This window comes from Stenotrophomonas sp. Steno-Z1, from assembly GCF_056393175.1.
Map to the genome: position 1 here is coordinate 112,110 of NZ_JBWJPB010000008.1, position 55,585 is coordinate 167,694.

Annotated in this window: 56 protein-coding genes and 1 pseudogene (2 of these 57 only partly in view); 24 read left to right on the plus strand and 33 right to left on the minus strand. The window is 63.1% G+C overall.

What is annotated here, in order from left to right:
- Position 1, plus strand: a 1-nt sliver of a protein-coding gene (locus tag AC06FD_RS17455; RefSeq protein ID WP_478078461.1) for a MerC domain-containing protein. Its footprint begins 371 nt before the window's first position; just 1 of its 372 coding nucleotides falls inside the window; the start codon falls outside the window, past its left edge; the stop codon is cut by the window's left edge — 1 of its three bases falls inside, at position 1.
- 9 nt (positions 2–10) lie between these two features.
- On the opposite strand, the gene AC06FD_RS17460 is transcribed toward AC06FD_RS17455, so the two are convergent.
- Positions 11–286, minus strand: coding sequence for a metal/formaldehyde-sensitive transcriptional repressor (locus AC06FD_RS17460; RefSeq protein ID WP_394164292.1), 276 nt, complete (start codon positions 284–286; stop codon positions 11–13).
- Between the two features lie 50 nt (positions 287–336).
- Here AC06FD_RS17460 and dmeF point away from each other — a divergent pair, with 50 nt between their 5' ends.
- Positions 337–1,359: a CDF family Co(II)/Ni(II) efflux transporter DmeF gene (dmeF, locus tag AC06FD_RS17465; RefSeq protein WP_478078462.1), complete on the plus strand. Its 1,023-nt coding sequence runs from the start codon at positions 337–339 to the stop codon at positions 1,357–1,359.
- Here the strand turns inward: dmeF and AC06FD_RS17470 are convergent.
- Complete coding sequence (locus tag AC06FD_RS17470; protein WP_478078463.1) at positions 1,331–1,663, minus strand: hypothetical protein; 333 nt, start codon at positions 1,661–1,663, stop codon at positions 1,331–1,333. The genes dmeF and AC06FD_RS17470 overlap by 29 nt on opposite strands.
- 158 nt (positions 1,664–1,821) lie before the next feature.
- On the opposite strand from AC06FD_RS17470, the gene AC06FD_RS17475 reads away from it, so the two are divergent.
- Positions 1,822–2,244: a hypothetical protein gene (locus AC06FD_RS17475; protein ID WP_478047869.1), complete on the plus strand. Its 423-nt coding sequence runs from the start codon at positions 1,822–1,824 to the stop codon at positions 2,242–2,244.
- Between the two features lie 348 nt (positions 2,245–2,592).
- Here AC06FD_RS17475 and AC06FD_RS17480 read toward each other — a convergent pair whose 3' ends face one another.
- The 3 genes from AC06FD_RS17480 to AC06FD_RS17490 form a co-directional block, all read right to left on the minus strand.
- The gene (locus tag AC06FD_RS17480; RefSeq protein ID WP_259207277.1) at positions 2,593–3,075 is read right to left on the minus strand and encodes an REP-associated tyrosine transposase; all 483 of its coding nucleotides are present in this window, start codon (positions 3,073–3,075) and stop codon (positions 2,593–2,595) included.
- A gap of 126 nt (positions 3,076–3,201) precedes the next feature.
- Positions 3,202–3,981, minus strand: coding sequence for a hypothetical protein (locus AC06FD_RS17485; protein ID WP_478078464.1), 780 nt, complete (start codon positions 3,979–3,981; stop codon positions 3,202–3,204).
- Positions 3,978–4,511 (minus strand): RNA 2'-phosphotransferase, encoded by a 534-nt coding sequence (locus tag AC06FD_RS17490; protein WP_478078465.1) that lies wholly within the window; start codon positions 4,509–4,511, stop codon positions 3,978–3,980. Before AC06FD_RS17490 ends, AC06FD_RS17485 begins: the two co-directional genes overlap by 4 nt.
- Before the next feature lie 111 nt (positions 4,512–4,622).
- Between AC06FD_RS17490 and AC06FD_RS17495 the strand changes: the two genes are divergently transcribed.
- Positions 4,623–5,525 (plus strand): class I SAM-dependent methyltransferase, encoded by a 903-nt coding sequence (locus tag AC06FD_RS17495; protein WP_478078466.1) that lies wholly within the window; start codon positions 4,623–4,625, stop codon positions 5,523–5,525.
- Positions 5,526–5,571: 46 nt separating this feature from the next.
- Here AC06FD_RS17495 and AC06FD_RS17500 read toward each other — a convergent pair whose 3' ends face one another.
- From AC06FD_RS17500 to AC06FD_RS17515, 4 genes are all read right to left on the minus strand, one after another.
- Entirely contained in the window at positions 5,572–5,745 is a 174-nt protein-coding gene (locus AC06FD_RS17500) for a hypothetical protein (protein WP_449335254.1), read from the minus strand.
- Between the two features lie 8 nt (positions 5,746–5,753).
- Positions 5,754–6,563, minus strand: a complete 810-nt coding sequence (locus tag AC06FD_RS17505; RefSeq protein ID WP_478078467.1) for an alpha/beta fold hydrolase — start codon at positions 6,561–6,563, stop codon at positions 5,754–5,756.
- A 112-nt stretch (positions 6,564–6,675) separates the two neighbouring features.
- Positions 6,676–7,629 carry a hypothetical protein gene (locus AC06FD_RS17510; RefSeq protein ID WP_478078468.1) on the minus strand — a complete coding sequence of 318 codons (954 nt, stop codon included), beginning with the start codon at positions 7,627–7,629 and terminating at the stop codon, positions 6,676–6,678.
- Positions 7,630–8,428: 799 nt separating this feature from the next.
- Positions 8,429–9,478 carry a hypothetical protein gene (locus tag AC06FD_RS17515; protein ID WP_478078469.1) on the minus strand — a complete coding sequence of 350 codons (1,050 nt, stop codon included), beginning with the start codon at positions 9,476–9,478 and terminating at the stop codon, positions 8,429–8,431.
- Positions 9,479–9,594: 116 nt separating this feature from the next.
- On the opposite strand from AC06FD_RS17515, the gene AC06FD_RS17520 reads away from it, so the two are divergent.
- Complete coding sequence (locus AC06FD_RS17520; protein WP_478078470.1) at positions 9,595–10,281, plus strand: hypothetical protein; 687 nt, start codon at positions 9,595–9,597, stop codon at positions 10,279–10,281.
- Positions 10,282–10,344: 63 nt separating this feature from the next.
- Here the strand turns inward: AC06FD_RS17520 and AC06FD_RS17525 are convergent, their stop codons facing one another.
- The 5 genes and pseudogenes from AC06FD_RS17525 to AC06FD_RS17545 form a co-directional block, all read right to left on the minus strand.
- On the minus strand, positions 10,345–11,490 hold the full coding sequence (locus AC06FD_RS17525) for a YncE family protein (RefSeq protein ID WP_478078471.1): 1,146 nt from the start codon (positions 11,488–11,490) through the stop codon (positions 10,345–10,347).
- 127 nt (positions 11,491–11,617) lie between these two features.
- A complete protein-coding gene (locus AC06FD_RS17530; RefSeq protein WP_478078472.1) occupies positions 11,618–12,073 on the minus strand; it encodes an imm11 family protein in 456 nt (151 codons plus the stop codon).
- Between the two features lie 736 nt (positions 12,074–12,809).
- On the minus strand, positions 12,810–13,454 hold the full coding sequence (locus AC06FD_RS17535) for a DUF1629 domain-containing protein (RefSeq protein WP_478078521.1): 645 nt from the start codon (positions 13,452–13,454) through the stop codon (positions 12,810–12,812).
- 88 nt (positions 13,455–13,542) lie between these two features.
- Positions 13,543–14,185: pseudogene (locus tag AC06FD_RS17540) on the minus strand (DUF1629 domain-containing protein).
- Positions 14,186–14,361: 176 nt separating this feature from the next.
- Complete coding sequence (locus AC06FD_RS17545) at positions 14,362–14,574, minus strand: DUF1963 domain-containing protein (RefSeq protein ID WP_478078473.1); 213 nt, start codon at positions 14,572–14,574, stop codon at positions 14,362–14,364.
- Positions 14,575–15,122: 548 nt separating this feature from the next.
- Here AC06FD_RS17545 and AC06FD_RS17550 point away from each other — a divergent pair.
- Together AC06FD_RS17550 and AC06FD_RS17555 are read left to right on the plus strand one after the other, a co-directional pair.
- On the plus strand, positions 15,123–15,725 hold the full coding sequence (locus tag AC06FD_RS17550) for a hypothetical protein (RefSeq protein ID WP_478078474.1): 603 nt from the start codon (positions 15,123–15,125) through the stop codon (positions 15,723–15,725).
- The gene (locus AC06FD_RS17555) at positions 15,722–17,149 is read left to right on the plus strand and encodes an XVIPCD domain-containing protein (protein WP_478078475.1); all 1,428 of its coding nucleotides are present in this window, start codon (positions 15,722–15,724) and stop codon (positions 17,147–17,149) included. Before AC06FD_RS17550 ends, AC06FD_RS17555 begins: the two co-directional genes overlap by 4 nt.
- A gap of 211 nt (positions 17,150–17,360) precedes the next feature.
- Here the strand turns inward: AC06FD_RS17555 and AC06FD_RS17560 are convergent, their stop codons facing one another.
- Together AC06FD_RS17560 and AC06FD_RS17565 are read right to left on the minus strand one after the other, a co-directional pair.
- Positions 17,361–17,861, minus strand: a complete 501-nt coding sequence (locus tag AC06FD_RS17560) for a hypothetical protein (protein WP_478078476.1) — start codon at positions 17,859–17,861, stop codon at positions 17,361–17,363.
- Positions 17,862–18,872: 1,011 nt separating this feature from the next.
- Positions 18,873–19,373 (minus strand): hypothetical protein, encoded by a 501-nt coding sequence (locus AC06FD_RS17565; protein WP_478078477.1) that lies wholly within the window; start codon positions 19,371–19,373, stop codon positions 18,873–18,875.
- A gap of 330 nt (positions 19,374–19,703) precedes the next feature.
- Between AC06FD_RS17565 and AC06FD_RS17570 the strand changes: the two genes are divergently transcribed.
- Positions 19,704–20,570 (plus strand): hypothetical protein, encoded by an 867-nt coding sequence (locus tag AC06FD_RS17570; RefSeq protein WP_478078478.1) that lies wholly within the window; start codon positions 19,704–19,706, stop codon positions 20,568–20,570.
- Positions 20,571–20,870: 300 nt separating this feature from the next.
- Here the strand turns inward: AC06FD_RS17570 and AC06FD_RS17575 are convergent, their stop codons facing one another.
- The 8 genes from AC06FD_RS17575 to AC06FD_RS17610 form a co-directional block, all read right to left on the minus strand.
- Entirely contained in the window at positions 20,871–21,119 is a 249-nt protein-coding gene (locus AC06FD_RS17575; RefSeq protein ID WP_478078479.1) for a hypothetical protein, read from the minus strand.
- Positions 21,120–21,616: 497 nt separating this feature from the next.
- Positions 21,617–22,258 (minus strand): DUF1629 domain-containing protein, encoded by a 642-nt coding sequence (locus tag AC06FD_RS17580; RefSeq protein WP_478078480.1) that lies wholly within the window; start codon positions 22,256–22,258, stop codon positions 21,617–21,619.
- Positions 22,259–22,484: 226 nt separating this feature from the next.
- The gene (locus AC06FD_RS17585) at positions 22,485–23,036 is read right to left on the minus strand and encodes a zeta toxin family protein (protein ID WP_478078481.1); all 552 of its coding nucleotides are present in this window, start codon (positions 23,034–23,036) and stop codon (positions 22,485–22,487) included.
- Positions 23,037–23,054: 18 nt separating this feature from the next.
- Positions 23,055–23,381, minus strand: a complete 327-nt coding sequence (locus AC06FD_RS17590; protein WP_478078482.1) for a hypothetical protein — start codon at positions 23,379–23,381, stop codon at positions 23,055–23,057.
- A 537-nt stretch (positions 23,382–23,918) separates the two neighbouring features.
- Entirely contained in the window at positions 23,919–24,419 is a 501-nt protein-coding gene (locus AC06FD_RS17595) for a hypothetical protein (protein ID WP_478078483.1), read from the minus strand.
- A gap of 1,011 nt (positions 24,420–25,430) precedes the next feature.
- Positions 25,431–25,931, minus strand: coding sequence for a hypothetical protein (locus AC06FD_RS17600; RefSeq protein ID WP_478078484.1), 501 nt, complete (start codon positions 25,929–25,931; stop codon positions 25,431–25,433).
- Positions 25,932–26,316: 385 nt separating this feature from the next.
- Complete coding sequence (locus AC06FD_RS17605) at positions 26,317–26,649, minus strand: hypothetical protein (protein WP_478078485.1); 333 nt, start codon at positions 26,647–26,649, stop codon at positions 26,317–26,319.
- A 199-nt stretch (positions 26,650–26,848) separates the two neighbouring features.
- Positions 26,849–27,148 carry a SymE family type I addiction module toxin gene (locus tag AC06FD_RS17610; RefSeq protein WP_478078486.1) on the minus strand — a complete coding sequence of 100 codons (300 nt, stop codon included), beginning with the start codon at positions 27,146–27,148 and terminating at the stop codon, positions 26,849–26,851.
- Positions 27,149–27,927: 779 nt separating this feature from the next.
- Here AC06FD_RS17610 and AC06FD_RS17615 point away from each other — a divergent pair.
- The 6 genes from AC06FD_RS17615 to AC06FD_RS17640 are packed head-to-tail and all read left to right on the plus strand — an operon-like array spanning position 27,928 to position 36,627.
- Entirely contained in the window at positions 27,928–30,516 is a 2,589-nt protein-coding gene (locus AC06FD_RS17615) for a Z1 domain-containing protein (RefSeq protein WP_478078487.1), read from the plus strand.
- Positions 30,509–31,513, plus strand: a complete 1,005-nt coding sequence (locus tag AC06FD_RS17620; RefSeq protein WP_478078488.1) for a PD-(D/E)XK motif protein — start codon at positions 30,509–30,511, stop codon at positions 31,511–31,513. The genes AC06FD_RS17615 and AC06FD_RS17620 overlap by 8 nt, the downstream gene beginning before the upstream one ends.
- Positions 31,510–33,357 (plus strand): hypothetical protein, encoded by a 1,848-nt coding sequence (locus AC06FD_RS17625; protein WP_478078489.1) that lies wholly within the window; start codon positions 31,510–31,512, stop codon positions 33,355–33,357. The genes AC06FD_RS17620 and AC06FD_RS17625 overlap by 4 nt, the downstream gene beginning before the upstream one ends.
- Positions 33,354–34,265 carry a hypothetical protein gene (locus AC06FD_RS17630; RefSeq protein WP_478078490.1) on the plus strand — a complete coding sequence of 304 codons (912 nt, stop codon included), beginning with the start codon at positions 33,354–33,356 and terminating at the stop codon, positions 34,263–34,265. The genes AC06FD_RS17625 and AC06FD_RS17630 overlap by 4 nt, the downstream gene beginning before the upstream one ends.
- Before the next feature lie 38 nt (positions 34,266–34,303).
- A complete protein-coding gene (locus AC06FD_RS17635; RefSeq protein ID WP_478078491.1) occupies positions 34,304–35,029 on the plus strand; it encodes a DUF6339 family protein in 726 nt (241 codons plus the stop codon).
- Positions 35,030–35,082: 53 nt separating this feature from the next.
- The gene (locus tag AC06FD_RS17640; protein WP_478078492.1) at positions 35,083–36,627 is read left to right on the plus strand and encodes a DNA cytosine methyltransferase; all 1,545 of its coding nucleotides are present in this window, start codon (positions 35,083–35,085) and stop codon (positions 36,625–36,627) included.
- Here AC06FD_RS17640 and AC06FD_RS17645 read toward each other — a convergent pair.
- From AC06FD_RS17645 to aceE, 5 genes are all read right to left on the minus strand, one after another.
- Positions 36,606–37,073: a very short patch repair endonuclease gene (locus AC06FD_RS17645; RefSeq protein WP_478078493.1), complete on the minus strand. Its 468-nt coding sequence runs from the start codon at positions 37,071–37,073 to the stop codon at positions 36,606–36,608. The genes AC06FD_RS17640 and AC06FD_RS17645 overlap by 22 nt on opposite strands.
- Before the next feature lie 134 nt (positions 37,074–37,207).
- Positions 37,208–38,146, minus strand: coding sequence for a hypothetical protein (locus AC06FD_RS17650; protein WP_478078494.1), 939 nt, complete (start codon positions 38,144–38,146; stop codon positions 37,208–37,210).
- A gap of 15 nt (positions 38,147–38,161) precedes the next feature.
- Positions 38,162–39,268, minus strand: coding sequence for an AAA family ATPase (locus tag AC06FD_RS17655; protein ID WP_443096749.1), 1,107 nt, complete (start codon positions 39,266–39,268; stop codon positions 38,162–38,164).
- Positions 39,265–40,593 carry a GmrSD restriction endonuclease domain-containing protein gene (locus AC06FD_RS17660; protein ID WP_478078495.1) on the minus strand — a complete coding sequence of 443 codons (1,329 nt, stop codon included), beginning with the start codon at positions 40,591–40,593 and terminating at the stop codon, positions 39,265–39,267. The genes AC06FD_RS17655 and AC06FD_RS17660 overlap by 4 nt, the downstream gene beginning before the upstream one ends.
- Positions 40,594–40,735: 142 nt before the next feature.
- The gene (gene aceE / locus AC06FD_RS17665; RefSeq protein WP_478078496.1) at positions 40,736–43,423 is read right to left on the minus strand and encodes a pyruvate dehydrogenase (acetyl-transferring), homodimeric type; all 2,688 of its coding nucleotides are present in this window, start codon (positions 43,421–43,423) and stop codon (positions 40,736–40,738) included.
- A gap of 742 nt (positions 43,424–44,165) precedes the next feature.
- On the opposite strand from aceE, the gene AC06FD_RS17670 reads away from it, so the two are divergent.
- The 3 genes from AC06FD_RS17670 to AC06FD_RS17680 all read left to right on the plus strand — a co-directional run bounded on the left by AC06FD_RS17670 (position 44,166) and on the right by AC06FD_RS17680 (position 46,065).
- Positions 44,166–44,669, plus strand: a complete 504-nt coding sequence (locus AC06FD_RS17670; protein WP_259207334.1) for a PadR family transcriptional regulator — start codon at positions 44,166–44,168, stop codon at positions 44,667–44,669.
- Between the two features lie 103 nt (positions 44,670–44,772).
- On the plus strand, positions 44,773–45,570 hold the full coding sequence (locus AC06FD_RS17675) for a siderophore-interacting protein (protein ID WP_259207336.1): 798 nt from the start codon (positions 44,773–44,775) through the stop codon (positions 45,568–45,570).
- A gap of 57 nt (positions 45,571–45,627) precedes the next feature.
- Complete coding sequence (locus AC06FD_RS17680; RefSeq protein WP_478078497.1) at positions 45,628–46,065, plus strand: hypothetical protein; 438 nt, start codon at positions 45,628–45,630, stop codon at positions 46,063–46,065.
- A 535-nt stretch (positions 46,066–46,600) separates the two neighbouring features.
- Here AC06FD_RS17680 and AC06FD_RS17685 read toward each other — a convergent pair.
- From AC06FD_RS17685 to AC06FD_RS17695, 3 genes are all read right to left on the minus strand, one after another.
- Positions 46,601–47,452, minus strand: coding sequence for a hypothetical protein (locus AC06FD_RS17685; protein ID WP_478078498.1), 852 nt, complete (start codon positions 47,450–47,452; stop codon positions 46,601–46,603).
- 549 nt (positions 47,453–48,001) lie between these two features.
- Positions 48,002–48,703, minus strand: coding sequence for a YceI family protein (locus tag AC06FD_RS17690; protein WP_478047838.1), 702 nt, complete (start codon positions 48,701–48,703; stop codon positions 48,002–48,004).
- A gap of 87 nt (positions 48,704–48,790) precedes the next feature.
- Positions 48,791–49,381, minus strand: coding sequence for a malonic semialdehyde reductase (locus AC06FD_RS17695; RefSeq protein ID WP_478078499.1), 591 nt, complete (start codon positions 49,379–49,381; stop codon positions 48,791–48,793).
- Between the two features lie 129 nt (positions 49,382–49,510).
- On the opposite strand from AC06FD_RS17695, the gene AC06FD_RS17700 reads away from it, so the two are divergent.
- The 7 genes from AC06FD_RS17700 (at position 49,511) to AC06FD_RS17730 (ending at position 54,168) form a co-directional block, all read left to right on the plus strand.
- On the plus strand, positions 49,511–50,482 hold the full coding sequence (locus tag AC06FD_RS17700; protein ID WP_478078500.1) for a mitochondrial fission ELM1 family protein: 972 nt from the start codon (positions 49,511–49,513) through the stop codon (positions 50,480–50,482).
- Positions 50,483–50,555: 73 nt separating this feature from the next.
- Positions 50,556–50,783, plus strand: coding sequence for a hypothetical protein (locus tag AC06FD_RS17705; protein ID WP_478078501.1), 228 nt, complete (start codon positions 50,556–50,558; stop codon positions 50,781–50,783).
- Positions 50,784–50,834: 51 nt separating this feature from the next.
- Complete coding sequence (locus AC06FD_RS17710) at positions 50,835–51,698, plus strand: DUF2145 domain-containing protein (RefSeq protein ID WP_478078502.1); 864 nt, start codon at positions 50,835–50,837, stop codon at positions 51,696–51,698.
- A gap of 63 nt (positions 51,699–51,761) precedes the next feature.
- The gene (locus AC06FD_RS17715) at positions 51,762–52,283 is read left to right on the plus strand and encodes a hypothetical protein (RefSeq protein ID WP_394164330.1); all 522 of its coding nucleotides are present in this window, start codon (positions 51,762–51,764) and stop codon (positions 52,281–52,283) included.
- A gap of 29 nt (positions 52,284–52,312) precedes the next feature.
- Complete coding sequence (locus AC06FD_RS17720; protein ID WP_478078503.1) at positions 52,313–52,840, plus strand: hypothetical protein; 528 nt, start codon at positions 52,313–52,315, stop codon at positions 52,838–52,840.
- A gap of 75 nt (positions 52,841–52,915) precedes the next feature.
- Positions 52,916–53,470, plus strand: coding sequence for a queuosine precursor transporter (locus AC06FD_RS17725; RefSeq protein ID WP_259207355.1), 555 nt, complete (start codon positions 52,916–52,918; stop codon positions 53,468–53,470).
- Complete coding sequence (locus AC06FD_RS17730) at positions 53,467–54,168, plus strand: hypothetical protein (RefSeq protein WP_478078504.1); 702 nt, start codon at positions 53,467–53,469, stop codon at positions 54,166–54,168. Before AC06FD_RS17725 ends, AC06FD_RS17730 begins: the two co-directional genes overlap by 4 nt.
- A gap of 59 nt (positions 54,169–54,227) precedes the next feature.
- Here AC06FD_RS17730 and glnE read toward each other — a convergent pair whose 3' ends face one another.
- A protein-coding gene (gene glnE, locus AC06FD_RS17735) for a bifunctional [glutamate--ammonia ligase]-adenylyl-L-tyrosine phosphorylase/[glutamate--ammonia-ligase] adenylyltransferase (protein ID WP_478078505.1) crosses the window boundary here: on the minus strand, positions 54,228–55,585 show its 3' end. 1,462 nt of this gene lie beyond the right edge of the window; only the last 1,358 of its 2,820 coding nucleotides appear in the window; its start codon lies off the right edge, out of view; it ends in the stop codon at positions 54,228–54,230.

A 55,585-nucleotide genomic window follows, 5' to 3' on the forward strand; every position in this document is an offset into this window, starting at 1 on the left:
AGCGGACGCGCTATTTGCCGTAGGCGCGCAGCAGCCTGACCAGCACCTGCGCCTCGGCGGCGCGTTCGGCCGGGTCGGTCGGGCTGACCACGTGTTCCTGCAGGTGCTCGTCCAGCAGCGCCATCAGCAGGCCATGCGCCGCGCCGCGTACCGCCGCGGCCTGCATCAGCACGTCCGTGCAATCGGCATCGGTCGACTGCAGCGAGGTTTCCAGCGCGGCCACCTGGCCGGCCATGCGCCGGACCCGGGCCAGCAGCGGGTTTCGTTGGTGTTGGACGTGCGACATGGGGCAGAAGAATATACCCTACGGGGGTATCCCTCAACCGAGCCGTCGTCATGTCCCTCGCCGCTGCCGCCGATGCCCGCAGCCACAGCCACCGCTTCGACGACGGCAATCCGCTGGCCGAGCGCAACACGCGCCGCGCCCTGTGGCTGACCGCCGCCATGATGGGGGTGGAGATCGTGGGCGGCTGGTGGTTCAACTCTATGGCCGTGCTGGCCGACGGCTGGCACATGAGTTCGCATGCACTCGCCCTCGGCCTGGCCGTGTTCGCCTATGCGTGTGCCCGCCGCTACGCGCAGGACCCGCGCTTCGCCTTCGGCACCTGGAAGATCGAGATCCTCGGCGGCTACACCAGCGCGATCGCCCTGCTGGGTGTCGCCCTGCTCATGGCGGTGCAATCGGCGCAGCGGCTGTTCTCCCCCAGTGCCATCCACTACGACCAGGCCATCGCCATCGCGGTGGTCGGCCTGGCGGTGAACCTGCTGTGCGCGTGGTGGCTGCGCGACAGCCACGGCCACGGCCACGGCCACGATTACGGCCATGCGCACACCGGCCATGCCCATCACGGGCATCACGCGCATGACCATGCCCATGACCACGGCCACGCCGCGCATGCGCAGGACCTCAACCTGCGCTCGGCCTACCTGCACGTCCTCGCCGACGCTGCCACCTCGGTGCTCGCCATCGCCGCACTGGTCGGCGGCAAGTTCTGGGGCGCGGCCTGGCTGGACCCGGTGATGGGACTGGTCGGTGCCGTGCTGGTCACGGTGTGGGCCATCGGCCTGCTGCGCGATACCGGCCGCGTGCTGCTGGATGCGCAGATGGATGCACCGGTGGTGGCCGAAGTGCGCGAGGTGATCGAGCAGGGGCCGTGGCCGGCGCAGTTGGCCGACCTGCACGTGTGGCAGGTGGGCCGCGGCAAGTACGCGGTGGTGGCCAGCGTGGTCACCACGGCAGAGGTGAGCGCCGATCAGCTGCGCGCCGCGCTCTCCATCCATGAGGAACTGGTCCACGTCACCGTGGAAGTGAACCGCCTCCCCGCCCCGCTCAGCGGTGCAGCAGCATCGAACCGATGAACAGCGCCAGAGGTGCGGCACCCACCACCGCGCCCACCATTCCCAGCCACGCCCAGCGCTCCTGACGCACCCGCGATCCCAGCGCCGCCAGCAGCGCGACCGCCGCAGAGGCGAGCACGCCGATCGATACGCCGGTGGTGCTCGCGCCGGCAGTCACCCCGTGGTTGGCCCACTGCGCGCCGTACGCCACCGCGGCCCCCAGCGGGAGTGCCGCAAAGCTGAGCAGCCCCAACAACGGCGCGCGTGCCGCCGTGGCCTTCACCGGAGGCCGGCCGACCGTGCCCATGTCGCTGTCGTTGTGCATGCATGCTCCTGACGGGTACATCCCGTGGACCAGCCTCGTTCACTTGTCCGCCGAGTTCAAGCGCGCGCCTGCACACCCCGCGCGGGCCCGCGACCTCTACACGCCCGCCCGCGCGAGGCGCCCTTACACTCCGGCGACACCCGCCCAGGATGCCCGCCATGCGCCCCGGCCTTTGCCTGTTGCTGCTCGCCCCGCTCCTGCTCAGCGCCTGCCGGAACGGCGACAGTGGCGTGGGCACGTTCTCCGCCGACCCGCTGCTGGGCTGCTTTGCCACCCGTCCACGCACGCCGGCCGAGTTCCGCATCGAACACCAGCAGGGCCAGTACTACGTCGCCTTCCGCCGTGACGCGCACTGGCAGCGCGACGACACCGCCCTGCAGGTATCGACCCGCGCCGACATCGGCCGGTTCTTCAAGGACGATGCCGACCAGATCGACAAGGCGCTGGTGCGGCCCACCGGTGGCTTCGGCCTCTTCCACCTCACTCCCGGCGCCACGCTCAAGGGCAAGGCCAAGGACAGCGACTACATGGCCCTGGTGCTCATCGGTGCCGGCCCGGTATTCCAGGTGCGCTGCGACTGACCCCGCGTCGCGGCAGCGGCGAACCCCGGATATGCAGCTGCCGGCAGCGCCGCCTCGCCACGGCGGTGCCCGCAGGCCCGATACCCCACGACGGCCCCCTCCCCAAGGACCGTCGCCTCCCCCGCCAGCAAGCCGGCGTCCGGCCGCTGTCGGCGGCTTCCCATGCCCCAGCCGCCCTCGCCGCCAGCGCCAGACCACCGCGTGCCGGCGCGTCCGTGCACCGTGCCACGCGTGCGCCCGCTCCCCGCGCCACCGGCCGCGCCTTCTCCCCCGGCAGCGACCTCAACAACCGCCGCGTGCAGCGCCCGGCCTGCACGCGCGTACAGGGCGGCAGTGTCCGGCCGTACTTCAACATGGCCCCTTGCCCCGGCCACGGCGATGGATCGAGCTGTAGGGCCAGTCCGCCGCGTCACGCACGTGGCCATGTTTGACCGGGTTCTCGTGCACGTACGCCACATGCCGCAGGAAATCCTCCCCGTCCACGATGCGGTGCTCGCGGAAACTGCTGTGCCAGAGCGGTCGCGCACTGCGGTCGCGGCGCAACACCGCGCGCGGCGGCATGCCCGGCAGCTGGCGGTCGAAGATGGCCTGGATCTGGTTCCAGCGCCGGTGCCCGTCATCATCGGCCGCGGGCAGCGTCCACACGCCATGCAGGTGGTCGGGCAATACCACGATCGCATCCAGACGGAACGGCCGCGCCTGCTGTGCCACCCGGAACGCCAGCCGCAGGCCTTGCGCGTGATCGACCAACAGGCGGCTGCGCTGATCGCGCAGGTGCGCACTGAAGAAGTACGCGTTGCCGGGTTGCCAGGGGCGGTGATCGCAGGACATGGCCGCAGTGTGCGATCCATGGCGCGCTGCGAGGATCGGCCTGCGCCTTATCCTGGTTTCGGGCTTGGTCGCACCGGCCTATAGGCATCGCCGCATGCGCCACATCAGACCATGCGGCCACCGCCGTCAGCGCTGCGCCGCCTCGCATGCCATGCGCGCATCGCGGGCGAGGTCGTCCAACAGGTAGTCGTCCTCACGCGCGGTCAGCCGCGCCACGGCCCTGGACGTATCCGGCAGCAGCCGGCGCACCGCCTGGCTGATCGGCAGCGAATAGCTGCGAGGTGCATCGGCGCCACCGGCCGGCGCCTCGCCCACCGTCCACGGCAGCATCATCAGCTTCTGCGAACGCGACGCCAGTACCTGCGCGGGGGCCGTTTCGTACTCGATACGCACGCTGATCACCGGGTCATCGTCGGTCCACACGCCCCCCGCGTAGTAGGCGTCCAACCGCCTGCGCAATGCCGTCACCCCCAGCATCGGCTGCAGGTAGCCCTGGATCCGCGCGATGGTGCAGGTGGGCACCGTATCGGAGGCCGCGATCGGGGCATGCTTCAACACCTGCGCAGGGCGCACGCGGCGCGCCATCTCGGTGGCGGCGCGCTGCTGGTTCCAGGCGGGCGCGTCCACTGCCCACAGCAGCTCGGCCACGCGCTGCGCCGGCACGCTGTCGGTACTCGCCTGACCATCGGTAGCGGTCGGCGGCGGCGAGCGTCGCACGAAGCCACGCCGGCCGGGGCCGGGTTGCAGGCGATGCACCTCATCCACGCGATCCCAGCCTGAGTAGCTGTAGCGGATCTCGATCGCACGGATGTCCTGGATCGCCGTCCCGGGCGGTGGCGCATGGCCTCCGCTGCATCCGCCCAGTGCTGCCATGGCGACCAGCAGCAGCGCGCGCCGCAGGGTCATTGCAGGAACTCGACCGGCACGGCAGCGGTGAGCCACACCCCGTTCTGCGTGCAATGGAAGACATGCCCCGCTGCATGCATGCGGCCGGCCTCCACCACCAGGATGTGCACCTTGCCGTGGCGCTGGCCCACGGCCTGGGCGGTGTCGCGGTCAGTCGACAAATGCACGTGGTGGCGCGCGCCAGGCTGCAGCCCCTGCTGACCGATGGATGCCAGGAAACGCGTGGCCGTGCCGTGGTAGAGCTGCGCCGGCGGCACCACCGCTGGCAGGCCCAGGTCCACCGCTACCGAGTGGCCCTGGTTGGCGCGGATGCGCAGGCCATCGTCGCTGAGCGCAAAGCGCTGCTTGTCGCTGCTGCGCACCAGCTCGTCCAGCAGCGCGCGGTCCAGGCGCACGTGCGGCTGTGCCTGGCGCAGCAGGTCCTCGACCCCCGCCCAGCCCTGCGCGTCCAGCTGCAGACCAATGCTGTCGGGCGCGTGGCGCAGTACGCGGCTGAGGAAGCGGCTGGTCGTCTCGGCGTCGGTGCTCATCGTTGGTCCATGGAAAACAGGTCGAGCGGGCAGCGCCGCACACCGGCGCACTATAGCGGCGCGCGACACCGGCCCGTGCCCTCAGGCCCTGTTGCCGCCTTCTCGGGTACGATGCCCACCCCTTGGCCATGCCGCCCACCGGCTGTTCCGCAGCCCCGGCGCCCCCCTCCCGTGCCCCATTACACCGGTCCCCTGCTCACCCGCCCGCTTGCCGAAGCCCTCCTGCGCGCCCGCGACAGTGGCGCCGGCAGCTTGACCGGCTCGCTCGACCTTGCCCGCTCCACCGGCACCGCGACCCTGGCCGCCGACCATTGGACCTGGAAAGAGCAGCGCTACCCCTACCCCGGCAAGACCAAGGACCGCACCCTGTATTACTGGGACGGCGAGGAGTTCCTGGCGGTGTCGCGGTTCGGCACGGCGCTGATCAAGCTGGTGCCCACCGACTGGGATGCGCCCACCTTCGAGATCGACGGCATCAAGATGCTGCCCAGCGCGCAGGTGTCGCCGTTCGAGGACGCACGGCGCAAGGTGGCGCTGATCGCCCCTGCGGGCAAGACCGTGCTGGATACCTGTGGCGGGCTCGGCTACTTCGCCGCGTGCTGCCTGGAAGGCGGCGTCGCCCGCATCCAGTCGTTCGAGAAAAGCCCGGACGTGCTCTGGCTGCGCACGCTCAACCCGTGGTCACCCGACCCGGACGCGCCGGCCAGTGGCGGCCGGCTGTCGCTCACCCACGCCGACGTCTCCGTGGCCATCGAGGGCCTGGAAAGCAGTTCGGTGGATGCCATCCTGCACGATCCGCCCCGCTTTGGCATCGCCGGCGAACTGTACTCGCAGGTGTTCTACGACCAGTTGGCACGGGTGATCCGCAAGGGCGGGCGGATGTTCCATTACACCGGCGCGCCCAACAAGCTCACCAGTGGCCGCGACGTGCCGCGCGAGGTGGCCAAGCGCCTGGAGAAGGCGGGCTTCAAGGCCGACCTGGCGCTCGATGGCGTGCTCGCCGTGAAACGCTAAGCGCGGCATCGCACGCCGGAACCCGAGCGGTCGATGACCGCCCGGGTCAGTCCTCGCGGGGCAGCTTCTTCGCCCACATGTTGTCCACCAGGTTGGGATAGGCGCGGCCGTTTTCTTCGGCCCGCTGCCGCGCGGCCTCTTTCTGGGCCGGCGACAACGGCCGCGACTTGCCCTTGTTGGGCGTCGGCTTCTTCCAAGGGGGCGTGCGAGGCGCGGGCATGCTGGCCGTTACTTCTTCAGGAACGCCACCAGCGCCGCGTTGAACTGCTCCGGATGGCTGGCATTGCAGCCGTGCGGCGCGTCCTTGAGCACCACGGCCTCGCTACCGGCAATGGCCGCATGCGTGCGCCTGCCCGAGCCCTCGTAGGGCACCGTGCCGTCGCTGTCACCATGCAGCACCAGCGTGGGCACGCTGACCTTCTTCAGATCCTCACGGAAATCCGTAGTGCCGAAGGCCTTCATGCAGCCCAAGGCCGCGGTCTGGTCGGCCTGCTGGCACAGCTTGATCGCCGCCTGGCGCTCGCTCTCGCTCACCTTCAACTCGCCCTTGGCGCTGAAGAAATCGGTGGTGAAGTTGTCGAAGAAGCCGTCGCGGTCGCGCTCCAGGTCCTGGCGCATCTGGTCGGCCTTGGACGGGGTGAGCGGGCCGTCGGGGTTGTCGGCGGTCTGCAGCATGTACGGCGGCACCGCCGAGGCGAACACCACGCTATGCAGGCGCTGCTCGCCGTGGCGGGCGATGTATCGGGCCACTTCGCCGCCGCCCATCGAGAAGCCCACCAGGGTGACATCCTGCAGACCGAGGTCGTCGATCACCCCCGCCAGATCATCGGCCAGGGTGTCGTACTCATAGCCGTCGGCCGGCTTTTCCGAGCGCCCGAAGCCGCGCCGGTCGTAGGCCACCACGCGGTAGCCGGCATTCTTCAGCACGGGCACCTGCGCCTTCCACGATTCGGCCGAGAGCGGCCAGCCGTGGATCAACACCACCGGGCGGCCGGAGCCACCGGTGTCTTCAACGTGCAGCTTGACGCGTGATGCCATGGGGGCGCTCCTGTCGGTCGAATAGGTGATCGATGCTAGGTGTCGCGGTTGACAGATGTTGTGAAGGAAACGGTTGGGTTGATGACATGGCGTGCACGTTGCCAAGTCGGGCTCAGCCTTCGCCGGGACGCCTCAGGAGGTCATAGATTCTGGTCGACTCGATACTGACCAGATCCATGCTGCGGACCGCGAAATTGACGAACGTGACGTCACCCGCTTTCGCCGCTTTAATCTCCGGCTCGCCGTAAACGAACACCACGCAGTCCTTACCGCTTTGTGCGTAGTTCAACAGACGCTTCTCGAGCATCGCCCGCATCTCGAACGTCTTGAGGTCGTCTTTCCAGATCGTCACCGTGGGCCGGCGCTGCTCCTTCAGTGGTGTGTCGGCAATGCTCTGGACGGCGCTGCTGAACTTGATGCGATACGCCTTCGCTTCCTCGGTGATCGTCGCAGTGCCCCAGTACACGCGCGTACACCCGCTCAGCTGCCGATGCTTGTAGAAGATGCACTCGAACATCTCCTTGTAGCTGAGCGCCTCCTGCGCACCCACCTGCAGCGTCTGCTCCTCATCCATGCCCGCTCGGCGCGCCTTCAGCCAACGCGACACCAGCGAACGGACCGAATAGAACGCGGTGCTGCGACTGCGCACCCCACCCTCTCCGCCAGCCGAGCGGGTCCCACTGGTGCCGACTGCCCCGCCGGGCAGCGTCTGCTTCGGGGTGAAGTGGCCGGCAGGGCGCTTCAGCAGCAGCCGATCCGGCGCTGGCGTGCCCGCCTCCGCGCGCGGGCCGGACGTCCCGCCACCACGTAGCTCCTTCTGGGCCGCCAGCGCTCCGCAGTCCGCGGCATGCACCTCGTGGCCCTGCTGCTCACGGAAGTGCGGCTGCTGCTTGAGCAGCAGTTCGGGCTTGTCCATGTTCGCGCAGGTGTATCGCGCGGGACACCCCTCGTGCGCGCAACGAAAAGCGCGCTTGTCGAAAATCACCTCGGCCCAGTAAAGCTCGTAGGCACGCTCGGCATTGATCTCTTCGTTGAATTCTTCGCTGTAGGCCAGTTCTGTCCGCATCGGTTTCCCACGTGAGTGCTCACCGTCATAACGGCGCGGAGAGCGTCCACTGAATTAATGGCGCCTTACTTTGCCATTTTCTGCAAACGACATCACATAATCTCAGGCGCCCAATCGTCACGCGGCGCAACCGTCTCATTCTGTGAGACAGACCTGCGGCACAATGCCATTTGTGCCATGACATCATGAGCGGCCCAGATGGACCTTCGCCCGCTATACCCCCGCGCCACCGCGCCCGCAGTCCTCGCCCTGCCCCGCGTGGCCTGCGGCGGCCTCGCCCGCACCTTGCTGCTGCACGGGCTGGGGGCGCACCCGGCGTCGCGGCTTGCCTTGCGCCAGGCGCTGCGCCGCACCGGCCAGGCCGCGCGGTGCACCTGCTGCCTGGGCCAGCGTCCGTTGGACACCTGCGTAGCCAGCCGCCCAGCGGCACCCCCGTGCGCCCCGCGCCCCGAGACGGCGGTCGCCGCGAGCGCCTGAGCGCCGCGCCCGCGGCAGTGACGCACCTCGGCAGTCTTGGCCGGCGCGACGGTCACGCGGTTGTCGCCGCCCTCCACGCCTGGGCGCTCCAGGTCCTACGCGTGCAGATGGACGAAGCCGTTGGCGGGGTGAGCAGCCCCACGTCGCTGGCGGCAACGCAGGACACGCCATCGAACACCGGCAACGGCTGATTCACAGGCGAGGACGCCGCCACGGCCGTCCCGGCCAGGCACAGCCCAACCAGCGCGAGCAACCGTCTCATGCGGCATCGCCAGTAACCGCAACCGGGCACGCAGGCGCGTACCGGGCCGCGCGGCGGTGGTCAGCCCGCGTTACCTAGCGTTGCCACCTGGCGCAGCGCAAGCCGGCGCTCACCCAGTACCGCGTAAGCGAGTGCAACGCCACCGGGCAGCGGCGCGCCCGGCTGCAGCGTCGCCATGGCATACGCCTCATCAAGCCGGTACCAGGCCCCACCCACGCGCACGAACGTTGCCGTGTCCGCGCCCTGCCGGCTCGCCCGCTCGCGCGCCTGCATCACTTCCTGCACCGGCCCACTCACCTCCAGCCGGGTCACCAGGCGTCGCCGGCCCCACATGCGCAGAGGCGGCAGGCATTGCCACACCGCCCACAGCGCGGTGAGCACCATGCCGCTGCCCAGCCACACGTTGAAACCACGGCTCACTGCCGGCAGGAACGCCAGCACCACCAGCCCCAGCAGCATCGCCCCACACAGCCACGCCGCCGCGCGCAGCACCGCGCGTGGGCGCGCCATCAGCCCCGTCCAGTCGCGCGCCTGCATCGGCGCCTCGCTGGCCGGCAGCGCGTCGAGGTCCGGGTAGGCCACCTGCAGCAGATGGCCCGGCCGCACCGCACTGAACACCAGCCGCACCCGCGTACCGGCCGGCGGCCCAGTCACCTGTCGTGGCACGAAGCCCAGCTGTTCGTCGCTGCTTGGCGATTCCTCCAGCACCGCGTGCACCGCACCGTCCACGGCGTACACCCGCGGCCGTGCGCCCAACGCGCCGCCTTGCGGCAGGATATCGGCCGTATCCAGCCGCCCCTCCACCACGGTTACCTGCCCGTCGGCCAACACCGCGCGCAGTGCCTCCGTGCGCCGCCGGCGCGCGATGACCGCCGCGACGATGCCTGCCACGGCCAGCAGGGCGGCGACGCACATCGGTATCACGGTGGGCGCTGCATTTGCCTGGTGCAGCCCCAGCCACGCGAAATAGGCGGTGGCGAGCAGGCCGATGCAGGCGGCCAGCAACACCCAGGCCGTGCCGGTTTCCTGCTGGAAGGCGAGGTCGGCTTGCAGGCGGGTGCGAAGCTCAGGCGACAGCGGCTGCGGCTGGTGCGCGGGGGCAGTGGACATCCTTGATCTCATGCGACGGCGTGGCGGGAAGTATGACCGAGATTCATCGCGGCCTCCGCAGCGTGCCGCCAAACACCTGCTATCGTTGCGGCCCCTGCTTTTCACGGACCGAAACCATGCAGACCACGCTTCAAGGGCGCTCCTACCAGCGCGGTGAAATCACCCTGGAGGAACTGGCGGCCCTCACCGCAGGCTTCAACTACGCCAGCGCGCTGCTGGACGAGGATCTGCTGGGCAACGACTACGATGCCGTCGTGGTAGACGGCGACCTGCACCTGCCGTCACTGACCCTCGGCGAGCCCCTCGCCTTCCTGGTGGTCACCGGCAACCTCGTCATCGACGGCGCCTGCGTGGACTGCGACGAGCCCGCCACCGGCCTGTACGTGCTTGGCAACCTGCAGGCCGGCTCGGTGTGGACCGGCGGCATGCTGGGCGTGCAGGGCGACCTCACCGTGGCCCGCACCCTGGCCGGGTTCTACAACGACTATGCAGCCATCGTGAAAGGCACCACGCGTGCCGCGGTGTTCTTCCCGGAAAACCATTATTTCCAGTTCGAGGGCGCCCCCACGTTCGACGTGGTGCTGGGCAATGCCGCCCCTTACCGCGTGCCGAAGCAATGGGCCGCCCAGGTGACCGAAACCCTCAAGGGCCGCGCGCTGCTCGACCGCGCCGTGGGCCTGGAAAGCGAGGATCTGCCCGCGCTGTCGGCCGAGCAGATCGAGACCTTCGGTGCTACCGAGCTGCTGGATGCCCACGCGCTCTACACACGCGTACAGGCCGACAGCTCCGTGCTGAGCGACTGACCCAGCCGCCGGCACCACGCGCGTTGCCCAGCCGCTCACGGCACCGGGCAACGCGTTGCGGCATCAGTCCAGCGCAATGCGTGCCACGGACTCTTCGCTGCCCTTGGCATCCTTGTCGCCGTTCTTCACCGTCACGTACAGCACATTCCTGCGGGCATCCAATGCCAGGCTGTTCGGATGGGTGGGCACCGCGTAGCTGGCCACCTGCGTGTAGGTATCGCTGTTGTATGCCGTCACGCTGCCGCCGTCGCGGTTGGTCACGTACAGGCGCTTGCGCGGCGCATCCAGCAGGATACCCAGCGGGCCGGCGTCGGTGGCGATGCTGGCCAGTTCCTTGCCGCTGGTGCGGTCCAGCACCAGCACGCGCTGGCCCGGGTGCGAGGAAGTGAAGCCCGAGCTGCTGGCCTGGTACTTGCGGATCATCTCCGAGCCCTGGTCCGTCACGAACAGGCGCTTGCCGGCCGGGTCCAGCGCGATGTTCATCGGCTGCTCGGCGCCCACCTTGAAGCGCTGCTCCACCTTGCCGCTGTCGGTGCCCACGGCGACCACTTCGGCCAGCAGGTTGGAGGTGTACACGCGCTTGCCCTTGGCATCCAGCGCCAGCCCCGGCGCCTTGGCATTGCCCAGGCCGGGAATGGTGTTGATCACCTTCAGCGTCTGCGTGTCCACCACGAACAGCACGCTGCCGTCACCGGAGTGGCCGGTTACGTACAGGCGGTGATTGGGCGCATCCACCACCAGCTCGCGCAGGTCGTGCGTGTAGGCCGCCTTGCCATCCTTGCCGACCACCTTCTCCATCAACTGCACGGTGCCGATGGCCCTGTTGGCAGCCGTGTCGACCACGGTCACCGAAGTATCGACGGTGTTGCCGACATACAGGCGATCGCCCGCGTCATCGAGCACCACGCCGAAGCCTTTGCGCTCCAGCGAAATGTTGGCTTCTACCGCCAAGGTGTCCGGGTTCAGGCGCAGCACCTGGGCCGGGCCGGCAGCATCGCCGAAGCCACCGGAGGACGCGACAAACACGGCGTTCTGCTTCGGGCTGAAGGCCAGCTCATACAGGCCCTGGGCCACCGGCTTGCGCTGGACGGCCGCTTCAGTGGCAGCGGACGGGGTGGTCTTGCCGAGGGCGAAGGCCGACGGGGCGCCGAGGGTGAGGCTGACGGCGAGGGCCAAGGTGGCCGAACGGAGGAGGGAACGTGGGTGCATGCGAGCGTCCTTGTGAGAGGCAGAGGAGAGAGATCCTTGGCTCGCGTGGCCGCTGGGGAGCGGCCATCCACACGCAGGGGACGGTGTGGGAAGGCTGGCTGGCGGGGACATGGTAGCAGCTGGGCCGCTATTCTCCTCCGCCGCCCCCGCCGTCGCCATCCATGGTCATGACGCGTGCGTTGGCCTCCAACTGCGCCTGCTGCCCCTGGGCCTGCTGCTCCATCTGCTGTGCCTGCAACTGCTGCTGTTCCTGATTCTGCGCCTCCAACTGCTGCATGGCCTCTTCCACCGGCGTCTCCACCGCCTGCCGCGTACGCATCGACGCACGCCGGCCCGCGGGGTCGCCGACGTCGCCCTCCACCAGGAAGACGAACTCTGCCTCGGGGGCCTCCATCACATTTCGCAGCCGCTGGGATACCAGCCAGTAGCCACTCATCCCCCCTTCCAGGTCCTGTGGAAATGCGCCTTTGCCCGCGTAATGAGTCAAACGCGGGATCTCGCAAAGCGCCGGAAATCCACCCTCCTCGGGCTGCAGAATGCACATGGGCGGCGTTAGCAATTTCTGCTCATTTTCAAATACCACTCCATGTCCCTTTCCGCCTCTGCGAGCGTCAGGCTCAAGGATGAAGAACTCTCCCTGCCTGGGACGGTTGGACGCTATGCACTCCATTTCTTGACTCAAGTCAACATGTCCGAGTGTGAAGCTCGGTATCAAGATGCCAGCAAATTGAACTGTCCCCCCGTGACGCCACTGAGCGCACACGCTCTCTTCTTAACCCATTCACTTTCTTTCCCAGAATGTCGCGCCTTCCGACCGAGCCACGCTGATAAGCACAACACTCCACTTGACTGCTCGATGCTCTATTTCATGGCGAGCTGCAAGTTGAATACGGTGACTGGCCATTGATCATCCCGCCTTTTCGTCCTTGTTTCACCGCCGCCGCGTCATCGCCTCCAGCCTCAGATCGCGACGCCGCCGCATGCAAAGCCGAGCGCATCCTCCAGCACTCCACCGCCCACCTGCTACGCAATCGACTCGCACGTGGCTCGCCGCGCTGCAATGGGCACCCGGCCCGGCCGGAGAACATCCGGCTCCGATTGCCGGGCTACGCACTTCCGAATCATCTGCCAAAGTACCTTGGTCGCCGGCATATGGGTTCGACTCCAAAGCGCATCATCCTGGACTGGCCCCGGCCCTGTCGAGAGACCTCAGTGGCCCATCATTCTGGAACGTCCGCTGCTCATTGACGCGGTCGCCTTGGAAAAGTCCGTCCATCGCCGAGCATCTCGTCCTCTCTGCCTTGATCTCGCGTACCGGATCAGATGTCAGCGGCGTCCGTAAACCAGAGGCCCGAGGACGTTTTTGGACCACCAATGCCTGCGTCCCAAACGGCATCCCGCAGCAATCGGTCACAGAAGATCAAACTTCCGGAGTATGGCGTGCGAAACACATGCGCGTCACCAACGACGTCCTTCCGAAAGGCCAGACTGGTGCCGCCCGTCAGGTCGTAGAACTTTCCGGCGACGAACTCATCGCTGACTTCGATAGTCAGCCTTGAGGTGCGTTCGTCAAGCGCATCCAACTGACGTGCTACTTCACACAAGTAGTAGCGTGGCCCTTCCGATCCGTCGGCCTGACGGTAATCGCACGCCACGAACTCAAAGCCGGGCGGGTCCACCTTGGAGAGCACGTCTTTCAGGCGCCCTGATACAAGCCAGTAGCCGCTCAGACCACCCTCTAGGTCCTCTGGCGGTTCACCTACCTCTGGATGGTGGCGGAGGCGAGGCGTTTCTTTGAGAACCGGGAACCCGCCTCGGCGCGGCCGGATTATCAATCTTGGAGGCGTCAGCAGGGCCTCTTCGTTTTCGATCTCTACGCCGTGCCCTCTCCCACCCCGGGTGGTATCTGGCATGAGAAGATAGAACTCCCCGCGCGTCGGCGCATTCACCCTTGACGATTCCATTTGTTGATCCAATTGCGCTGATAATCCGGTGGACCCATGCAGACTAACGTAAGCTCCGCGTTTGCCTCCAGTAGCGCAATTGCCCCTCTCAGATGTTCGCTACGTCAACGAACGACATGCCGCTCTTACCGGGATCAATCGGCACGCCTGCCTCACGGACCGCATCCCTAAACGATCTAATCGCAGAACGCGGAAGGGTTGAATGGCGTCAAGAAGACGTGCGCGCCTCCAAGCACATCTCGCTTGAAGGCCAGTCTCGCACCGCCTCCCAGGAAATAGAATTTGCCCCGCGCGTAGTCTTCACTGACATTGATCTCCAGTTGAGATGCCTCTTCATCGAGCGCATCCAACTCTCGAACCACATCACATAGGAAGTGAGTTGGGCCTTTCGAGCCATCCACGAAACTGCTTTCACACTCGACGAATTCGAAAGCACCGCGATCCGCCGCGAGCATCACTTGGCGGAGGCGGTCGGATACCAGCCAATAGCCACTAAGCCCTCCTTCAAGGACTCGCGGTGCGGGGCCTCTGGATTCATCGAATGTTAGGCGAGGCAGTTCCAATAACGGCGGAAATCCACCTGATTCCGGCCGAAGAATGCTTCGTGGGGGCGACAACAGATGTTGTATGTTCTCGAAGATCACACCTCGAAAACGAGCACCGCTTCCCATTTCGGGCCCAAACAGGAAAAACTGCCCGCGCTCAGGCTGATCACCTGTTGTATTCGCCATCTGGAGACTTCCTTCCGCTATGGATTGAGTACTACCGCCCAGGAAAACCAAGCCGAGCCCGGACCTGCAACAGGGATATCTGGCGCAAGGCTATCAGCCCCCCCGCCTGACGCGTCCGACGCGGCACAAGATGGCGGCAATGGAAGGCGGCACTGCCGCTTTCGCCCACCCTCAAATCAACGCGACTCCACCACCACCGCAACACGATCAAAGCGGTGGCTGGCCAAATCCTCCCGACTGATCCAGAACGTTGCCTGGCCGCAGTCGCCGAACGTCAGGTCGATCGCAGGATCCGAGGCAAGCTGCAATAGGCAAACCTCACCGCCCTCGCCTTCTACGTCGGGCATGACGCCCTGCAGAAGCGGAACATGCCCAAGCATCTGATGCACCCTTGGCTCGGCGCATTGCCTGCGTCCATCATGATGGGTGCGGTGGCTATCCTCAGGGCGGCGTAAAGAGAGTTTGCCGCCTGGACCGGGCTCAGGGATATAGGATATTTCCTACTCATTCTTGATCCATAGAGTCTAATCGGGTGCTGGCTTATCGGGTTGCAACTCTTCCTCAGACCTCGCCAACTGGGATATACCCCCTCGGCGAGAACGATGCGGCCAGCTACGCGCGGCAGTTTCGTTTGGGAGCGGCGGATGCCACGACGCGAGAGCGCGTCATCTGTAGTAACGGCGACATACCGGATACCGTACTTGCTGCTGCTTTGATCCCTATTCGCCATTACAAGTCCCTGTGCAAGTCCGTGCTCCGCCGCTCGTGATCCCTCGATGCTGGCACGCCGCGGCATAACCTCCCCCTGCTGACATGGGATTGTCGACCGTACGCTGTCAGCATTTGTTGCTGCGCAAAGATGTGAGTACGCTTGCAGTGCGTGGCACACCGCCAATACCACCGAGGGACTTTCATGAGCTGTATCCGGCGCGGCCTGATGTCACTGCCCCTCGTGCTGCTTTCAACGCTTTTGCTCGCCTGCGCGAGCCCGGCAGAGCCCGGGCCGCCTGAACCCTCTGCTGCGGGCGCCAAGCCAGCAGCTACGCTCCCCGAGCTCCAGAATCGGCTGATTCATTACGCCGATTCCCTGAAGCAGCCAAAGGACTCCGCCCAGCACGTCTTCACCTCCATGCTGGGCGTAACTCTGGCCCCCATCGCACCCGGCGCAAAGAGCGGACGCGTCAAGGACATGCCACTGAGCGGTGGCTACATGTTCTACGCCAGTTCGTTGGCAACCCAGCCACCGCATACGTTCGGCGATTACGAGGTCGGCATCTATCGACACGGCGGACCTGCATTCACTGAGGACGAGAGATCACCCTGCGTCTGGGACGCCGCTGTAGCGCGGCAGCGTCTGGAGTCGATTGGCTATCAGGCGGGTGGCGAACGACCGTTTCAGCGCGGCAGGCGACAGGAGTTCTGGCGGCCAATTGAAGACAGCGAAAAGGAGTTCTATGTACATCTGCTTACCTACACGACGGTGGCTGGGCAGGAAAAGACGTGCGTCTATGCAATTCGCTTCTCTGGGGGTAATCCATGAAGCCGCTTGACGCTCGCATCGAACCACTTCTGGCAGGCCTGTCCGGCGACCCAAGGCTGCCCAAGGGCACCGAAGAGAGCATTCGTCGTGCAATCTCTGAATCGCCGTTCCTCTCAAACCTTCTTGCAAATGCTGCTGGTGATCGACATATCGGACGGATAGCGATCTCGTACGGCGAAAACAACGGCGGACATTTCCAGGATGGACCCAATGGAGGGCCTGGCACCATCTTCGTGAGTTCAGCTTCCTTTGTGGACCGCAACGAAGCGCAGAGGCTCAACGTGCTGACTGAGATCCTGGGGCATGAAACGATGCACGGGGTTCTAACCAAGCATCGAGCGCAGGCACTATCGGAATACGTTGGCAGCTACAGAGGCTTGATGGATGAGGCCTATCAATCCAGAGCTGCAGTGGTGGATCTCACGGGTCCAGTCCGCACCTACCTGGACAGAGGGCGGCAGGAGGAAGCGCTGGCTGAGGTGGCGGGCTTGAGAGCACTGAACAGTCGAATCGCCCATGCAGACCCAACCGCATCCAAGGATGATATGGCAGCGAAGCTGCTGTCGTCTTCAACCTCACGGTGTGTAGAAGGAGGTGCCGGTGACCGCAGGCTCGCGCCAGGGCTCTCCTACGACGAAATTTCGAGACGGACTGCCGACGGCGACAGGCCGCTACACCACGCGGTCGAACGTTGCTTCTACGATGGAAAGGGCACCTTGGGGCGGCATGGCGACTCGGACTACCGCAATTACTATGGTGTAGCACCGATAACCAGCGTCGCCCAGGATTACGCCTATCAGTCACGCGGACGCCAGCCGCCCGAGGTGCGCATTGACTTTCGAGAGCTCGGCCTGGAGCCCAGACAGCTTGAGCGAAACGGATTGGACCTCGGTTCCGCCAGAGTTTTCCCTGTCTCAGACTTTGGGAAGGATGGCTTTGGCAGGATCGAGCTGAACAACACCGGTGCAAATGGCCGGAGGGCTGATCCCCCCAATCGTGCGCTTCCGTCGGATGGCCCGCCTTCTATCGCGCTTGGCGCGCATGACCGACACCTGCTCAATCAGATTCGGGACAAGGTGGGTGAACTGGATAGAGCACACGGACGCCAGTTCGACCAGACAAGTGAGCGCGTATCGGCCAGTCTTCTTGTCAGTGCGAAAATGGCAGGATTGAGCAGTGTGGATCACGTTCTTTCCAGCAACGCGACCGCGAACGTTCCTGCTGGTCATACGCTGCACATAGTGCAAGGTGACCTGACCAATCCCACGTCACCGCGTGCACATGTGCTTGCATCGCAGACCGTGCAACGGTCTGCACAAGAGAGCCTGGAGCAAGCCGCAGCGATGGAACAGCAGCAGTCACAGGTAATGGACACGCAGCGGGCTGTGGAGCGCCAGGAGCCCCCGCCGCTCCATGCCAGGTAGTCGGTCAGGAGGGCCGGTAGACCAGTGGCTTGAAATGCGCCCGCCGCTTCAGCGAGCGCACTTCCATGGTCCTCGGCGTGCGCGACTGTTGCCACTTGTCCCGCTCGCCGCAGCGCGACGCCTGTCCGGCGCGGCTGGAAGGCAACCGTTTCCTACTTAAGCGGCCACATCAGAGGCATCTTCGTCGTGCCCGCCCAAGACCCTCACGTCGTCAGCCGGCGCGGACTGGGATACGTCCCTCGGCCAGGACGATACGGCCTGCTTCAGAAGGAAGGTTCATTTGGGAAGGGTTGATACCACGACGCGAGAGCGCGTCATCTGTAGTAACGGCAACATACCGGATACTGTACTTACTGCTGCTCTGATCCATGTTCGCCATTACAAGTCCTTGTGCAAGTCCGATCAAGAAGGTGAGATCTTCGTCTGTACTTCCCAATATTCTCTTGAAGCTAAAAACGGATTCAAGCACCCATTCACGCCCCATGTCGAGCGTAAACACTCGTTCGCGCCCACCCTCAGCTTCCATCATCGCCTCACTTCCAAACAATCCCAACCCATCCACGCGCACACCATCAACGTAGAACAGGTACTGATACTCGTCGTGACTTGGATCCTCCGGTGGACTGGCGGGAAGCACTCGAGGTGATGTGATTACAATTCGATTGCCTTGATCAACGGCAGAGCCTGGTTGAGGCGTGAAATTCAATGGCATGGCGGGTCCTTCAACTTGGACGGATCCAGAGCGTGGAATTTAGTCCGGCGGCCACCTGTCGCCGCCTCGGCCAACTCAACAGCGCCATCCGACAACGCGGCGGCGGTGTCACGGACAAAGACATCGGCGCGGACCAGTGCACTACTTGAGGTCGGCCGGAACGGCCACCTCTGCCAACACAGTATTGCCCGTGGGCCTGGGCGCGCCTGCGACCAGGATCGAGACTCCAGCTCGATCAAGCGCTTGAGCCGTGGTGACAGCTACATACCGAACGTTGGCCCTGTTATCGGTTCGCCCCGTGTAGTCCAACACCAACCCCTGCGCAAGGGCGCGTAAGAAATCGTAATCGCCCTCGTGATTGTCGAGCCTCTGCTTTACCTCGAGCATGGACGTGATCAGGTGCTCACGTCCGAGATCCAGTGTGAGCACCCGTTCCCGATGACCGCCAGTCTCGACAATGGCGTCTGGCCCCGAGAAGCCCAAACCGCCGATCGTCTTCTCATCCCGAATGAAAGCGTATCGATACTCTGTCCCAGGCTGTCCGCCTGGAAGAGTTGCCGGAAGAACCCGCGGTTGCGGAATTGAGATGCCCGTACTCGGATCAAACGACGAAGCGGGTTCAGCCTGGAAACAGAGAGGCACAATTCATCCTTGATCTGCATGGACGGCGAGACGTCGATTGGCGCCCTCCTGCACGTAGAGGCTTGTTGATGCGCCTCGTCCACTGAGGGAGAACCAGATGTTAACGCTTGCGGCGCGGGGAGCAAGCCTACAGGGTCGCATCCTCTGACCTTGGTCCATGTGTTCGCCATCATCCTGATTGCCATGGGTGTTGGGAACCTTCCTATCGGTACCAGTGCGCTTCAAACCATCCGCCATCATTTCGTGGAGCTCGGCGGAAATGGTGATGCGGCTTGAGGCATGCCGGACTATAGATTGCTCTGGCTGCCGCCGCGCCGGGTGTGGTTCGTGCGAGATCGTGAGAAGTAGAGCGAGGCATCACCTCACGGCTCATTCCTTATCGGCGGGGACAAAAAAATTGGCCAATACAATCGTGCCATCAGGAAGTGGATGCACTGCGTCTGGCACACCAATGCCATGGCGCCCAAGCGCCTCAACAGTGGTCACCACCACATTTCGCTGAGCGTCGGTGTTGTTGTTTCGTCCTGCGAAAACACTGACCAGGCCACACGCAACATCGCGAATGAAATCGAAATCCCTGTCTGCATTGCCAATGGCCTGCTTGAAGCGGAACAACGCCTTGAATGCCGCGTCCTGGCTAAGATCAAGGGTGTACAGCCATTCGCGTTGTCCAGACACTTCCAGTGCAACTTCGGAACCAAATATGCCCAGCGCCCCGATACGTTCGTTTTTGAGGCGAAACACGTACTGGTACTCAACGCCATCCCTCCCGTCCGGGAGAGTGGCTGGCAGCATTCGAGGCTGGGGGATCGAGACGCCGCTTCGCTCATCGAAGGCGGCGCTGGCCGTGGGCTTGAAATCGATAGGCATCACGCGTCCTTTAGCTCGTGTCGATTGCGCGGCATTCAATTCTCCCTCATTGCCCAACAAACATACTGCATAAAAGAAAGCGAGGCACGCCGCGATGGTGGCTCTTCGATGCTGTGCTGGGCTGGGCTGGGCCCGTGCTCGATCAGTCCGTCGTCATGAACAAGCCCGCCGAGAGCGCCTTTCTCCAGGTGCGCCCCCAACACTGACCTGGATCGCCGCTTGCTGGTGCTGGATGCCAAAGACCGTACCGGTCTGAGCAACATTCCAGGCGCCATGCGCTCGGCTCCTCCATATCAGATAGTCTTGAGCAGGGCATGCAATGGAATGATCATGAGCGAACTGTCTTATCGCAGATGGGCGGCACTGGTGCTGGGTGTGATCGTGAGCGTCGGCGGCTGTGCGAAGACATCGGACGTGCACGGCCAAGGCAGGGAGGCTGGCCCGTCAGGAGAGCCGATCCTCAAGAAGGACGTGGCTGGGCGCACGTACACCAACGCGCCGGTAGAGGCACGCCTTGGGCTGCATCGCTTCATGATCCCCGCCAACTACTACAACGACCAGGTGGGCCCCTCTCCGGACATAGGGCTTGAGCTAACGTTGTTCTGGCCAACGCTGGAAGCAGCTCCGCCTGGCAACTACCCGGTGCGAACGGTAGGTGAGCAGTATCGTCAGGTCAGCGCGACCGTTGTACCCATAGACAGGATACCGATCGAGTCCGTGCTTGATCGAATGGTCACCACCGATGGGACCACGGAAGCCGGTTCGCTGCGCCGCCGGGATCCGCGCGCGCGTCTCGAGCTTCGCGCAAGGCAACCGGAGGTTTTCGGCCTGTCCCCCTACGTGATTGACGAAGTCCGCATGCCGCCGTTCGCCGCGGAGTATGAAGCCACATACGGTCAGCAGCTTCTGCGGAATCCTGATGGCGAGAAAGACTGGTACATCGTCCGTTCGATTGATGGGGCGCTGGTTACCTTCATAGCGTGTAGCAGTCAGCGCCTGAGACAGGATGGGCTGCTGATACGCGGAGACCAGGTGACTCCCGACGGAAGTGGGCGAGTCGCAATGTGCAGCCATCACTTCGTGGATGCACAGAAGCGCATCGCCTTCGACATGAGCTATCCACGCGTCCTGCTCAAGGACTGGAACCGGATGGAGGATGCCATGCGCGGCGTGATGGACAGGTACCAGGTCAACTGAGAGCAGATTGAATCAAGGGCGGTCTGGCTGCGTGGTCACGTACTCCCGCATCAGCGCCCTGAGCACCTGTGCAACTGGAAGGTGTTGGCGCCCCAGGGGATCGCGCGCTTCATGGAGCACCACGCCGAATCCCTCGCGCGCCAGCGGGATACGGACCTCGACCGCCAGCACCCCGGGTTGAGACGCACCACCTGGGCTGGGTCGGCGGCGTCGCCCAAGCCTCCGGAGGAGGTCATGAACACGGCGTTCTGCTAGGGGCTGATGGCCAGTCCGTTCGAAAGACGTGGAGCACGACCATCCTTATGCACCTGCGAAGTGTCCAGAAAATGCCCTATCAGTCATCCATGCATGCTGTAGACGAATCTGCGACATCAGACTGAACTTCGCTTCGGCAGCTGCAATCAGACAGGGATCGCCACTGGCCTTTGCCTGGTTGAGTTCACTTCTTGCTTCGACCATGAACGTACCCAACTGCCCTTGCAGCGCCTCTATGGCGCGTTCCCGTCCGGGGATGACCGAAGGTGGCGCTGCCGCAACGATGTTCAGCACCTCTGGAGGCGCTGTATATGATCGGCGTAGTCGCGGAGCTACTCCAGCAGCTTCACAGAAACGGGGGAACGATCAGCAGTCAAGATGGCGCTCTCCTTCTATTGCGGCCAATGCCTCTTTATTTGTCACATGTCAGCCTGAACTCGGCTCCCCACGTGGATGCACTCCTGGGGCATGTCTCCGCCCCCTCTCTGCTTTTCGTCATTCGCAGCGACGAGGAACAACATGCCCTGCTCTGGCACCTGCGTATCCACGCGGGATAACTCGGCGCAATCGATCTGCGTCAGGGGGGAGTGGACGCCTACTGGCGGTAGGTGCGCCAATCGGCTGCTTCAGACCCGGCGGCAGTTCAAAGGCATCCTTCTGAACCAGCCCAACCGGCTGATCTTCGGTAGCTCATCCCTTCTGAGTGGATGCCGTTCAATAATGTGGTTGCCTTGAAAAACAGGTCCTTTACGAGGCATTTCGCAATCTCTTCCTTGAGCCCAGATGATGAATCAAAGGTCGGCGGCATCCTTAAAGCGAAGTCCCGAAGACTTTTTAGGGCCACCGATGCCTGCGTCCCAAACGGCATCCCGCAGCAATCGGTCACAGAGGGTGAAACCCGAGTATGGCGTGCGGAACACATGCGCCTCACCAACGACGTCCTTGCGAAAAGCCAGACTAGTGCCGCCCGACAGGTCATAGAACTTTCCGGCGACGAACTCATCGCTGACTTCGATAGTCAGCTTTGAGTTGCGTTCGTCAAGCGCATCCAACTGACGTGCTACTTCACACAAGTAGTAGCGTGGCCCTTCCGATCCGTCGGCCTGACGGTAATCGCACGCCACGAACTCAAAACCGGCCGGATCCACCTTGGAGAGCACGTCTTTCAGGCGCCCCGATACAAGCCAGTAGCCGCTCAGACCACCCTCCAGGTCCTCTGGCGGATCACCTACCTCTGGATCGTGACGCAGGCGAGGCTTTTCTTTGAGAACCGGGAAGCCACCTTCGCGCGGTCGGATTATCAGTCTTGGAGGCGTCAGCAAGACCTCTTCGTTTTCGATCTCTACGCCGTGCCCTCTCCCACCCCGGGTGGTATCTGGCATGAGGAGATAGAACTCGCCGCGAGTTGGCAGATTTTCCCTTGATGCCTCCATTCTTCTGATCCTGTAGCAGTTGTAGCTATTGTGTCCGACACAGACTAGCGCGAGCTGTGCATTCTGTTCCAGCGGCGTGGTCCCTCGAGATGCTATGCAAGTCTCTGACATTGAGCCGATGGCCGTGAGGCGACCTCCCGGAGTGTCCAAGTGGTCTGCAGCATGGGGGGCGGCGTCCATCTTGGAGTTCAGACCATGCACTGATGCCACCACCCAGATCCGTGCATCAGCAAAGACCCATTTGCACTGCTCTGACGTGAAGGCGCCCGCCGAATTTCATGATCGATCGCGATAGTCTCTCCGCCAATCTATTGAGGAGCGGTCCAGGAGTAGCTACGACTCGGACCTCGACTTGGTAGCCCTTGCTCTGCAGGTCCTTGATCAGCGATTCCGACGCCCATTTGCCATTGCTCAGGGTGGTGTCAAATATCAGGTTCTTGCTTTCGGAGACAGTAGCTTCCAGCAACTCTGCAGCCCAAGCGCCAGCATCTGCATGCGTCCGTCCAGACCGTGTATATGGATTTTCGCGTCTAAAGTCGCTTACCCCAGGATGAGACCTGCGAAGTTCGTCAGGATCAACGGTGATGACATCGCTGCCGAACTCGAGTTGGGCTGTCCTCGCGAGGCCGCCTTTGCCGGAGCCAGGTTGCCCTCCCAAAATCACAGCAGCAGGTCGTTGCTGCGACGCAGCCAGGTCTAGGTTGTGAGCCGGAACAACCGGATCTCTGCAGATACGGGCATGTTCCTCATCCGGCAGCACGTCGCTCGAACGATCCATCTCAGCACATCCTTATGCTTATTTGAAATATTGCCAAAGCGCCTCATCGCCTATCCAGAACTGCTTCAGGCCAATTTGGGAGATCAGGCGGAACTTTGACTCTGCTGCGGCCACAAGGCCTGGATCAGCGGAAGCCCTCATCCGCTCGAGCTCGCCTCTGGCCTCGACCATGAAGCTATCCAAGCGTCCCTCCAAAGCGTCTACCGCACGCTCAAATCGAGGGATGATGGAAGGAGGTTTCGCTTCAACATCGTTCAAAACGTCCTGAAGACGATCGATGAGTTCTGGATACTGTTGTAGCTTCTCTACGATTTTGGCGGGAACCGGTGGCTGAGAAACAGGCATGAAGTGCATCCTTTAGAGCGAACTTTGTGCCTGGAGAATGATCACACGTTGAGATTCGCATTATCTAGAGCTCTGGGTCCCATTTCGCCCGCGTTGTCGCCATCGCACATCTGTCAGCCGCGCCGCGACGATATGGGCAGCTATTCCCTATGGAGCGGAGCAGGGAGGTCGGAACCGAACCTGCGCTGAGATCAAGGCATGCGAGGCGTGATGGTCGGCTACCAGGTCAAGAGAGAGCAGATTGAATCCAGGACAGTCTGGCTGCGTGGCGGCGCACCCCCGCATCAACACCCGGAGTACCCGTGCAACGGGGAGGTGTTGCCGCTCCCCGGCGATCGCGCGCCTCATCCAGCGCTGCGCCGAAGCCCTCGGCTCCAGCGTGATACGGACCTCGCCCGCCGGCGACGTCGCCACCGGAGGCAGCAATGGCCTCTCGACCCGTGGCGATGTTCTCCTCGATACGGCCCAAAGCCTCCTCGTTCTGAAGCTGCTACATCAGAGGCATCTTCGTCGTGCCCGCCCAAGACCCTCACGTCGTCAGTCGGCGCGGACTGGGATACGTCCCTCGGCCAGGACGATACGGCCTGCTTCAGACGGAAGGTTCATTTGGGAAGGGATGATGCCACGACGCGAGAGCGCGTCGTCCGTAGTAACGGCAACATACCGGATACTGTACTTACTGCTGCTCTGATCCATGTTCGCCATTACAAGCCCCTGTGCAAGTCCGATCAAGAAGGTGAGATCTTCGTCCGTGTTTCTCAATATTCTCTTGAAGCTGAAAATGGATTCAAGCACCCAGTCACGCCCCATGTCGAGCGTAAACACTCGTTCGCGCCCACCTTCAGCTTCCATCATCGCCTCACTTCCAAACAATCCCAGCCCGTCTACGCGCACGCCATCAACGTAGAACAGGTACTGATACTCGTCGTGACTTGGATCCTCCGGTGGACTGGCGGGAAGCACTCGAGGTGATGTGATTACAATTCCATTGCCTTGATCAACGGCAGAGCCTGGTTGAGGTGTGAAATTCAATGGCATGGCGGGTCCTTCAACTTGGACGGATCCAGAGCGTGGAATTTAGTCCGGCGGCCACCTGTCGCCGCCTCGGCCAACTCAACGGCGCCATCCGACAACGCGGCGGCGGTGTCACGGACAAAGACATCGGCGCGGACCAGTGCACTACCTGAGGTCGGCCGGAACGGCCGACTCTGCCAGCACAGTATTGCCCGTGGGCCTGGGCGCGCCTGCGACCAGGATCGAGACTCCAGCTCGATCAAGCGCTTCAGCGGTGGTGACAGCTACATACCGAACGTGGCCCCTGTTATCGGCTCGCCCCGCGTAGGCCAACACCAGCCCCTGCGCAAGGGCGCGTAAGAAATCGTAATCGTCGTCGTGATTGTCGAGCGTCTGCTTGAACTCGAGCATAGACGTGGTCAGGTGATCACGTCCGAAATCCAGTGTGCGCACCCGTTCCCGATGACCGCCAATCTCGACGATGGCGTCTGGCTCCGAGAGCCCCAAACCGCCGATCGTCTTCTCATCCCGAATGAAAGCGTATCGATACTCTGTCCCAGGCTGTCCGCCTGGAAGAGTTGCCGGGAGAATTCGCGGTTGCGGAATGGATACGTCCGTACTCGGATCAAAGGACGAAGCGAATTCAGCCTGGAAACAGAGAGGCATAATTCATCCTTGATCTGGATGGTCGGCGAGACGTCGATCGGCCCCCGTCTGCACGCACTGGCCTGTTGATGCGCCTCGTCCACTGAGGGAGAACCAGATGTTAACGCTTGCGGCGCGGGGAGCAAGCCTACCGGGTCGCATCCTCTGACCTTGGTCCATGTGTTCGCCATCATCCTGATTGCCATGGGTGTTGGGAACCTTCCTATCGGTACCAGTGCGCGTCAAACTATCCGCCATCATTTCGTGGAGCTCGGCGGAAATGGTGATGCGGCTTGAGGCATTCCGGACTATAGATTGCTCTGGCTGCCGCCGCGCCGGGTGTGGTTCGTACGAGATCGTGAGAAGTAGAGCGAGGCATCACCTCACGGCTCATTCCTTATCGGCGGGGACAAAAACATTGGCCAATACAATCGTGCCATCAGGAAGTGGATGCACTGCGTCTGGCACACCAATGCCATGGCGCCCAAGCGCCTCAACAGTGGTCACCACCACATTTCGCTGAGCGTCGGTGTTGTTGTTTCGTCCTGCGAAAACATTGACCAGGCCACACGCAACATCGCGAATGAAGTCGAAATCACTGTCTGCATTGCCAATGGCCTGCTTGAAGCGGAACAACGCCTCGAATGCCGCGTCCTGGCTGAGATCAAGGGTGTACAGCCATTCGCGTTGTCCCGACACTTCCAGTGCAACTTCTGAACCAAAGATGCCCAGCGCCCCGATACGTTCGTCTTTGAGGCGAAACACGTACTGGTACTCAATGCCATTCCTCCCGTCCGGGAGAGTGGCTGGCAGCATTCGAGGCTGGGGGATCGAGACGCCGCTTCGCTCATCGAAGGCGGCGCTGGCCGTGGGCTTGAAATCGATAGGCATCACTCGTCCTCTAGCTCGTGTCGATTGCGCGGCATTCAATTCTCCCGCGGTACCCAACAAGCGTGCTGCATCAAAAAAGAGGGGCACCCCGCGATGGTGCGGCTCTTCCCTGTTGGGCCGGGCCCATGCTCGATCATTCCATCATCTTGAAGAAGCGCCCCCGCTAACGCCTCTCTCCAGGTGAGTCCCACGCGCTCGCCTGCATCAGTCAGGAAGAGCGAGGCCCATCTGCGCCGGAGTAGTCTGAAGGCCGAAGCATCGAAGCGGCTATAGGGAAATTCTTACCACGCTCTCCGTTACGCCCTACGGACAGGCGTCTAGGGCTCGACGACGGGATGCTCCGGGTCTCTTACGTCCTTCCCGCCTCCTCATGAGTACGCCAGCATCACCCCACACCAAACGGACAGCACCCCCACCCCTGCTGCCGTCGTACCATCTCCTCCAGATCCCGATCACTGTTCGAAAACCCCGGCGCCTCCTCCAACGACCCCTCGCCCACCGCCGGCGTATCCAACGCCACCGACGCTGCTGCACGCCTAACCGCTTCAAGCCTTCGACCCACCGCGACCGCCTCCGCATCGGACCGTGCGGCCACGTACTCCCGCATCAACTGTCGGATCACCTGTGCGGCGGGACGCTGTTGGCGCCCCGCCGCCTCCTGGAAGCTAGCGCGCAAGCCGGCTTCGATCTGTAGCTGCATGAAGACACTCTTGCTCATGAGTTGCTCCCACTGCTGGATAATGAAACAGAATGCATAGCCACACCGCACCGGACGTGCAGCGATGTGCTGGCGTTTGCCGGTCGTCGCGCGGTGCTGCCGAACCCCGGCACGCACCGGCGCCATCCGGCAATTGGCCCTGCACGGGCTGGCGGGCCAAGGCCGGGCAAGTACCCACCGCCCGAGTGGGCGCTGCCGCTCAACGGGCTTGCCGCTGCAACTTCCTGGGGATCTTTGGGGGCACCACCACCGGCCGCTCCACCACCGTAAGGGTGATGATGCCGTGCGTGGCCTCCACCTTCAGGCGGGCGCCTACGTCGAAGCCGAGCTTGTCCAGCCAGCGGCCGCGCAGCTTGAGGTAGGGAACAATCTCGGTGGGACCGAACTCTTCGCGGTCCGGGTACGTCAGCGCGCCTACGCGGTAGCTGCGTGCGGGGCGGGCGTAGGGTTTGCGCTTGGGGCGCGCGTCATCGGGTTCGTCTTCCCACGGCGTCAACATGTTGGACCTCCTTCAGGGCTTGCCCTTGCCGGGATGGCAAGGGCGTCGGGAGGTTAGAAACCGTCTAGTAGCAACCGGCGGGCGTATTTCCACGAGGGTGTTGTATTAGCCACCCTCCCGACAAATAGACGTCCAACATTCTGCTACTAGAAGAGTTTCTACGCTCCGATGAACACCATGCGCGTTGGTGCGGAGGATGGGAAATCGCTTGTTCCTGTTGATCTGACGGAGATTAGTGGGCTCGGCCTTTGGTGCGTCGCAAATGACCTAGTGGCGCCTCAGTCGCCGAATCAATCTGCAAGCATTCCGTGGCCTCCCCCACCTCGGCCAGACGCCGCGGGCGGCGGGGTACCTGATGAGCTGCTGCAGGAGTGCTGTCAGAGTCGACAGCACGGGAGTCTGGCGCGACAAATCACGCTCGCGCCAAGCCGCCTTCATCAACGGCCCAAGTACCCCGGGCAAATGGCCCGCCACTTACGTCGCCTTGCGCTGGGTCAGGGCCAGCATGACAGGACGCCCGATAGCTCTGCCCACAGAACATCCAATTGGGCGCATCGCTTCAGGAGGATTGCTCCACGCAGATGCTCATGGACGCCGTAGGTTTCTCATCCGTGGCGCACTCGTCCAGCTCCGGTTGCGTATATAGCCACAGTCGATGACAATCCGAGTAACGAGTCACAGTCCAATAGCGGGCTGTGGTCTCTTCTGAAGGGCACGGATGCTGCAGGGGGCGCATCCAGCCCAGCATTCTGTTGCCCCCGACAGCGCAGGATGCCGCCTTGAAGACACAGGTTGACGCTTTTTCAGACATGATTCGGGCAAAGCTCCCGAGCTACGATACTTTGGATAACGCCGTACAGGCCCTTCGCCAAACTCTCGAAGTTGTCATGGGGAACTTTCCAGCGGATGTCGAGGCAAACTTCCAAGCTGCGGTAGAAGGTGTTCGCGCTTCATTCCAGAAAGTTGAAGTGCTACGAAAGAACTCACTGATCAAGCCCCGGCCGGCTTGGTATACGGGTCCGTCAGAGCACGATCGACACTGGCCAGCTCTCCTGGGCTACCTTCGGGAGGTTAAGAACTGGAAGGACGCGTCCGAGTCACTCGACGAGTCATCGTCGGAGATCGTATCGCTACTCGCCAATCCCGCTGACGACTCATTCCGCTGCCGGGGTCTGGTCGTGGGCTATGTCCAGTCCGGGAAGACGGCCAATATGACTGCCGTGATTGCCAAGGCCGTCGATGCTGGCTATAACTTGATAATTCTCCTCGGCGGGGTAACGAATAAACTGCGCTCGCAAACGCAGCGACGCATTGAGAGCGATGTTGTCGAAAGGCACAGGACGCTTTGGCAGATGTACACAACAACTGAGGATGCTGGCGACTTCATCAAGCCTGCCAATGATCAGTTTGTCATGCCCCATAAGGGCGGTGCGCAGCTGGTGGTGATGAAGAAGGAATCTACACGACTGGACAAGCTGCTTGATACCGTCACGAGAACTCCTCCACCAATAATGCGGAAGCTCAAGGCACTCATCATTGACGATGAGTGCGATCAGGCGTCCGTGAATGCTACTGGCAACGATGAAGAAATCACGCGTATCAACGAGGCAATTCGTCGACTGATCGCAGCACTTCCCTGCGTGTCCTACGTAGGTTACACCGCAACCCCATTTGCGAATGTCTTCATCAAGCCATTTCCGGAGCGCGCTGACAAGCTGGATGATCTGTATCCCGAGGATTTCATCACTGCCCTGCCCCGCCCCAAGGGTTATTTCGGCACGCTAGAAGTATTCGGGACCTCGGATGCTTCTGCGGATGATGAAGAAATTGATTACGGACGGGATATGTTCCGCTCAATCCCACCTGAAGAGCTGGAGCAACTGACGCCAAAGGGCAAGGGCGGCCACAAATCCTTCACGCCTGTTGTAACACCTCAGCTGCAGAGGGCAATTGCATGGTTCCTGATCTCATGCGCCATTCGTCGAACGCGCGGCCAGCAAGATGATCACATGACCATGCTGGTTCATACCTCGGCATACGTCGTTCAGCATGAGAACATGGCGGAAGCGATTCGAGCGTGGATCTCGGCAAACACCGATGCCCTCAGGGCCATCAGCGGTAGCGCAGGAAAGCTTCTGAAGGATGTGTTTGCCCAAGAGATTGTGAGAAGTCCACTCTCTGCAGAAGTGCCTGCGGACTACCTCGAATCTTCATTGAAGGAGCCGCTCGGCCTCGTTCTGGATGCGCTTGAGCTTGTTGTTGAGAACGGCGAGAGCCTGGAGCGCCTTGACTTCACCAAGGGCGCAAGAACCTACATTGTTGTTGGCGGCTCGGTCCTGGCTCGTGGCCTCACTTTGGAGGGCCTGTGCGTATCCTTCTTCCTGAGAACTTCTCGCCAGTACGACACACTTCTGCAGATGGGTCGATGGTTCGGCTTCCGAAAGGGCTACGAGGACCTGCCGAGGCTGTGGACGACGACTGATCTCATCTCGAACTTTCGCGCACTTGCCCAAGTCGAGGAAGAGATCCGAAAGGAGATATCGGTCTACAAGACTGCCGAAGTAAGTCCACTCGATTTCGCGGTCAAGGTCCGTTCGATTCCTGGACTGGCCATTACATCAGCAGCCAAAATGACGCATGCCGTAAGGGCCAGCATCAGCTTTGATGGGAAGCATGAACAGACCACAAGATTCAATCATAAGGACAAGGAGATCGTCCGAAAGAACTGGGAGGCTGCCTTGTCCCTGGTGGAACATCTTGTCGATAGCGGATACGAGAGGATAAAGCCTCGCACGTTTGGCGGGGTTCCCCTATCCGCGATACGTAGCTTCCTGATTCGTTACAGCATGTGCGACAAGCAGCTGAGCCTGAACAAGGAACTACTGCTTGCATACCTGGATGCATCTGCGTCGAGGCTGAAGGAGTGGAATGTGGCGATCATGAGCTCAGGCGGCAATGCGAGCCCCGTCACCATGGGCTCGCTCGGCGAGATGGTTCCGTTCGTTCGTTCTCGCCTGGCTGAGCCATCAGACTACGCCGACATCAAAGCATTGATGTCCAAACACGACTTGTTGTCCGATGTGGTCGCAGACGAAGCGCCGAAGCAGGTGAGTTGGGAGGACCTGAAGGATCGTCGCCCCAAGGTCCCGTTGTTGCTCATCTATCCGATTGATCGAGAATCGGCTCCGGCAACCCCTCCCGATCAACGTGTACCGCTCGATGCGGCAGGGACGCTAGTGGGCCTGGGCTTCGTTTTTCCGGGTCAACGGGATAAGTCCAGCAGCTTCTTTAGCGTAGACCTTAACGTTCCCACTCCGGACCAACTGGCGGATGATCCGACCGCGGAGTTCGAGGAAGCAGATGCCTAAGTCCCCTCACGAGCACTGGCTGGGTCTTCGCGAACTTAGTCGGGGAGATTCGCGAGCCGAGGTCTCAACGGTCGCCGGCGACGCGGACACGGGTTTCGGCCCTGTCCGCTTCGCCCTTACAGAGACGGCTGCTCCCCGGCTGCTGGTACCCATCGCATCTTCTATAGCCAACTTGCAGGCGAAAACACTTAGCGGGCCTAGCGTTGAGGTTCGCATATCTCGCCTCTCTCTGGATGGCGCCGCCTCCGTGTATCTGGATATCAGTCTGCTTGAACCTCGGTTACATCAGCTCTTCGGAGAGCTCTGTACAGAGATGGTGTCACGTATCGCTGCCGGCACTTCGCCTGTCGCTGCAGTGACGAGCACTATCGAGGACTACCGCGCGCTGCTGGCGGAAAGCCGGGACCAGAGCGTAAGCAGGAATAGTTTAGTCGGCCTCCTTGGCGAGCTGATGATGCTACTCGAAGGTGCAAAGAGAAGCTCGACCGCTGTTGAGTCGTGGACTGGACCTACGGGGCAGCGCCATGATTTCCGCGGAAGGCATGGCGCCCTCGAAGTCAAATCAACAGGCTACAAGCAGCGAACGACCGTTCGCATTCATGGCATTCAGCAACTCTGTCCTCCGTCAGATGCCCCACTTTGGCTGGCTCATGTCGTGCTGGAGAGCTCTCAGGCAGGCAACATTCACGTAGCAGCGCTATACAACGAACTCGTAGCGGTTGGTGTTCCCTCAACTATGCTTCTCACTCGCCTGGCCTCGCTTGGCTGCAATGATCCGTTGGCGCCCGAATGGAACGCGGCCAAGTTCTCCTTTGAGGGTATGAGCCTTTACTCGGTGAACGACCGCTTTCCACGCCTCATGCTTCCGTCCACCGCAGATGGCCCGATCCCGTCTGGCATCAGCGAGATCGAGTACACCGTTGATCTGTCGGCGGCAGCAGAGCAGATGCTGCCGCCCGCTCACCACGATGACGTCTTGAGGGCGGTGTTTGAATGAATCTGAATCTGTATAGCGAGCCTTTTTCGAAGAATGGAAACCTTGCGGGCGAGGGTTTCAAGCGTCTGCTCGGTCGTCCAAACCTCGATCTTCTACAAACCCTGGTTCGTGAGAGTCTCCAGAACGTCATTGACGCAACCCTGCCCGGCTTTGCACCGGAAGCGAGGATCAGGCTACGAAGACTTGGCATTGAAGAGCGAGCTGCTCTGACCGGGGTGGTACTCGCGACTCTCCCACAAGGGCTTGCGTCTCGCGAGGCGCTACAGAACTCCACTGAGAAGGAGGAGCTTTGGGTTTTGGAGATAGCGGATTTTGGCACTGTAGGCCTGTCCGGACCAACCGAAGCCGATGTCCCTCCTGCGCCCGATGAGCGAGCGAACTTCGTCAACTTTCTCAAGAATGTTGGTGCAGCGCGTGATAGCCATCAGGGTGGAGGTACATACGGATACGGCAAAAGCTCGCTGTATGGAATGAGTACCTGTTCTCTGGTCCTTGTCGATAGCCAGACGTTTGAGCTTGGCCGGCCGGTAAGGCGCTTCATGGCGTGTCATCTGGGTGATGCATTCGACGTTGATTCGTCGACTCCAGGGCCCAGGCGATTCACGGGACGTCATTGGTGGGGAATGTCTGGTGAAGGTGACAGCATTGCTCCTGCTACAGATGAGAACGCCATCGCGCTCAGCAAGTCGCTTGGCATCTTCCCGCGGGCCGAGACAGACAGCGGCACATCGATTGTCATCCTTGATCCAGAGTTGGACTTCTCTTCGCTTGAGAAGCTCGGGCCGGAGCTCGTTACCTGTGTACTGCTGAATTTTTGGCCAAGAATGGCACAGACGACGAATGCGGATCGGCGCCTGCATGTGACGATCGAGATCGACGGCGAAACGATCGAGATGCCTAGCCCTGAAGCATTCCCTCCACTTGATCTGTTCTGCAGGGCATTGGCGGATGTGCGTACTGGAAGCGCCAATCTTCACAAGATCAAGTCGCAGCGGCCGGCCAAGGACCTTGGTCGCCTTGCATTCGCGCCCGGTATATCCGCGCCTCGCCATCCGCTTTGTGCACCGGGCGGCTCCGATGTGCTGGTGAACTCATCCCACATCGCGGTGATGCGGCCGGTGGAGCTTGTGGTCAAGTACATCCGAGGGAGTGCCTATCCGGATCCAACTCTGGAATGGGCGGGTGTCTTTGTCTGCTCCAAAGACTCCGAGGTGGAAGAGGCATTTGCTCAAGCTGAGCCTCCTACTCACGACGACTGGGTTCCAAATAACCTTCCGAAAGGAAGGCAACAGACAATGGTGCGCGTGGGAATGCGGGATTTGCGTATTCACGCGGATAACTTTGTCCCTGTCAGATCACTTGAACGCTCTGCCGATGCAGGTGGACCAAGCCTTGCCGCGACATCTGGACAGATGGGAAAGTTCCTTGGTCCCGTCAGCTCGCGTGGCGCAGGGAAACCAACCGCGCCTGGGCGCATCGCCGCTTCAGTGAAGAAGGGCGTTCGCGTCACAGCACTCGAAATGATTGGCCTTTCGATCGCAGCGGATGGCAGCCGCGTTGCCAACTTCCATGCCGATCTTTTTAACGATGGAAGCAAGGGCCCCATCTCAGTGTTGATTGAACCCAAGCTGGTCGTTGACGGCGGGGGAATTGATGCGGTCGGCGTGCCAGACCACTTGATTCCCACGGTTCAATGCGTCGCGTTACCCTCCCATGGGTTGATGACCGCTGACAGTACGCTTGCAGTGGGCCTTTCGGAGGGTCAGATCACCGCATCGATCAGACTTGTCGAAGGTGCCGCTATTACGGCTGGGGCTCGCATCCTGGAAGGAGTTCAGTCATGAGCCGAATCGCTTACCCTTTCCTTCGCATACCTGATGAAGCCATCGAATTTACCGGATGGCATATTGGGGATGTGGGCTTGCCGCTGTTCGCGGCAACGGAGATTCTGGAGGACTGGGACTACGCTAGAGACCTGACCTTGAGCGGCAGTGTCACTGTCGACTGGGAGGCTGCATCATCGGCCATTGGCTTCGGAGATGGGGACTGGCTGGCGCTCGCACAGTTGAGCATCGGTACTGGTCAAGGTCATCTTCCCCGCTTGGTTCGGAATGTTGCCAGCCATCGGCTCTGGAAGGATTCGACGTCGGCCTTGTTCGAGGTTGTCGTTCCAGGACAGTCCCTCTCTGCACAGTTGATAGCCCGTCTGGATATCATTCTGCTGGAATCCTCTGCCTCGGCGTCGGAGCTCTCTCCAGTTGCAAAGGGCTCCCGGCTGTGGCGCGAGGAGTTGGATGTCATCATCGAGGACGGTGGCAATGCGAGATTCCCTGTTTCGTCCATCAGCTTTCAAGCGGCGTTCGCAGACAAGCCCCATCAGTTCGCACCTTGGTATGTGGACTGGCGCCCGGAAGATCTCTTCGGCGACTTCTCTTCAAAGGTGGTGCTGTACGTGAACTCCGATGAGGAACTCTTCCTTGAGCGATTCATGCAGGGCGAGCGCCTCACCGTCCAGGCGGTTCTGGGTGGCGTAGCTGCCCAGATGTGCTCCACCGTTCTTCTGCATAACACTGATGAGCTTGATTTTGATGTGTTCGAGGAAGGGTCCGTCGGCGGAGTCCTGCGGCACTGGCTTCACCAGGCGTTTCCTGACGAAAGCGGAGTCGCCTCACTGGTCAGGCTGCTCCACAACGACCCAGGGGCGTTTAATGCCGCAATGATTGCGGTGGCGGATATGGGAGACAGATCTTGACGAGCGTTGAGCTACTACCGCGACTGTCTCGGATTGGAGTGAACAGCGTTTTGAGGGACCTGGGCCCGGAGTTCGTGTCCGAAGACGCCTTGGCCTACCTGAACGAACATGCGTCCTTCACGAGCTATGCTGCAACCGGCGGTGTCCGTGCTCAGCGTGCGTCGCCTACGATCGCCGGCTTGATACGCGCTGTGGCTATCGAATGTGGATTTCCTTCTTCTTCCGGCCTAACGGTCAGAGCGAAGTTTGATCGGGATGCAGCTATTGCGCTCGCTGCTGTGCAGGAGCTATCCGGCGCGGAAGGGCTGAGAGATGACGTCTGGGCATACCTGACCACGGTGCTTCTCCCTGATGTGGCTCGCTGGCGTTTTCCCAGCGTTACCGAGGATCGGTTCCACGGAGGCGCTCGTAACACACTCCAGCGCCTTCACATGCGTTCGCGGGCTCTCGACCTTGGTGAGGACGCGGGCGTAGACCGGTGGAGGCTGCTGAGAGCACTCACCGAGGACGCGCACGTCGCCATCTTTGAACGTCCGTCAATAGGGGGCAACCCCATTCTTGCGCAAGCGATTGCACGCCAGTGGATCTTGTCGAGTAGTACCGTGGGCAAGACGGCGATGGAGGGCGTGATGCGGCACGCGATCAAGATTCTCCGCCTGAGGTATCAGGTTTTCGAGCTAGGTATTTTGGAGGAAGATGAGCTGACGGCCGCGGTTGGATTGGTGTTTTCGGAAGCAGCTGGCCTATCCTCCCCTGCCAGCTAGTTTTGGTTGAATTGCGGCCCCGGGCGTGCGATCCTGGCGCCGCTCCAGGGCGCATGGGCGCCCTGCTCATCCTTGTGAAGTCAGGCATGCACATCCCAGTAGTTGACATCTTCGCTGGCCCAGGTGGGCTGGGCGAAGGATTTTCTGCCTACACGGCACCTCGAAACGCCAGGCATCAACCGTTCAAGATCGCCATTTCGGCAGAAATGGAAGTCAATGCGGCCAAGACGCTCCGCTTGCGCGCCTTCTACAGGCAGTTCGCGCCCGGGAAAGCGCCTACCAGCTACTACGACTACGTTGCCGGTCGGGCTGCAGCGCCGTGGACGGATGCGACAGAGAGTCAGTGGGCGGCTGCCGGCCATGAGGCACGACAGCTGAAACTGGGCGAGCCTGCTGATGACAAGGAGCTGCATGCGCGTATTCGCGAGGTTGCTGCACAGGGTGATCCCTGGGTCCTTATCGGAGGACCTCCCTGCCAAGCCTATTCCCTGGTGGGGCGCGCCCGAAATCGCGGCGTTGTGGGCTACAAGGCGGAGGAGGACCCCAGGCACTTCTTGTACAAGCACTACCTGAAGATTCTGAGGAACTACTCGCCTGCCGCGTTCGTAATGGAGAACGTCAAGGGCATACTTTCGTCGAAGGTGGGCGGAGAACTCATGTTCCCGCGCATTCTGGAAGATCTCCGTGCTCCAGGCGGACGGAATGGGCCGAAGTACAGAATCCTGCCGCTCGTTGAGGAGCAGAGTGGGCTATTTGATGATGAGGATGGACGCCGTTACATTCTGAGGGCTGAAGAGCTAGGGGTTCCTCAAGCACGTCACCGCGTTGTCCTTTTCGGTGTTCGTGAGGATGTCGAGATCGGTTCGGTACGCCAGATTCGGCGCGCTTCGGGCCAGTACGGGGTCGGGGATGTTCTGGCTGGCATGCCAAAGCTCCGAAGCGGGATCACCAATGTCGAGTTCGACGATTGGCCTGCCGCCGCACGTGAAGTTCTGCGGCATGCGGCCGAGCTTTCGGACGATGCGAAGGTCAGTCGGGAGCTCAAGGACCAGGCGAAGCTTGTGGCGAGCTCAGATGCCGGCCCGGGTGGGAGGTCCATGCCCAAGGCAGCGTCGGCAGACAGTGTGCCTGAACACCTGAGGTCTTGGCTTCTGGATCAGCGACTGGGACACATCCTTAATCATGAAGTCCGCCCGCACATGTGGATGGACTTGGTCAGATATGGGTATGCGTCCGCATTTACCAAGATCCATGGTCGCGCCCCCCGAGGATCTTCAGAGTTCCCGGAAGCGATGCACCCCAATCATGAAAATTGGACCAGTGGCAAGTTTGTCGATCGATTTAAAGTCCAGGCGTGGGAGCATCCCAGCTCCACCGTAACCAGCCATCTTTCGAAAGATGGCCACTACTTTATTCATCCTGATCCTGCGCAACTGAGAAGTCTCTCTGTTCGGGAAGCGGCGCGTCTTCAAACCTTCCCCGACAACTATTTCTTTGAGGGATCTCGGGGCGCTCAGTTCCGTCAAGTGGGCAATGCAGTGCCGCCGTGGATGGCAAGACAGATTGCTGATGTCGTCTATTCGGCCTTGGGATCTTGAGCAGAGGTGAATTCATGAAGCGATCTATCTGACAGTACGAAATCGTGGAGCCCAGCCAGCGTCGTCTCACTTGAGCGGCGCAGGGCACACTCCCATACCACTGCGACTCGCCATCCTTGCATCAACAATGTTTGTTGTGACGCCTCGTCGCGGGTACGATTTTTTTCAAGCTTGCTGATCCAAAACTCACGCCTCGTACCAGGTGTTGTTGCGTATCGGCAGTCGCGGTGGCGATGCCAGAAGCAACCATGGACAAAGACGACTACGTTGTGACGTGTGAACACAAGATCCGGCGATCCTGCTAGTTTCCTGTCATGAAGCCGATAGCGAAGCCCGCAAGCGTGCAGGTATCTTCTGACAAGGAGCTCGGGCTTCGTGTTCTTCCCTCTAATGCCCGACATCATGAGAGCGCGCTTCTCTCTCGACACGATGTCCATGATTTTCATCCTATCAGTGACCGACCACTCAACGACGCCCTGTCTCTGCCGCAGCCGGCGTCAGAATCCGGTTCTGGTGCTATCTGTCTTCGATGCCAACTGCGCCATGTAGTCGCGTAGCGAATCAGACGAAATTTGGTGGATCAGGGACTGGGAAGCCACAGATGCGGCCCTATGTACCCTATGACTATTTTCATACTACCTCTATCCGCGATCAAATGGATTCTTCCCGCCGAACCATATCGCGCATGCCATTCAAAGAACTTCGACGCGCCGGAAGCGTCCTTAAATGTTCTTTCTGCTATGACTCTATCGTAGCCTTTGGCGCGCTCACTCTCTGGAGAAACCTCCGTCTTCCACGGAGGGTGTGCGCCTCCCGTATCGATCCACTCGAGTGCGGCTTGATTAAGCAGGTTCAGCTTTCGAAGCACTGTCCTGAAGATCCCTTCATCAATACTTCCGATATGCGCCTTCACGTCCATACCAAAGTCCAGACCTGGAAAAATTTCGCACCGCTGCGCCCAGAAACTTACGGTATTTGTTGACTCCATCTTTTCCAGACGCGCATTGGAAACCTCGCGATTTGCGTGGCGAACCGTACAGATGTTTCTTACAGCCACAACAGAATCAGTTATATCCGAATTGGAATCAATCTCCAGAAACGAAAATTCGATAAGGTCGCGATCCCACCTTGACCCACGAAGGAAGCTAATGGAGAGGAAGTCTGCAATTCCGGCCCACAACAGGCCGACGGCCTCTCTGCCATCGACTCTTGCTTCACAGCGAGAGAAACGCTCCTGAACCCACTCTTCACAGCCTTCCCCACAAGGTACTTTTTGGGCAATCCGACGGAGTAAGAGCATATCATCGCGGAAGCGACTGGAACTACCAACACCAACCATGGCGTCATGCAATGACACTTTATCTCTGTACTCGATCGTTGAAAGCGGCAAACAGGATCGGAGCACAGGCTTGGTAACCTGGCTGTTTACCAAGCATGCCACTGCCTGAGCCATCTCCGAAAGAATATCAGCATCCGCCAATGCGCACCCTTGATCGATCGGCAGACTTAGTTCGTTCAAGCATAGTTCAACCACTTAAACATCCTTTGGCGCAACGAGCGCCGCAAGATTGAGATCCTGTTGATCGAAGAATCCAGCGGGCCAGTGGCTGAGCCGTCCGTCTGCGTCGAGCACGGGAGACTCAATCGAAGCAGATATTCCGAGTCTTGAGAAATAATTAATTCTGCACAATTGCGCCGAAAGGCTAGCGCGCCGAACTTCAAGCCTTACCCCATCTAGAAAATGATCGCTGTGCGTCTCAACCACAACTTGGACCCCAGCGGCCGCCGCCCTCACAGCCAACTGTCCGAGTCTTGTCTGCCCACGAGGGTGCAAGTGAGCCTCAGGGTTCTCAATAATAACCAATGCTCCTGACTTTGCAGACAGCAAAGAGTAAATGATTGGCAGTGAGTAGCTCAGCCCGAAGCCGACATTCGTCGGACGGTAGCCTCGGCTACGCACGTCTCCGTCACGGCTGAAACTGTAGCCAGCCACGACAAGATCTGCTTCTCGAATCAGCTGAATTCCAATAGCAGCTCCTGGTGAGACCTCCTGCATCCAAGCGACGACTTGGTCCAAGAGAGAGCATGAGTCAGCGGATTCTTTCAACCTTTGGTCATTGGAATCGAGAAGCAATGCACCATAAGCAGCAATATTGTGAAGAACGAGCTCTCCGTCTCGCCCCAAGTCTTTTGCCCTAATTTTTCTTTCCGACATCGGAGAAACCGTGCGCGGGCCATTTCTTTCCGCCCGCAGATAACTAAAACTAGCAGAGAAAATTGACAGCCCGCTCAGCGAATCCTCCGAAAATACTGCGCTCGACTTTAGTTCATTTCCGTCCCTGTCATATGCATATGAGAAATCAAAATCGACCCCATCAGTCAGTTTGATCCCGATGGCATCTTCTTGAGCCTCCTCGTGCAGCACGTCACTACCAGTTCCGATATCCACGAGCTCGCCAGAAAGCAACAGGCTACCGGTTTCCAGATACCCTACGGTATAAGATTGCCTAAGAACGAGAAGTGATTGAATAACGGTGCTCTTTCCGGATCCGTTGAGGCCGGTCAGTACAGTGAGCCCCCCAAACGGAACAGTCACCTGCCGAAAACACTTAAAATTGAAAAGCTCAACGGATGTGATCAAGCCAGCACCTCACGCAAAATTCCTTCCACTACAGAAAATCTAGTCCTGACCCTTTGAGGCGCACCAGTCGAGGATGAGATGGATTTTTCAAAACCCCCATCTGTGGCAAGAGTTTTGGCAAACGCGTCCATTACAGCTGACCTTCTAGACACTAGAGTCTGGGCGTCACGACGCGTTAGTTTTGCAAGATTAACCGACCACGCCTCAAACAATGCCTTACTTACTGGATTTTTTCTCTCCGGAGGATACTCATACAACTTCCTGAACGCATGCTCACCGAATATGGAGTGCGCTATGTGCAACGACCACCTAAACTGGGCATCCAGCTCTTTGAGCCTAGCTCGACCTATCTCGTTTAGATGGATCATCGCCTGATGGAGGAATCCGTCCAAGTCACTTTGATTGTAGTCGTCCCATCCAAATTCGAAGAACGCGCAAAATCTCAACGCGCACTCTTGAGCCTCCATTCTATTATCACCAACAGAGCCACCGGTCGCCAATTCAAATTCTTCTGATTCCGCAAGAACTTTGAGGAACGCGCGGGATTCCCCGCGATTTAGCGCATTGCGAATTTCTTGGCCATTGAGACTCAACCCTCCAGTATTAATTCTCTTGAATATATTTATCATCACCGAATCTGGCGTGCCATACTCGATGACATGCATTACCAACTCAGTCTCTTCAATCCTTCGTCGCATCTGTCGAGGAAGGTGCTGAAACTCCAAGCCATTCAACTTGTACAGATACTCCAATCCGGACAATCTGAATCCATCAGAAAGAAAGTCTGAAATTGTAGTCAGGCGCTGAAGCCCATCGACAACAGCCCAGTTTTCTTCGGCATCCGAAGCAACATAAAAGACCGGAAGAGGAATTCTAAGAAGAATAGACTCGATTAGCCGACTCCTTCTACTCTCCTCCCATATCCGAGCCCGTCGTTGAAACTCTGGAGCCAAGTCAATCTCATCATGCTTAATCCTTCGCATGAGAAGATCAATTGTCTTCGTGACTGTCTTTACCTTTATTTTCTCGGGATCAAATGGAGTCTGGATCTGAAGATCCTCATCCTCGCGCTCAACTTCGACCCCAAGCCCGCGATCCTCCAGACCGCCAGTTATTTGCTTAGCTTTTTTTAGCGGCTGTTTCACCGCATTTGATGCGGAGGACGTCCTTCGCAGATACCCGAGAAGTTGAACCTTTTCAGTCTGAGAAATAGGCTTATCCGGATCTGAGAATATTAGACCAGCATCCGCCAACTGCGCCATCAATCGAAGAACAGGCACATTGACTAATTCCGCTAGTTTTCTGACTGTGGTCTGACTGCTCATGGTCTGCTCTGATCCAAATGGAATGATATTGAACCAATCAAGATCGTCTCAACTCCGAGAAGTGTCCAAAACCAGGTAACCTAAGGCAAAAAAAGGGGCGACATTCAAGCCGCCCCTCTGGTGCTCGATCCCTTATTTTGGATCAAACCCCGACAGGATTAGCCTTCTCAGGATCAATCTTGTACTGCTTGATCGCCCTCGCCACATCCTTCGCCGTCATCTTCCCTTCCTTCGCCAGCGCCGCAATCGCGGCATGCGCGATGTAGTACCGGTCAACCTCGAAGAAGCGACGCAGGTTGGCACGCGTGTCCGAACGGCCGAAGCCATCGGTACCCAGCACCGTGTACGACATCGGCACGAACGAGCGGATCTGGTCCGCGTACGCACGCACGTAGTCGGTGGCGGCAATGGCCGGGCCCTGGCGGCCTTCCAGCAGCTCGGTCACGAACGCCTTGCGCTGCTCGCCTTCCGGGTGGAAGCGGTTGTAGCGCTCCACGTCGAAGCCGTCGCGGCGCAGTTCGTTGAAGCTCGGGCAGCTCCAGATGTCGGCGGTCACGCCGAAGTCCTTGTCCAGCAGCTCGGCCGCGGCAATGGCTTCGCGCAGGATCGTGCCCGAACCCAGCAGCTGCACGCGCAGCTCGCCCTTCTTCGGCTTGCCGGCGTCGGTGAGCAGGTACATGCCCTTGACGATGGATTCGGCCGCACCTTCCGGCATTTCCGGGTGGGTGTAGTTTTCGTTCATCAGGGTGACGTAGTAATACTCGTCAATCTGATCTTCCATCATGGCCTTGGTGCCGTGCTGCATGATCACCGTCACTTCGTAACCGAAGGTGGGGTCATAGCTGCGCACGTTGGGGATGCCACCGGCCACCAGATGGCTGAAGCCATCTTCGTGCTGCAGGCCTTCGCCGTTTAGCGTGGTGCGGCCGGCGGTGCCGCCCAGCAGGAAGCCACGGGTACGCATGTCGGCGGCCTGCCAGGCAAGGTCACCCACGCGCTGGAAGCCGAACATGCTGTAGTAAATGTAGAACGGCAGCATCGGCACGTTGCTGACCGAGTAGCTGGTGCCGGCGGCCATCCACGAGGCGATGGCGCCCGGCTCGCTGATGCCCTGCTGCAGCACCTGGCCGCTCTGGTCTTCGCGGTAGAACATGAGCTGGTCGGCATCGACCGGCTTGTACTTCTGGCCGAACGGCGCGTAGATGCCGATCTGGCGGAACAGGCCTTCCATGCCGAAGGTACGGGCTTCGTCGGCCACGATCGGCACGATGTGCGGGCCCAGTTCCTTGTCGCGCAGGGTGATGTTCAGGCTCTGCACGAAGGCCATGGTGGTGGAGTAGCTGCGCTCGCCGCTGCTCTTGAGCAGGCGCTCGTAGCTTTCCAGCTTGGGCGCCACAAAGCTCTTTTCGGCCTTGCGACGGCGCTGCGGCAGGTAGCCACCCAGGGCGGCGCGGCGTTCCTGCAGGTACTTCACTTCCGGCGAATCCGGGCCCGGGTGGTAGAACGGCACCTGGCCGTCGGCCAGCTGGGCGTCGGTCACCGGGATGTTGAAGCGGTCGCGGAAGTGGCGAACGGCATCGTCGTCCAGCTTCTTGGTCTGGTGGGTCGGGTTGAGTGCTTCACCCGCGCTGCCCATGCCGTAGCCCTTGACCGTCTTGGCCAGGATCACGGTGGGCATGCCCTTGGTATTCACGGCTTCGTGGTACGCGGCATACACCTTGTGCGGGTCGTGGCCGCCACGGTTGAGGCGCCAGATGTCGTCGTCGGACAGGCCGGCGACCATCGCAGCGGTTTCCGGGTACTTGCCGAAGAAATGCTCGCGGGTATACGCGCCGCCGAAGGCCTTGCAGTTCTGGTATTCGCCGTCGACGGTTTCCATCATCAGCTTGCGCAGGACGCCGTTGGTGTCCTTGGCCAGCAGGGCATCCCAGTAACCGCCCCACAGCAGCTTGATGACATTCCAGCCGCCGCCACGGAAGACCCCTTCCAGTTCCTGGATGATCTTGCCGTTGCCACGCACCGGGCCGTCGAGGCGCTGCAGGTTGCAGTTGACCACGAAGATCAGGTTGTCCAGGCCTTCGCGGCCGGCCAGGGCGATGGCGCCCAGGGTTTCCGGCTCGTCGCTCTCGCCGTCGCCGATGAAGCACCACACTTTGCGGTCGGACTTCTCGATCAGGCCACGGTTTTCCAGGTAACGCAGGAACTGCGCCTGGTAGATGGCGGCCAGCGGGCCCAGGCCCATCGACACGGTGGGGGTCTGCCAGTAATCGGGCATCAGCCACGGATGCGGGTAGCTGGAGAGGCCACCGCCGTCCACTTCCATGCGGAACTTGTCCAGCTGGGCTTCGTCGATGCGGCCTTCCAGGAAGGAACGCGCATAGATGCCCGGGGCGCTGTGGCCCTGGATGAAGAGCAGGTCGCCGGGGTGGTTGTCGCTGGGGGCGCGCCAGAAGTGGTTGAAGCCCACGTCGTACAGCGTTGCGCCGGAGGCGAAGGAGGCGATGTGGCCGCCCAGGTCGCCCGGCTTGCGGTTGGCGCGCACGACGGTGGCCATCGCGTTCCAGCGGATGATGGAACGAATGCGCCATTCCAGTTCGGCGTTGCCCGGGCTCTTGGCCTCCAGGGTCGGCGCGATGGTGTTCACGTACTCGGTGGTGGGAGAGAACGGCAGGTACGCGCCCGAGCGACGGGTGAGCTCCACCATGCCTTCCAACAGTTGATGCGCGCGCTCAGGGCCCTCGACATCAATTACGGCCTTCAGCGACTCGATCCATTCCTGGGTTTCCACAGGATTCGGGTCGTTGTTCAGCACCTCGTTCAACCAGTTCATTTGCGCTCCCATGACCGCACGCACGCGCGCGACTGTTTTAGATTTCTAGCCGCAAAGTGTAGCGCACCAAGGGGTTTGCTTACTTCGCTACGGGTGCGTATGGAAGCGGAGGGGGCTGTCTTTGGGACAGTGGGGGGACAGGTGGGTGGGTGCGCGATGGTGGTTCCACGCGGTGTTTTGGCTGCGCTTCGTGCGATGGCCGGGGCGTTGAAGGGGGACAGTGCGGGCGTGTGGGGCGTTTGCGGGCTGCGTGGATGGCGTGGTCGGGTGGGTGTGGAACAGGGGCGTTTTGGCGAGGCGTTGGCAGTGACTGTTCCATGCGGGGTACGCACCGTCGCGGTGACGGTCGTCGGGGAGCGCCGCGCTGCGCGCGGTGAGCCGGGCATGGCCCGGCTCTACCGGGTGGGTCGTGGGGCTCACCGGGGGGCGGAGGATCACGGTTATCGGGGGATCACCGGGGCGGGATTACGAGTGGATCGCGGGATTACCGGTGGGTCGGGCGGGAATCTCGCATGGTGGCGCGATCACGGGCGGAAAGCGCGGCGACGGCGGGACGTATGGCGGGTGCGTCAGGCAGTGACGCGGGAATGCCCTCGCGCAGAGGCGCTGGTCGGGTCAGCGGTTAGCGCGGCGTGTCGATTGGCGTCGATTCACCTGAACGCATCCCTGCCGTGCGCGCGCCGTTGCTGGCCGCGGGCGGGTTTTCGATATATCGTTCCGCCATCACATTCGATATATCGAAATGACCACTCCGCGTGACCTCGACCGCCCTGCCCGCCCGCTGACCGCACGCCCGCTCAGCCGCGGCGACCTGCGCCTGCTGGTGCTGGCGCTGCTGGGCGAGCAGCCGCGCCATGGCTATGAGCTGATCCAGCTGATCAGCGACATGTTCGTGCGGGTGTACACGCCCAGCGCGGGTTCGATCTACCCGGTGCTGGCGCAGTTCGAGGCGGCCGGCTGGGTGGGTGCCATCGAGGAAGGCGGGCGCAAGCGCTACCAGCTGAGCGCGCTGGGCCAGGCCGAATTGGCCGGGCAGCGCGAAGAGGTGGACGCGGCGCTGCGCCGGGTGCGCGACAGCGCGCGCACGATCACCAAGGCCAACCTGCCGCCGAGCGTGCGCGACGGGCTGCGCGAGCTGAAGGCGGCCCTCGGCCAGTGCCACGGGCGCTGGAACGAGGACAACGCCAGCAGCGTGGCGCAGGCGCTGCGCGAGGCGGCCGCGCACATCCGCGGGCAAGGACGCTGAGATGCCCTCCCCCATTGTTCAACGCATTCGACCCCGCCAGCCCCGGCCAGCCAGGTCTTCCCCCTACGCCGCGCTGCGGCGCATTTGAGTACAGGTGTTCCCCATGGCTTTGCATGAAAACAAGCTGCTGCGTCATACCGTGACGTTCCGCCCCCTGCAGGTGCTGCGCACCGAGGAGATCAGTCCGTGCATGCGTCGGGTGATCGTGGGCGGGCCGGCACTGGAAGGCTTCGACTCGCCCTCGCCGGACGACCACGTGAAGCTGTTCTTCCCCAACGCCGAGGGCCAGTTCGTGGTGCCCACGATGACCCCGGAGGGCCCACGCTACCCGGAGGGCCAGCAGCCCTCGCCCGCCCGCGACTACACCCCGCGCTGGTGGGACCTGGAGGCCGGTGAGCTGGCGCTGGATTTCGTGCTGCACGGGCACGGCGTGGCCTCGAGCTGGGCGGCCAACGCACAGCCGGGCGATGCGATCGCAGTGGGCGGCCCGCGCGGTTCGCACATGACCGCGCGTGATTTCGACACCTACGTGCTGATCGGCGACGAGACAGCGCTGCCGGCGATCGGCCGCTGGCTGGAGACGCTGCCGGAGGGTGCCAATGCGGAGGTGTATATCGAGATCCCCGAGTCCGGCGACCGCCAGGAGCTGCCGGAGGACGACCGCATCCGGGTGTCGTGGCTGGAGCGCAATGGCTTCGACGCGTCCAGCAGCACGCTGCTGGAGGATGTGTTCACCGATTTCGAGGAACCGGAGGGGGATACGTTCTACTGGATCGCAGCCGAGTCGCGCCGGGCGCGGATGATGCGCAAGTACATCGAGGGCCACCTGGGCGTGCCCAAGGAGTGGATCCGCTCGACCGGCTACTGGAAGGCCCACGCCGACGAGCACGACGGCGACTGAGCCGCGACGGGCACCGGCCACGGATGCGACAATCGCGTTTTGGGCCGGTGCCTTTCCATGCAAGCAGTTTCTTCCTCGGCGCTGACCGACCTGATCGACCGCGCCGAGCGCGCCGACCCCGCCCTGGATGCGGCCTTGAACGCGCTGGCGCCCTCGGTGGCCGGCAACGTGGCGCCGCTGTGCGCGGCGCTGGTGCCGCTGGCCCAGGCGCAGATCGCGCTGGTGCAGGCCACGCTCGATATCGGCCTGGTGGCCGATGAGCTGCGGCGGTATCAGAAGTATGCGGCGCCGGGTAAGCCGAGCCTGCAGATCGTGCAGCTGCGCAAGCAGCAGGCGGCGGTGAAGCAGGCCTCGCTGATCGCCCGGCAGGGCTACGCGCAGGCCACCCACGCGTTTCTACGCGACAGCGGATTGACGGCACCGGCACGGCGGGTGCCCACCGATTTCACCACCGCGTGGCTGGGCAAGGTGGTCGCAGCGGTGGCCGCAGGCTGACCGCTGCTTACGGCGTAGGTAGAGCCGGGCCATGCCCGGCTGGCGGTGTGCGTGACCCGGAACGGAGGGCAGCCGAGCATGGCTCGGCTCTTCCGTGCGTGGGCGCGTCGGGTGTGCGTCTGGCGGTGTGCATCACCCTTGCGGAGCAGGTAGAGCCGGGCCATGCCCGGCTGGCGGTGTGCATGAGCCGGAACGGAGGGCAGCCGAGCATGGCTCGGCTCTACCCCTGTGTGGGCGCGTCGGGTGTGCGTCTGGCGGTGTGCATGGCCCTTGCGGCGCAGGTGGAGCCGGGCCATGCCCGGCTGGCGGTGTGCGTGAGCCGGAACGGAGGGCAGCCGAGCATGGCTCGGCTCTACCCCTGTGTGGGCGCGTCGGGTGTGCGTCTGGCGGTGTGCATCACCCTACGCATCAGGTAGAGCCGGGCCATGCCCGGCTGGCGGTGTGTATGAGCCGGAACGGAGGGCAGCCGAGCATGGCTCGGCTCTACCCCTGTGTGGGCCCGCCGATCTGCGTCGGGCGGTAGCGGATGGATGGTTCAGGCCGCCGGGGTTGTATCGGGTGGTGCCACGCGCGTCGTTTGAGCGGGCGGGTTCGTGCCGGTCGGCGCCACCGCCGGGCGGCGCCAGCCGTATCGACGGGCCAGGCCGATTTCCAGCAGCACCAGCGTCATGGCGATCAGCAACGGCAGCAGCAGGCCAAGGTAGATGCCGGGCATCATGCTGGTGAGCTGGGCCTTGAGCAGGCGGATGGCGCCCTGGGTGTGCAGCAGTTCGTTCATGCGCATGCCGAGCGCTTCGCGGAAGACTTTCTTGTCTACGCCGCTGACGCCGGCGGCTTCCTTGGACAGACTGTCCTCCACCCACTGCGACATCAGCGCACTTCGCACGTGGTCAACGCCGCTGCGGGTCCAGCGTTGGAGGGTGCCCTCGCCCTGCAGGTAGCCGGCGCCGGGCAGCGGGTGGTCGGCCAGGTAGTCGTCCACCACCTGGCGGGTGACCTGGTGCACGGTGGCATCGCTGCGCATCAGCGTGGCGAGCACGGGGTCGTCCAGGGAGCGTTCGATGTCCACCATCCAGCCGGCGACGAGGGTCTGCAGGTGCGGCTGGAAATGGTCGATCTGCTTGTAGAGGGCGCGCTGCGCGCCGGCAGTGAAGCCGAGCTGCAGGCCGGTGGCGCAGAACAGCAGCGGCAGCAGTACCACGTAGGTGGCCAGCGTCCAGTGGTGCCAGCGGTTGCGCCGGGCCAGCCAGCCGCGGCGATGCATGGCCAGCCAGGTGGCGATGCCGAGCAGCAGGCCGATAAACGCGCCGAGCACGGTGCCGCCGACCAGGTCGAGCAGGCTGAGGCCGGTCCAGAATTCCATCATCCAATACTGTGCGTCTTGCACGGGGTGCTCCTTTGCGCGGGGGCGCGTGAAGCGGGGAAGTGTACGAGATGCGGATGCGTGGCTGCCGCAAGGCGGACGGTGCGCGCGTAGCGCCACGCCATGCGTGGCTACCGCAAGGCGGACGATGCGCGCGTAGAGCCACGCCATGCGTGGCTACCGCAAGGCACACGGTGCGCGCGTAGAGCCACGCCATGCGTGGCTGCCGCAAAGCGGACGGTGCGCGCGTAGCGCCACGCCATGCGTGGCTGCCGCAAGGGGGACGGTGCGCGCGTAGCGCCACGCCATGCGTGGCTGCCGCAAGGCACACGGTGCGCGCGTAGAGCCACGCCATGCGTGGCTACCGCGAACCGGACGGCATGCGCGGAGCGCAGCCACGCATGGCGTGGCTCTACAGGGCGGGGACGGTCGTCGAGCACCGGTGTGGCCCGGGTCATCGAGCACGGGGCGGGCCGGATCACGCGCAGGGCGCCGGCGACAGGCTGCGCCCGTTGCGCAAACAAAAAGCCCGCCTTTCGGCGGGCTTTCTGCTGTTTCTACATCCGCGACCGATTACGCAGCCGGCTTTTCGCCGGTGGCTTCGGTGGTGATGCGGATGGTCACTTCATCGCTGACGTTCGGGGCATACGCGCCCACGCCGAAATCGCTGCGCTTGATGGTGGTGGTGGCATCGAAGCCGGCGGCCGGCACCTTGGCCATCGGGTGTTCGCCGCCGCCGTTGATGGTGACATCCAGGGTCACCGGCTTGGTGATGTCCTTGATGGTCAGGTCGCCGGTCACGGTCAGCTTGTTGGTGCCGTTGGCTTCCACCTTGGTGCTCTTGAAGGTGGCGGCCGGGAACTTGGCAGCGTCGAAGAAATCGGCGCTCTTCAGGTGCTCGTCGAACTTGGCGGTGAAGCTGTTGAGGCCGGTCAGCGGCAGCTTCACTTCCACGGTGGACTTGCTGACGTCGGCGGCGTCGTACACCAGGGTGCCTTCGGCAGCGCCGAAGTGCGCGGTCGGGTGCGAGAAGCCGAAGTGGCTCCACTGCGCCAGCACGTCGGTGTGGCTCGGGTCGAGCTTGTAGGTGCCCGAGGCGATCTTGATGGCTTCTGCGGCCGGGGCGGCAGCCGCGGCATCGGCCGCCGGGGTGGTGGCGGCAGCGGCCGGGGCGGCGTCGGCAGCCGGGGCAGCGGCGTCGTCGGCCGGCTTGGAGCAGGCGGCGATGGCCAGGGTGAGGGCCAGCGGCAGCAGGAGTTTGCGGGTCATGGTCATGTCAGGTCTCTCTCGAAAGCGAAGGGAAGAAAAAAGGTCGTGCAAACAGCCCGTCCGCGCGGACGGGCCAGGGTCCGGCGGGAACGCTTATTCGATGCGGGCCGCTTCGTCGAAGCTCAGGCGAGGCAGCCGCGGGAACAGGCCCGAGGCGTCACCGTACCCCAGATTGACGAGGAAGTTGGACTTGATGGCGGTGCCCTTGAAGAAGGCCTCGTCGACCTTGGCGTTGTCGAAACCGGACATCGGGCCAGCGTCCAGACCCAGCGCGCGGGCGGCCAGGATCAGGTAGGCGCCCTGCAGGCTGCCATTGCGGAAGGCGCCTTCGGTGCGGGCTTCACGCGGGCCGTCGAACCACGCCTTGGCGTCGGTGTGCGGGAACAGGTAGGGCAGCTTTTCGTGGAAGTCCTCATCGAAGGCCACGATCACCGTGACCGGGGCGGCCAGGGTCTTGTCGTGGTTGCCTTCGGACAGCGCCGGGGCGAGCTTGGCCTTGGCCTCCGGGGAGGTGACGAACACGAAGCGCGCCGGGCTGCCGTTGGCCGCGGTGGGGCCCCACTTCAGCAGTTCGTACAGCGCCTTGAGCTGGCTTTCTTCCACCGGCGTGTCGAGGAAGGCGTTCTGGGTGCGGGCGGTACGGAACAACTGGTCGAGCGCAGCATCGTTGAGTACGTTGGACATGAAGCCTCCGGAGGACAAGGGAACCTGGGCGACATCGGCTACCGTTACCAGGCGGCCGCGCGATCGGCGAAGGCTGGCAGTGTAGAGTGTCGCGACAGTTGCAACACCCAGCCTGACTGAAACGAATTAATGCCATACGTGAAACGATCGAGTCCGCCCTGGACGATCACTGACGGCCGTGCCGGCAATGTGCGGCAGGCGGTGGCGCTGGCCTCCGCATTGAAACTGGGGGCGCACCAGCCACTGGTATTGAGCCCGCGTGCGCCGTGGCGCTGGCTGGCGCCGCGCTGGCTGCCGGGCGCCGCCGACGGCTTCGGCGAGGGCTTCCGGCAACTGGCGGACATGCCGCCGCCGCTGGCCATCGGCTGTGGCCGGCAGGCCGCCGGCGCGCTGCGCGAACTGCGCCGGCGCGGCAGCCAGGTGGTGCAGATCCTCGACCCGCGCATCAGCGCGCGCCACTGGGACCTGCTGGTGGTGCCCGACCATGACCGCCTGCGCGGCGACAACGTGCTGACCCTGCTGGGCAGCCTCAACCCGGTCAACGATGACTGGCTGGCCTGCGGGCGGGCCGCGTTTGCCGCGTTCAGTGCGCTGCCCGGGCCGCGCACCGCGCTGCTGGTGGGCGGGCCTACCCCGCACGCGCCGTGGCACGAGCCGGCGATGGTGCAGGTATTCCAGCAATTGGCCGCGCAACTGCGCGCCGAGGGTGGCAGCCTGCTGGCGACCACCTCGCGGCGCACGCCACCGGCATTGGTGGGCGCGCTGCGCAGTGCGTTCGCCGAACTGCCGCATGTGATCTGGGGCGACGGTGGCGACGGGGTGAACCCGTATGCCGGGCTGCTGGGCTGGGCGAACCGGGTGGTGGTGTCGCCCGATTCGGTGAATTTGCTGTCGGAGGCCTGCGCCACGCGCATGCCGGTGGCGGTGGCCTTGGCCGACCAGGCACAGGGGCGATTGGCACGGTTCCAGCAGGCCCTGCGCGAACGCGGGCGGCTGCAGTCGCGCTGGCTGGACTGGCACACTGAAGGCCGTATCGAACCGTTGCGCGAGACCGCGCGGGTGGCCGCGCAGGTGCGTGCGCGCCTGGGCCTGACGGGCTGACGCTGCGATGGACACGCTAGCGATCACGCGACGCGCGCGCTAGATTCATACCCCCATGGAATGGAGAACCCGCATGCGCATGCGCATGTGGATGTTGTCGGCGTCGGCCCTGCTGCTGACCGCCTGTTCGAGCATGGAGACCGCGCAGGACCCGCTGTCCTGGCACTGCCAGCACCAGGTGGACGCCGCGCGCGAACAGCCCGCGCTGCGCGATCGCAAGGGCGAACGGCCGCCGCTGCCGGTCGCACCGATCAGCGCCGACTGTGAACGGGAAATGCGCCGCGGCGAACCGGCACGCTGAGCGCGGCGCTATGATGCGCGCGCGGCACGGTGCCGCTGGAGAAATGCCGCCATGGACGACGCCCGCCGTGCGCTGATCAACCGCCTGTACCCCGCCGTGCTGTGCGCGGCGCTGCTTGCCAGCGCCGGCATCGCGCAGGCCGAGCCGCAGTGCGTGGAGCGCTACCCGACACCGGCGGCGTTGGCCTCGATGTTCGACGTGGCGCTGGCCACCACCGAGCGGCTGGACGCGCTGGAGGACGTGGACGTGGTGCTGATCGCACGCGGCGGCCAGGACCTGAGCAAGTACGGGTTGCGCCACAGCCATGTGGCGTTCCTGCTGCGCGAGGACGATGGCCAGTGGCGCGCGGTGCACCTGCTCAACCCGTGCAAGACCGCCGATTCGCAGTTGTTCCGCGAAGGCGTGGCCACCTTCATCGGCGAGACCTCCGCGCATACCGACCTGCGCATCGGCGTGCCCTCGCCTGCGCTGCGCACCGCGCTCAAGGCGATGCTGACCAAGCCGGCGATCCAGGCGCGCGCCCTGCACGAGGCGCGCTACAGCGTGGTGGCCTACCCGTTCAGTACCGAGTACCAGAACTCCAACCAGTGGGTGCTGGAGGTGCTGGCGGCGGCGCTGGCGCAGATCGAAGACGACACGCTGATCGTCAACCGCACCCAGGTGCAGGCCTGGTTGAAGCAGCACCAGTACCGACCCAGCACGCTGCACATCGGCGTGGCCAAGCGGCTGGGTGCGCGCTTCTTCGTGCCCAATGCGGCGGTGACCGACCACCCGGCCAGCGAGCGCATCTCGGGCAACTATTCGGTGGTGACGGTGGAATCGGTGTTCGATTTCGTACAGCAGCAGAAAGGCCTGCAGATGGAACTGCCGATCGCACACGTGCCGGTGCAGGGCATCACCGCGCCCAAGCCCTGAGCCCACGCACGCCGCGCGTTACCCGCATACTGCCCCCTCTCGACGCACCCCAGGAACTGCCCCATGACACGGATCTGCCGCCTCGTTGTTTCCCCGTTGCTGGCCGTTGCGCTATGCGCCACCAGCGTGCCGGCGTCGGCCCAGCTGTTGACGGGCAACAAGCACCCGGTGGCCAGCAGCGTCATCGTGACCTCGGTGGTGAGCGTGGTGGTGGTGACTGCACCGATCTGGCTGGTCTCGGCCGGGGTGAGCAAGGCCGGCGATGCCTCGGCCCGGCGCAGTCGCGCGCGCGCCGAGGCGAAGAAGGCCAAGCCGCTGCCACCGCTGACGGTGGAGAAAGTGGAGCGCACCACCGAGGGCGGCGTGCAACTGGAACTGCAGAACCCGCAGGCGCCGGACGAACCGGCGGTGCTGGCCTGGCCGGCAGGGGCCGATACGTCGGTGAACGCGGTGAAGGTGGGCGATGTGCTGGACTTCACCCCCACCCAGGGCGGCGCCGGCTGGAACGTGGCCAACGCCGAGGGCACGACGCTGGCGTTCCTGCCCACCGACCCGGACGCGGCGCAGCCCAGCGCGCGCTGGTAAGCCCCTCCTCCGTACCCAGGAACCACGCTATGAAACGGCCTGCCCCGATCTCCCTGTCGCCGCTGCTGGCGCTGGCGTTGCTGGCCACCGGCCTGCCCGCCGCGGCCCAGGACCTCAGCCGTGCTTCGCCGGTCACCAGCAGCGTGCTGACCGCCTCGGTGGTGAGCCTGGCGGTGATCACCGCGCCGGTGTGGCTCAGCGCGGTGGGGGTGAGCGAGCTGCATGACGCCTCGATGCCGCACAACCGGGCCGCGCGGGCCGCGAAGAAGCACAAGGCAGGCCCGCTGCCACCGCTCACCGTGGAGCGCGTGGCGCAGCAGTCCGACGGCGCCTACCGGGTGGACCTGAAGAACCCGCAGGCACCGGATCAACCGGCCGTGGTGGAGTGGCCGGCGCGCGCCGACAACCCGGCCGCCGGCGTCAACGTGGGCGATGTACTGGAGTTCACCCCGACCCCGGCCGGTGCCGGCTGGATGGTGGCCAACGCCGACGGCACGGCGCTGGCGTTCCTGCCCACGGACGGCGCGGCGGCCACCAGCATGAGCGAACGCTGGTAGGTGAACCGGCCCGGGCTGGCCCCGCGCGGGCCAAGCCGGGATAATCCGCCGCTTCCCCGACTCCCCCGGTGCGCCATGCCTGTGCGTCCTGCCATCGCCTTTGCCCCGTTGACCGTGCCGTCGCTGCTGCTGGCGGTGCTGGCCATGGGCGTGGTGGTGCTGGGCAGCAACGTGCTGGTGCAGTACCCGATCAACGACTGGCTGACCTGGGGTGCCTTCAGCTACCCGGTGGCGTTCCTGGTGAGCAACCTGATCAACCGCCGCTTCGGGCCGCAGGCCGCGCGCAAGGTGGCGTGGGTCGGCTTTGCGCTGGCGGTGCTGTTGTCGATCTGGATCGCCACGCCGCGCATCGCGGTCGCCTCGTGCCTGGCCTTCATCGCCGCCCAGTTGCTGGACATCACCGTGTTCGACCGGCTGCGCCGGGGGCATTGGTGGCGTGCGCCGATGGTGGCCACCACCTGCAGCGCCACGCTGGACACGACGATCTTCTGGAGCATCGCGTTCGCCGGTTCGAGCCTTCCGTGGGTGAGCTGGGCCGCCGGCGACCTGGCGGTGAAGCTGGCCATCGGCGTGTTCCTGCTGGCACCGTTCCGCGCGTTGCTGTGGAAGATGGCGCCGCGCACGGCGTGACCGATCCGCGATCGCGGTTGCGGGTGCTGCGCCGGCTGGACAGCGCGCCCCCGGGTGCGCAGGCTGTGGCGATGGAAACCGATGCTGCTTACAAGATCGCCGTGGAGCGCCAGGTGCGCGCGCGCATGGCCGATGTGGCCGCCAGCCACCCGGGCGTGCGTACGCGCGGGCTGGACTGGGTGGTGCGTGAGGGGAAGACGGAACTCGCCAGCGCCGGCCTGTACCCGCTGCGCGCGGCACGCGGTTGGGCCGCAAGCCTGGTGGTGCAATGCCCGACCGCGCTGGCGTTCTGCAGGACATGGGCCGATGGCAGCGTGTCGACCCAGCCGAACCCGGACCTGCTGATGGCCACGATGTCGTCTGCGCACGGCATGCCCGGCTTTGCCGGTCACAGTGGGGTGATCGTGCGCGCCGGCACCCGCGATGGCGATGCGCTGGCCGCGCACCTGGTGGACCGCCTGGCCGCTGCGGCGCTGGCGCGTGCGTTGGCCTGGCGCGAGGTGCCGGTGGCGCTGGTCGACGACGTGGTGGCGCACGCCGCGTTCTACGCGTGGCCGCTGCAGACGGTGCTGTATATCGCCACGCGCAATGGCCTGCGCGCCGACGACCCCCGGTTGCGCGACGCGCTGCAACGCCGCGCGATCATGCGCCGCGGACAGCGCGACCAAGCCCTGGTGCAACGCGTGTTGCCCGCGTAGCGCCACGCCATGCGTGGCTGCGCGGTGCCGGATGCAGCGCCGCCGCGCGTGGCGCAGGGCTACGCGAGCGGCGCCTGGAACGGAAGGCCGGCGGCCTCGCAGGCGGCACTGATCACCGCGCGGGCTTCTTCCAATGCGGGCGTGGGTGCGGCCAGGCGCGGGCGGCGGTCGAGGGTGCAGGCCAGGCCCACGTCCAACAGCGCGGCGTGCGCCTCGTGCAACCCTTGGCGGGTGCCGCCGGGCAGCCAGGCGATGTCGGCGAGGGCGTCGATCAGGTGGGGAGTGTCACGCGGCTGCAGCACCTGCGGATGGCTGCCGGCGCTGTCGAGCACGCCGGTCTGCAGCAGGAATTCCAGATCGACGATGCCGCCGGGACCCTGTTTGAGGTCCAGGCGGGCGGCATCGCTGCGGTCGAGTTCGCCGCGCATGCGCGCGCGCATCTTCAGCACGTCGGCATACACCACCTCGGTCTCGCGCGGACGCGCGAGGGTCTGCGCACGCACATGCTCGAAATCGGCGAGCAGCGAGGCATCGCCGGCGATCCCGCGCGCGCGCACCAGGGCCTGGTGTTCCCAGGTCCAGGCTCGCTCGCGCTGGTACTCGGTGTAGCTGGCCAGCGAGGACACCAGCGCGCCCTTGCCGCCGTCCGGGCGCAGGCGCACGTCGATGTCGTACAGGCGGCCGGCGGCGGTGACCGCGCCCAGCAGGGCCATCACCTTCTGCGCCAGGCGCGCGTACCAGCGGCCGGGGTCGAGCGGGCGCGCGCCGTCGCTGCTGTCCTGGTCGGCCGGGTGGTCGTGCAGGAACACCAGGTCCAGGTCCGAGCCGAAGCCCAGTTCCAGCCCACCCAGGCTGCCGTAGCCGATGATGGCAAAGCGCCCGCCGGGAATGCGCCCGTGCGCGTTGCCCATGTCGGCCTCGGCCATGGCGTGCACGGTGACCACCACCGCCTGGGCCAGTTCGGCCAGCTGGCGGGTGCTGTCGACCGCGCGCTGGCGGCCATCGAGCGTGGCCAGGGCCATGCGGAAACTCAGCGCCAGGCGGGTTTCATTGAGCAGGCGCAGCGCGGCCTCGGGATCGTCCACGGCCAGCGCGGCATCGCACTCGGCCTGCATCTCGCCGGCGTCGGGCATCGGCCCGGACACGCGCACGTCCAGCAGTTCGTCCAGCAGCAGCGGATAGGCGGCCAGGCGCTCGGCCAACAGTGCGCTGCGCGCCAGCACGTCGACCAGACGGGCCAGCGCGCTGGGTTGTTCGTCGAGCAGCGCCAGGTAGCTGGTGCGGCGCAGGACGGCCTGCAGCAGGCCGAGCACGCGCTTGAGCGCGGCATCGGGCTGCGGCGAGCGGGTGGCCGCGTGCAGCAGGGCCGGCAGCACCCGGTCCAGCCGCGCACGCGCGCTGTCGGACAGCGACTTCA

What these genes read in the sequence shown, in the direction of transcription:
- AC06FD_RS17460 (WP_394164292.1), bottom strand. Translation starts at nt 286, where the DNA reads ATGTCGCACGTCCAACACCAACGAAACCCGCTGCTGGCCCGGGTCCGG.
- AC06FD_RS17560 (WP_478078476.1), bottom strand. Translation starts at nt 17,861, where the DNA reads ATGCCATTGAATTTCACGCCTCAACCAGGCTCTGCCGTTGATCAAGGC.
- AC06FD_RS17555 (WP_478078475.1), top strand. Translation starts at nt 15,722, where the DNA reads ATGAAGCCGCTTGACGCTCGCATCGAACCACTTCTGGCAGGCCTGTCC.
- AC06FD_RS17500 (WP_449335254.1), bottom strand. Translation starts at nt 5,745, where the DNA reads ATGCCCGCGCCTCGCACGCCCCCTTGGAAGAAGCCGACGCCCAACAAG.
- AC06FD_RS17585 (WP_478078481.1), bottom strand. Translation starts at nt 23,036, where the DNA reads ATGGATCGTTCGAGCGACGTGCTGCCGGATGAGGAACATGCCCGTATC.
- AC06FD_RS17495 (WP_478078466.1), top strand. Translation starts at nt 4,623, where the DNA reads ATGCCCACCCCTTGGCCATGCCGCCCACCGGCTGTTCCGCAGCCCCGG.
- AC06FD_RS17550 (WP_478078474.1), top strand. Translation starts at nt 15,123, where the DNA reads ATGTCACTGCCCCTCGTGCTGCTTTCAACGCTTTTGCTCGCCTGCGCG.
- AC06FD_RS17515 (WP_478078469.1), bottom strand. Translation starts at nt 9,478, where the DNA reads ATGTCCACTGCCCCCGCGCACCAGCCGCAGCCGCTGTCGCCTGAGCTT.
- AC06FD_RS17715 (WP_394164330.1), top strand. Translation starts at nt 51,762, where the DNA reads ATGACACGGATCTGCCGCCTCGTTGTTTCCCCGTTGCTGGCCGTTGCG.
- dmeF (WP_478078462.1), top strand. Translation starts at nt 337, where the DNA reads ATGTCCCTCGCCGCTGCCGCCGATGCCCGCAGCCACAGCCACCGCTTC.
- AC06FD_RS17645 (WP_478078493.1), bottom strand. Translation starts at nt 37,073, where the DNA reads ATGAAAATCATGGACATCGTGTCGAGAGAGAAGCGCGCTCTCATGATG.
- AC06FD_RS17690 (WP_478047838.1), bottom strand. Translation starts at nt 48,703, where the DNA reads ATGACCATGACCCGCAAACTCCTGCTGCCGCTGGCCCTCACCCTGGCC.
- AC06FD_RS17670 (WP_259207334.1), top strand. Translation starts at nt 44,166, where the DNA reads ATGACCACTCCGCGTGACCTCGACCGCCCTGCCCGCCCGCTGACCGCA.
- AC06FD_RS17595 (WP_478078483.1), bottom strand. Translation starts at nt 24,419, where the DNA reads ATGCCATTGAATTTCACACCTCAACCAGGCTCTGCCGTTGATCAAGGC.
- AC06FD_RS17480 (WP_259207277.1), bottom strand. Translation starts at nt 3,075, where the DNA reads ATGTCCTGCGATCACCGCCCCTGGCAACCCGGCAACGCGTACTTCTTC.
- AC06FD_RS17720 (WP_478078503.1), top strand. Translation starts at nt 52,313, where the DNA reads ATGAAACGGCCTGCCCCGATCTCCCTGTCGCCGCTGCTGGCGCTGGCG.
- AC06FD_RS17610 (WP_478078486.1), bottom strand. Translation starts at nt 27,148, where the DNA reads ATGTTGACGCCGTGGGAAGACGAACCCGATGACGCGCGCCCCAAGCGC.
- AC06FD_RS17520 (WP_478078470.1), top strand. Translation starts at nt 9,595, where the DNA reads ATGCAGACCACGCTTCAAGGGCGCTCCTACCAGCGCGGTGAAATCACC.
- AC06FD_RS17510 (WP_478078468.1), bottom strand. Translation starts at nt 7,629, where the DNA reads ATGCGGACAGAACTGGCCTACAGCGAAGAATTCAACGAAGAGATCAAT.
- AC06FD_RS17485 (WP_478078464.1), bottom strand. Translation starts at nt 3,981, where the DNA reads ATGACCCTGCGGCGCGCGCTGCTGCTGGTCGCCATGGCAGCACTGGGC.
- AC06FD_RS17640 (WP_478078492.1), top strand. Translation starts at nt 35,083, where the DNA reads ATGGGCGCCCTGCTCATCCTTGTGAAGTCAGGCATGCACATCCCAGTA.
- aceE (WP_478078496.1), bottom strand. Translation starts at nt 43,423, where the DNA reads ATGAACTGGTTGAACGAGGTGCTGAACAACGACCCGAATCCTGTGGAA.
- AC06FD_RS17710 (WP_478078502.1), top strand. Translation starts at nt 50,835, where the DNA reads ATGGACGACGCCCGCCGTGCGCTGATCAACCGCCTGTACCCCGCCGTG.
- AC06FD_RS17630 (WP_478078490.1), top strand. Translation starts at nt 33,354, where the DNA reads ATGAGCCGAATCGCTTACCCTTTCCTTCGCATACCTGATGAAGCCATC.
- AC06FD_RS17725 (WP_259207355.1), top strand. Translation starts at nt 52,916, where the DNA reads ATGCCTGTGCGTCCTGCCATCGCCTTTGCCCCGTTGACCGTGCCGTCG.
- AC06FD_RS17700 (WP_478078500.1), top strand. Translation starts at nt 49,511, where the DNA reads ATGCCATACGTGAAACGATCGAGTCCGCCCTGGACGATCACTGACGGC.
- AC06FD_RS17470 (WP_478078463.1), bottom strand. Translation starts at nt 1,663, where the DNA reads ATGCACAACGACAGCGACATGGGCACGGTCGGCCGGCCTCCGGTGAAG.
- AC06FD_RS17505 (WP_478078467.1), bottom strand. Translation starts at nt 6,563, where the DNA reads ATGGCATCACGCGTCAAGCTGCACGTTGAAGACACCGGTGGCTCCGGC.
- AC06FD_RS17680 (WP_478078497.1), top strand. Translation starts at nt 45,628, where the DNA reads ATGCAAGCAGTTTCTTCCTCGGCGCTGACCGACCTGATCGACCGCGCC.
- AC06FD_RS17535 (WP_478078521.1), bottom strand. Translation starts at nt 13,454, where the DNA reads ATGGAATCGTCAAGGGTGAATGCGCCGACGCGCGGGGAGTTCTATCTT.
- AC06FD_RS17675 (WP_259207336.1), top strand. Translation starts at nt 44,773, where the DNA reads ATGGCTTTGCATGAAAACAAGCTGCTGCGTCATACCGTGACGTTCCGC.
- AC06FD_RS17605 (WP_478078485.1), bottom strand. Translation starts at nt 26,649, where the DNA reads ATGAGCAAGAGTGTCTTCATGCAGCTACAGATCGAAGCCGGCTTGCGC.
- AC06FD_RS17580 (WP_478078480.1), bottom strand. Translation starts at nt 22,258, where the DNA reads ATGGAGGCATCAAGGGAAAATCTGCCAACTCGCGGCGAGTTCTATCTC.
- AC06FD_RS17475 (WP_478047869.1), top strand. Translation starts at nt 1,822, where the DNA reads ATGCGCCCCGGCCTTTGCCTGTTGCTGCTCGCCCCGCTCCTGCTCAGC.
- AC06FD_RS17525 (WP_478078471.1), bottom strand. Translation starts at nt 11,490, where the DNA reads ATGCACCCACGTTCCCTCCTCCGTTCGGCCACCTTGGCCCTCGCCGTC.
- AC06FD_RS17600 (WP_478078484.1), bottom strand. Translation starts at nt 25,931, where the DNA reads ATGCCTATCGATTTCAAGCCCACGGCCAGCGCCGCCTTCGATGAGCGA.
- AC06FD_RS17590 (WP_478078482.1), bottom strand. Translation starts at nt 23,381, where the DNA reads ATGCCTGTTTCTCAGCCACCGGTTCCCGCCAAAATCGTAGAGAAGCTA.
- AC06FD_RS17490 (WP_478078465.1), bottom strand. Translation starts at nt 4,511, where the DNA reads ATGAGCACCGACGCCGAGACGACCAGCCGCTTCCTCAGCCGCGTACTG.
- AC06FD_RS17625 (WP_478078489.1), top strand. Translation starts at nt 31,510, where the DNA reads ATGAATCTGAATCTGTATAGCGAGCCTTTTTCGAAGAATGGAAACCTT.
- AC06FD_RS17570 (WP_478078478.1), top strand. Translation starts at nt 19,704, where the DNA reads ATGAGCGAACTGTCTTATCGCAGATGGGCGGCACTGGTGCTGGGTGTG.
- AC06FD_RS17660 (WP_478078495.1), bottom strand. Translation starts at nt 40,593, where the DNA reads ATGAGCAGTCAGACCACAGTCAGAAAACTAGCGGAATTAGTCAATGTG.
- AC06FD_RS17695 (WP_478078499.1), bottom strand. Translation starts at nt 49,381, where the DNA reads ATGTCCAACGTACTCAACGATGCTGCGCTCGACCAGTTGTTCCGTACC.
- AC06FD_RS17565 (WP_478078477.1), bottom strand. Translation starts at nt 19,373, where the DNA reads ATGCCTATCGATTTCAAGCCCACGGCCAGCGCCGCCTTCGATGAGCGA.
- AC06FD_RS17705 (WP_478078501.1), top strand. Translation starts at nt 50,556, where the DNA reads ATGCGCATGCGCATGTGGATGTTGTCGGCGTCGGCCCTGCTGCTGACC.
- AC06FD_RS17620 (WP_478078488.1), top strand. Translation starts at nt 30,509, where the DNA reads ATGCCTAAGTCCCCTCACGAGCACTGGCTGGGTCTTCGCGAACTTAGT.